Source organism: Marinilabilia rubra (assembly GCF_003121985.1).
GTDB classification, from domain to species: Bacteria; Bacteroidota; Bacteroidia; order Bacteroidales; family Marinilabiliaceae; genus Marinilabilia; species Marinilabilia rubra.
On sequence record NZ_QEWP01000002.1, the window covers coordinates 1 to 57,671 of the forward strand.

General features: G+C 39.5%; 45 protein-coding genes and 1 tRNA gene (1 of these 46 running past the window's edge). 21 read left to right on the forward strand and 25 right to left on the reverse strand.

What is annotated here, in order from left to right; genetic code table 11:
- Positions 1–461: 461 nt before the first annotated feature.
- The 13 genes from DDZ16_RS02880 to DDZ16_RS02940 all read right to left on the reverse strand — a co-directional run bounded on the left by DDZ16_RS02880 (position 462) and on the right by DDZ16_RS02940 (position 18,811).
- A complete protein-coding gene (locus DDZ16_RS02880; protein WP_109262932.1) occupies positions 462–2,957 on the reverse strand; it encodes an FAD-dependent oxidoreductase in 2,496 nt (831 codons plus the stop codon).
- Between the two features lie 127 nt (positions 2,958–3,084).
- Positions 3,085–4,209, reverse strand: coding sequence for a homocitrate synthase/isopropylmalate synthase family protein (locus DDZ16_RS02885; protein ID WP_109262933.1), 1,125 nt, complete (start codon positions 4,207–4,209; stop codon positions 3,085–3,087).
- Between the two features lie 215 nt (positions 4,210–4,424).
- Positions 4,425–4,730: a (2Fe-2S) ferredoxin domain-containing protein gene (locus DDZ16_RS02890; RefSeq protein WP_109262934.1), complete on the reverse strand. Its 306-nt coding sequence runs from the start codon at positions 4,728–4,730 to the stop codon at positions 4,425–4,427.
- Positions 4,731–4,974: 244 nt separating this feature from the next.
- Positions 4,975–6,234 (reverse strand): nitrogenase cofactor biosynthesis protein NifB, encoded by a 1,260-nt coding sequence (gene nifB / locus DDZ16_RS02895; RefSeq protein ID WP_109262935.1) that lies wholly within the window; start codon positions 6,232–6,234, stop codon positions 4,975–4,977.
- A 160-nt stretch (positions 6,235–6,394) separates the two neighbouring features.
- Positions 6,395–7,780 carry a nitrogenase component 1 gene (locus DDZ16_RS02900; protein ID WP_109262936.1) on the reverse strand — a complete coding sequence of 462 codons (1,386 nt, stop codon included), beginning with the start codon at positions 7,778–7,780 and terminating at the stop codon, positions 6,395–6,397.
- 225 nt (positions 7,781–8,005) lie between these two features.
- Positions 8,006–9,334, reverse strand: a complete 1,329-nt coding sequence (nifE, locus tag DDZ16_RS02905) for a nitrogenase iron-molybdenum cofactor biosynthesis protein NifE (protein ID WP_109262937.1) — start codon at positions 9,332–9,334, stop codon at positions 8,006–8,008.
- A 325-nt stretch (positions 9,335–9,659) separates the two neighbouring features.
- Positions 9,660–11,042, reverse strand: a complete 1,383-nt coding sequence (gene nifK, locus DDZ16_RS02910) for a nitrogenase molybdenum-iron protein subunit beta (RefSeq protein ID WP_109262938.1) — start codon at positions 11,040–11,042, stop codon at positions 9,660–9,662.
- A gap of 18 nt (positions 11,043–11,060) precedes the next feature.
- Positions 11,061–12,692 (reverse strand): nitrogenase molybdenum-iron protein alpha chain, encoded by a 1,632-nt coding sequence (gene nifD / locus DDZ16_RS02915; RefSeq protein WP_109262939.1) that lies wholly within the window; start codon positions 12,690–12,692, stop codon positions 11,061–11,063.
- Positions 12,693–12,704: 12 nt separating this feature from the next.
- Positions 12,705–13,085 (reverse strand): P-II family nitrogen regulator, encoded by a 381-nt coding sequence (locus DDZ16_RS02920; RefSeq protein WP_109262940.1) that lies wholly within the window; start codon positions 13,083–13,085, stop codon positions 12,705–12,707.
- A 61-nt stretch (positions 13,086–13,146) separates the two neighbouring features.
- The gene (locus tag DDZ16_RS02925; RefSeq protein ID WP_109262941.1) at positions 13,147–13,473 is read right to left on the reverse strand and encodes a P-II family nitrogen regulator; all 327 of its coding nucleotides are present in this window, start codon (positions 13,471–13,473) and stop codon (positions 13,147–13,149) included.
- 80 nt (positions 13,474–13,553) lie between these two features.
- The gene (gene nifH / locus DDZ16_RS02930) at positions 13,554–14,378 is read right to left on the reverse strand and encodes a nitrogenase iron protein (RefSeq protein WP_109262942.1); all 825 of its coding nucleotides are present in this window, start codon (positions 14,376–14,378) and stop codon (positions 13,554–13,556) included.
- Positions 14,379–16,345: 1,967 nt separating this feature from the next.
- Entirely contained in the window at positions 16,346–16,810 is a 465-nt protein-coding gene (locus tag DDZ16_RS02935) for a GNAT family N-acetyltransferase (protein WP_109262943.1), read from the reverse strand.
- Positions 16,811–17,245: 435 nt separating this feature from the next.
- On the reverse strand, positions 17,246–18,811 hold the full coding sequence (locus DDZ16_RS02940; protein ID WP_109262944.1) for a sigma-54 interaction domain-containing protein: 1,566 nt from the start codon (positions 18,809–18,811) through the stop codon (positions 17,246–17,248).
- 318 nt (positions 18,812–19,129) lie between these two features.
- Here DDZ16_RS02940 and DDZ16_RS02945 point away from each other — a divergent pair, with 318 nt between their 5' ends.
- The 5 genes from DDZ16_RS02945 to DDZ16_RS02965 all read left to right on the forward strand — a co-directional run bounded on the left by DDZ16_RS02945 (position 19,130) and on the right by DDZ16_RS02965 (position 21,396).
- Positions 19,130–19,522: a NifB/NifX family molybdenum-iron cluster-binding protein gene (locus DDZ16_RS02945; protein ID WP_109262945.1), complete on the forward strand. Its 393-nt coding sequence runs from the start codon at positions 19,130–19,132 to the stop codon at positions 19,520–19,522.
- Between the two features lie 16 nt (positions 19,523–19,538).
- The gene (locus DDZ16_RS02950; protein ID WP_109262946.1) at positions 19,539–19,760 is read left to right on the forward strand and encodes a hypothetical protein; all 222 of its coding nucleotides are present in this window, start codon (positions 19,539–19,541) and stop codon (positions 19,758–19,760) included.
- A 15-nt stretch (positions 19,761–19,775) separates the two neighbouring features.
- Complete coding sequence (locus DDZ16_RS02955) at positions 19,776–20,093, forward strand: hypothetical protein (RefSeq protein WP_109262947.1); 318 nt, start codon at positions 19,776–19,778, stop codon at positions 20,091–20,093.
- A gap of 2 nt (positions 20,094–20,095) precedes the next feature.
- Positions 20,096–20,491 (forward strand): hypothetical protein, encoded by a 396-nt coding sequence (locus tag DDZ16_RS02960; RefSeq protein ID WP_109262948.1) that lies wholly within the window; start codon positions 20,096–20,098, stop codon positions 20,489–20,491.
- Positions 20,492–20,781: 290 nt separating this feature from the next.
- On the forward strand, positions 20,782–21,396 hold the full coding sequence (locus tag DDZ16_RS02965; RefSeq protein ID WP_109262949.1) for a trimeric intracellular cation channel family protein: 615 nt from the start codon (positions 20,782–20,784) through the stop codon (positions 21,394–21,396).
- Here the strand turns inward: DDZ16_RS02965 and DDZ16_RS02970 are convergent.
- From DDZ16_RS02970 to DDZ16_RS02980, 3 genes are read right to left on the reverse strand one after another with little or no spacing between them, the layout of a single operon-like run.
- Positions 21,393–23,399 carry an AAA family ATPase gene (locus tag DDZ16_RS02970; protein ID WP_109262950.1) on the reverse strand — a complete coding sequence of 669 codons (2,007 nt, stop codon included), beginning with the start codon at positions 23,397–23,399 and terminating at the stop codon, positions 21,393–21,395. The two genes, DDZ16_RS02965 and DDZ16_RS02970, sit on opposite strands and share 4 nt — an antisense overlap.
- Complete coding sequence (locus tag DDZ16_RS02975) at positions 23,399–25,519, reverse strand: tetratricopeptide repeat protein (RefSeq protein ID WP_109262951.1); 2,121 nt, start codon at positions 25,517–25,519, stop codon at positions 23,399–23,401. Before DDZ16_RS02975 ends, DDZ16_RS02970 begins: the two co-directional genes overlap by 1 nt.
- Positions 25,520–25,524: 5 nt before the next feature.
- A complete protein-coding gene (locus tag DDZ16_RS02980) occupies positions 25,525–27,252 on the reverse strand; it encodes a M23 family metallopeptidase (RefSeq protein WP_109262952.1) in 1,728 nt (575 codons plus the stop codon).
- A gap of 332 nt (positions 27,253–27,584) precedes the next feature.
- Here DDZ16_RS02980 and DDZ16_RS02985 point away from each other — a divergent pair, with 332 nt between their 5' ends.
- From DDZ16_RS02985 to DDZ16_RS03020, 7 genes are all read left to right on the forward strand, one after another.
- Positions 27,585–27,872 (forward strand): sll1863 family stress response protein, encoded by a 288-nt coding sequence (locus DDZ16_RS02985; protein ID WP_109262953.1) that lies wholly within the window; start codon positions 27,585–27,587, stop codon positions 27,870–27,872.
- 393 nt (positions 27,873–28,265) lie between these two features.
- Positions 28,266–28,339: transfer RNA gene (locus tag DDZ16_RS02995), tRNA-Arg, on the forward strand.
- 272 nt (positions 28,340–28,611) lie between these two features.
- Positions 28,612–29,865 (forward strand): site-specific integrase, encoded by a 1,254-nt coding sequence (locus DDZ16_RS03000; protein ID WP_109262955.1) that lies wholly within the window; start codon positions 28,612–28,614, stop codon positions 29,863–29,865.
- A gap of 84 nt (positions 29,866–29,949) precedes the next feature.
- A complete protein-coding gene (locus tag DDZ16_RS03005) occupies positions 29,950–31,113 on the forward strand; it encodes a hypothetical protein (protein WP_109262956.1) in 1,164 nt (387 codons plus the stop codon).
- Positions 31,114–31,261: 148 nt separating this feature from the next.
- Positions 31,262–31,549, forward strand: coding sequence for a helix-turn-helix domain-containing protein (locus DDZ16_RS03010; RefSeq protein ID WP_109262957.1), 288 nt, complete (start codon positions 31,262–31,264; stop codon positions 31,547–31,549).
- A 361-nt stretch (positions 31,550–31,910) separates the two neighbouring features.
- Entirely contained in the window at positions 31,911–32,612 is a 702-nt protein-coding gene (locus DDZ16_RS03015; protein ID WP_109262958.1) for a hypothetical protein, read from the forward strand.
- Positions 32,613–32,746: 134 nt separating this feature from the next.
- Positions 32,747–33,439 (forward strand): P-loop NTPase family protein, encoded by a 693-nt coding sequence (locus DDZ16_RS03020; RefSeq protein WP_232526537.1) that lies wholly within the window; start codon positions 32,747–32,749, stop codon positions 33,437–33,439.
- Positions 33,440–33,745: 306 nt separating this feature from the next.
- Here the strand turns inward: DDZ16_RS03020 and DDZ16_RS20685 are convergent, their stop codons facing one another.
- The 5 genes from DDZ16_RS20685 to DDZ16_RS03040 form a co-directional block, all read right to left on the reverse strand.
- Entirely contained in the window at positions 33,746–33,901 is a 156-nt protein-coding gene (locus DDZ16_RS20685) for a hypothetical protein (RefSeq protein ID WP_158275595.1), read from the reverse strand.
- An 11-nt stretch (positions 33,902–33,912) separates the two neighbouring features.
- Positions 33,913–35,847: an alpha-amylase family glycosyl hydrolase gene (locus DDZ16_RS03025; protein WP_109262960.1), complete on the reverse strand. Its 1,935-nt coding sequence runs from the start codon at positions 35,845–35,847 to the stop codon at positions 33,913–33,915.
- A 25-nt stretch (positions 35,848–35,872) separates the two neighbouring features.
- Positions 35,873–37,756, reverse strand: coding sequence for an alpha-amylase family glycosyl hydrolase (locus DDZ16_RS03030; protein WP_109262961.1), 1,884 nt, complete (start codon positions 37,754–37,756; stop codon positions 35,873–35,875).
- A gap of 4 nt (positions 37,757–37,760) precedes the next feature.
- Positions 37,761–39,851, reverse strand: coding sequence for a hypothetical protein (locus DDZ16_RS03035; protein WP_109262962.1), 2,091 nt, complete (start codon positions 39,849–39,851; stop codon positions 37,761–37,763).
- 89 nt (positions 39,852–39,940) lie between these two features.
- Positions 39,941–41,197, reverse strand: a complete 1,257-nt coding sequence (locus DDZ16_RS03040; protein WP_109262963.1) for a uroporphyrinogen decarboxylase family protein — start codon at positions 41,195–41,197, stop codon at positions 39,941–39,943.
- A gap of 380 nt (positions 41,198–41,577) precedes the next feature.
- Between DDZ16_RS03040 and DDZ16_RS03045 the strand changes: the two genes are divergently transcribed.
- Complete coding sequence (locus tag DDZ16_RS03045) at positions 41,578–42,420, forward strand: AraC family transcriptional regulator (protein ID WP_109262964.1); 843 nt, start codon at positions 41,578–41,580, stop codon at positions 42,418–42,420.
- Positions 42,421–42,482: 62 nt separating this feature from the next.
- Here the strand turns inward: DDZ16_RS03045 and DDZ16_RS03050 are convergent, their stop codons facing one another.
- The 4 genes from DDZ16_RS03050 to DDZ16_RS03065 form a co-directional block, all read right to left on the reverse strand.
- Complete coding sequence (locus DDZ16_RS03050) at positions 42,483–44,552, reverse strand: beta-L-arabinofuranosidase domain-containing protein (protein ID WP_109262965.1); 2,070 nt, start codon at positions 44,550–44,552, stop codon at positions 42,483–42,485.
- 14 nt (positions 44,553–44,566) lie between these two features.
- On the reverse strand, positions 44,567–46,042 hold the full coding sequence (locus DDZ16_RS03055) for a sulfatase family protein (RefSeq protein WP_109262966.1): 1,476 nt from the start codon (positions 46,040–46,042) through the stop codon (positions 44,567–44,569).
- A 78-nt stretch (positions 46,043–46,120) separates the two neighbouring features.
- Complete coding sequence (locus DDZ16_RS03060) at positions 46,121–47,824, reverse strand: glycoside hydrolase family 43 protein (RefSeq protein ID WP_109262967.1); 1,704 nt, start codon at positions 47,822–47,824, stop codon at positions 46,121–46,123.
- Positions 47,825–48,069: 245 nt separating this feature from the next.
- Entirely contained in the window at positions 48,070–48,900 is an 831-nt protein-coding gene (locus tag DDZ16_RS03065) for an AraC family transcriptional regulator (protein ID WP_158275596.1), read from the reverse strand.
- A gap of 179 nt (positions 48,901–49,079) precedes the next feature.
- Here DDZ16_RS03065 and DDZ16_RS03070 point away from each other — a divergent pair, with 179 nt between their 5' ends.
- The 8 genes from DDZ16_RS03070 to DDZ16_RS03105 all read left to right on the forward strand — a co-directional run.
- On the forward strand, positions 49,080–50,081 hold the full coding sequence (locus tag DDZ16_RS03070; RefSeq protein ID WP_109262969.1) for a uroporphyrinogen decarboxylase family protein: 1,002 nt from the start codon (positions 49,080–49,082) through the stop codon (positions 50,079–50,081).
- 16 nt (positions 50,082–50,097) lie between these two features.
- Entirely contained in the window at positions 50,098–51,741 is a 1,644-nt protein-coding gene (locus tag DDZ16_RS03075) for an alpha-amylase family glycosyl hydrolase (RefSeq protein ID WP_109262970.1), read from the forward strand.
- A complete protein-coding gene (locus DDZ16_RS03080) occupies positions 51,719–53,083 on the forward strand; it encodes a sugar porter family MFS transporter (protein WP_109262971.1) in 1,365 nt (454 codons plus the stop codon). The genes DDZ16_RS03075 and DDZ16_RS03080 overlap by 23 nt, the downstream gene beginning before the upstream one ends.
- Before the next feature lie 159 nt (positions 53,084–53,242).
- On the forward strand, positions 53,243–53,911 hold the full coding sequence (locus DDZ16_RS03085; protein WP_109262972.1) for a corrinoid protein: 669 nt from the start codon (positions 53,243–53,245) through the stop codon (positions 53,909–53,911).
- A 59-nt stretch (positions 53,912–53,970) separates the two neighbouring features.
- The gene (locus DDZ16_RS03090) at positions 53,971–55,329 is read left to right on the forward strand and encodes a uroporphyrinogen decarboxylase family protein (protein ID WP_109262973.1); all 1,359 of its coding nucleotides are present in this window, start codon (positions 53,971–53,973) and stop codon (positions 55,327–55,329) included.
- Between the two features lie 95 nt (positions 55,330–55,424).
- A complete protein-coding gene (locus DDZ16_RS03095; protein ID WP_109262974.1) occupies positions 55,425–56,345 on the forward strand; it encodes a CobW family GTP-binding protein in 921 nt (306 codons plus the stop codon).
- A 1-nt stretch (position 56,346) separates the two neighbouring features.
- Positions 56,347–57,042, forward strand: a complete 696-nt coding sequence (locus DDZ16_RS03100; protein WP_109262975.1) for a vitamin B12 dependent-methionine synthase activation domain-containing protein — start codon at positions 56,347–56,349, stop codon at positions 57,040–57,042.
- 10 nt (positions 57,043–57,052) lie between these two features.
- Positions 57,053–57,671 carry the start of an ASKHA domain-containing protein gene (locus DDZ16_RS03105; RefSeq protein WP_109262976.1) on the forward strand. It continues 875 nt past the right edge of the window, so 619 of the gene's 1,494 nt are visible here — the first part of the coding sequence; the start codon lies at positions 57,053–57,055; the stop codon falls past the right edge of the window.

The window sequence follows — 57,671 nt, forward strand, 5'->3', positions numbered from 1 at the left end:
CCAGCCGCGCGGAAGCCGGAAGCTGGAGGCTGGAAGTTAGAAGTTAGAAGCTGGAAACTTTCGAAGTTAAGAAATTTTGATTCTTTTTGCGGCATATTTAAAAAACTAAGAAAATTATAAAAAACACATTTTAAATGGTTTATGACTTTACTTAGATGATAAATCATAGCCATTTGATAATCCGAGCGTTAACTCACAAAACCATTGATATATAAACAATTGACTCAGAGTTGATTGCAAGATTTTAACAGACTATTATCTTCATTCAGATTAGAGATTTAAAAGAAACCCCTGACAAGCTTGAAGTCCTGTCAGGGGTTTTTTACATCAAAAGAATATGCGTTTCTTTTTTATTACAGGATATCAGCGCGTTAAAAGAACACAATCATTTAATTTGGTTTAGCTAACACAAACAACAAAGAATCATTCCACTACGCACTATAACGATACACTAATCACCATTAAATAAACAAATTAAGATTTGAAGCCTCCGCTTCTTCGAGGTAGTTAGCAACTCCGCCAATTTTCACACCATCAATCAGTTCCTCTCCTTGAACACCCATAACATCCATACTCATTTGGCAGGCGATCATCTGCACTTCGCTTCTATTGGCATTGTCTATCATCACTTCCAGTGCATCCACATTTTTGCTTTTCATGCGCTGTTTCATCATGGTGCGACCAATACCTCCCATATTCATATTAGAAAGGGGCAGTTTACCGGCATGACCGGGCATCATCAAGCCAAACATCTTGTCCATAACACCTTTCTTAGTTCGGGGCTTATTCTGCTTCTTTATCACATTCAATCCCCAGAAGGTAAAGAACATGGTCACTTTTTTACCCATGGAAGCTGCTCCATTTGCAATAACAAAAGAAGCTAAGGCACGATCCAGATCATCGCTAAATACGATGATTGTTTTATTGTCGCCTTTATCAATGGTTTGAATGCCTTCGGGCATCTTACTGAGAGCGTTTTTTGCCTCTTCGTTTTTCTTTCGAATAACAGCAGTTATTTCAGCTCCCTTTTTTGATCTACCAACCAGTGTATGCCCTGTCACATTACACCAAGAAGCCACGTCGTTATAAAAACCGGGATCAGACGCTTTAATCTGCATTTCATCTCCGGGACCTATTTTGGCAATTTCTTCTTTCAACTTCAATACAGGCCCCGGGCATTGCAATCCGCAAGCATCTACTTCAAGCATCTTTGTTGAAATGTAAGGAATTGATTCCATAACTCCATCCTCTTTCACAGGAACTGCATCTTTCGAGCTGTTAAATTTCAAAGGATTATTCTGCTCTGCAATGGCTGTTTGATACACCTTTAAACCACCTGAGAGGTTATATACCTTCTCAAATCCATGCTGCTTCAAAATTCTGGTTGCCACATAACCTCTTAAGCCAACTCCACAGAAAATGTAAAGATTTTTATCTCGTGGAATCTCATCCAAATGTTCGCGCAGTTTATCCACCTCTATATTGATGGATCCTTCAATGGCATTCAGGCTATGCTCATCAGGTGTACGCACATCCAACAAACAACTGTCTGAGTGATTCCACTCATGAAACTTATAGGGTGATAAAGGTCGGAACAACCCTTTGATGATATTCTCTGCATTGTAACCGGCTTGGTTTACAGGATCTTTGGCAGAACTAAAGGGAGGTGCATAAGCATGCTCTATCTCCTGCAAGTCATAGATATCACCGTTGGCTTTAATTATTGCAGCCAGCATATCCACTCTCTTATCTACACCATCATAACCGACAACCTGGCCTCCCAGAAGCTTCCCATCCTCGGGATTAAAGGTAATTTTCAGAACCATATTGGTTGATCCGGGATAATAGCCTGCATGACTACCCCCGTTTACAATGGTTGACTGATGCGGCACTCCGGCCTGAGCCAATGCTTTATCGCTTAAACCTGTAGTTGCGGCAGTCATTTCAAATACTTTGGCAATGGCGGTTCCAATAGAACCCTGATATTTACGTTTGTGACCATATACCAGGTTATCGGCAAGTATACGTCCCTGTTTATTGGCAGGCCCAGCTAAAAAGGCCAATGAAGACTCTCCCGTTAGCGGATGTGGAAATTCGATGGCATCCCCTACGGCATAAATATTTTCTTTTGACGTTTGAAGAAACTCATCTACAACAATTCCGCCCCGGTTACCCAGTTCAAGGCCTGCTTTTTGAGCCAGATGACTGTCAGGCTTAACTCCGATAGATAATACTACAAAATCTGCATTCAGGATTTCTCCACTTGACAACATAAGGCTCAATCCATCACCATTGGGACGGAAAGCTTTAACTGCATCTTGCAAATAAAGACCCACCTCCTGCTCTTTGAAATGCTGATGTAAGATAGCTGCCATTTCAGGGTCCATCATATTCATTACCTGAGGAGCAGCTTCCACAACTGTGACGTTTATCCCACGCTGATGAAGGTTTTCAGCCATTTCGAGACCAATAAATCCAGCTCCAACAACTACTGCTGATTTTGGCTTTTCATCATCAACAAAGGCTTTAATGCGGTCTGTATCGTCAACATTTCTGAGTGTGAAAATATTTTTGCTGTCAATACCCTGAATCGGAGGTTTTACAGGTTGGGCACCCGGTGACAGCACCAGCTTATCGTAGTTTTCAGTATATTCTTTTCCGGTTTTATGATCTCTAATGGTGATGGCCTGACTATCAGCATCAATATCAGTCACCTCGGAAAAGATTCTGACATCAATATTAAAACGCCCTCCAAAACTTTCGGGAGTTTGCACCAAAAGATTGTCTCTATCTTTGATTACTCCGCCAATGTAGTAAGGTAATCCACAATTGGCATACGAAATATGCTCCCCTTTTTCGAGCATAATGATTTCCGCATTTTCATCAATTCTTCTGAGTCGCGCAGCAGTTGTGGCACCCCCGGCAACTCCTCCTATTATAACATATTTTTTCTGCATATCCTCTGATTTATGTTGGTACAAAAATATATAAACATATAGAATTTCACATGTTTATATGTATCATTTAAAGAAAAAGTTCTTTAAATAGTGTTAATAACCAACTTCAGAAGAAAGCAAACAACACCTACTTACATGAAACAAAACATCTTACAATCTCAACAAACTCTTCTTCAGTCAACCCTCTCTTTTGAGTCGATGAATGATTTTTTAAGGAACTCATAAACTCATTAAATCGGTTTTCTTCGATTTCCATTCCCAAATCCATTAATATTTTTTGAACAGAAGCTTTTCCGGAATGTTTTCCTGCAGCAAATGAAATGGTCCGACCTGCCTCGGAAGGTAAAAATGGCTGATAGGCCAAAGGATCTTTTCTCAAGCTCCGGCAATGAATTCCCGTTTCATGCTTAAAAGCCATCTCTCCTGAAATGGGTTTCGAAGCATGTAATTTTCTACCTGAAATTTCTGCAACGTAATCTGATAGTTCCACGGTCTTTTTTAAATTCACACCGCAATCCACATGATAGCTGGTGGAGAGTCCTGCAACAATCTCCTCAAGGGCAGCGTTTCCGGCTCTTTCGCCAAGTCCGTTTACAGTAACGCTTGCACAATGACAACCACTGGTCAATGCGGTAAAAGTATTGGCTGTACCCATTCCAAGATCATTATGACCATGAAATTCGAACTCAACAGACGGATACCTTTTTACGAAACGTGTAAACCAGTTATGGACTTGCATAGGGTTCAAAACACCAACAGTGTCCGCAAATCTTATACGATCCACACCTGAAGTATGGACCGCAGAAACGAATTCAATCAAATCATTCTCAGCTGCCCGGGAAGCATCCTGAGCTCCGACGGAAACAAATTGAAAATGATCTTTGGCCATTTTTATTAACCGGTCCATTTCATTCATAATCCAGCTTCTGCTTTTTCCCATCGAATTGAGCAAAATATCAGAAACCGGAAATGAAATATTGATTTGTGACACCCCGGTTTTTGCAGACAATAAAATATCAGCTTCCATGGCCCGTGCCCAACAGGCCGACCTGAAATTGAACCCCTGATCAATTATTCTTTTAATATGTGCTATCTCCTCATCAGAGATGGCCGGGGTTCCTACCTCCAATTCAGGAACCCCGGCAGCATCAAGAGTTGAGGCAATTCTAATTTTCTCTTCGAGTGAAAAAACAACACCCGGGGCTTGTTCCCCGTCGCGAAGTGTGGTATCAATTAGATAAAATTGTCTCATGGCTTAAGAATAGATAATTAGAGGTTAGATAATTAGATATAAGACAATAGAACGTTAGAATTAATTAACCACAACAATAGTTTAAAGGCAAAACTTCTTCAAAAAGCTTTAAGATGACTGCAAGGGCTGGTTTATTTTTTTCTGCCTAATGCCTGTCGAACTTCTATCTGTCATTTACTTTAATCTATTATCTAACGATCTATTAATTATATCGACTATTCCGAAATCAAATAATCTTCGGCGACTCCACCTTCCTCGATTGCATCAAGGATATCGTCAACAGCATCGGTATCTACTTTTCCATACCATTGATTTTGAGGGTGCACAACGACAACAGGTCCCTGTGAGCAAACATTAAGGCATCCGGTAGTAGAAACAACAGCATCCAGGCCTCGGTCCGCGCATTCTTCCATAATGTACTGTACCAGATCTGTAGCACCATTTTTATTACAAAATCCCTGGGCATCACCGGCAACACGGTATGAATTACAAACTAAAAAATGATATTCAGGCTTTTTCATTGGTTTGGTTTTTATTGATTAATAATTGAATTAATTTCCACATATATTAAGGGAACCATATCAGGCATATAAGAATAAATCTAGATCTCTCATGGTCATAACTCCGTCAAACTTTTACAAAAAAACTCGTGATCAATTAATTACAAGAACACCCTCTTTTGTATTAATGTGCTGAATTTTGGAACAATACGAATCATCTAACATCTAATATCTATCCCGAAGCATCGGGACTAACGATCGATTGTTACCCACATCCCATTGCATTTCCTGAGCATCCGCTACCACATTTGAAAGCTTCTGCTTTGCTGATAGTACGGAGTTCTTTCCCTTTATAGACGGCATCCAGCCCCTGATCAATCAACCCTGACATTTCAACAATCTGAATACCTGAATGTGATAATACTTCTGATGGTTTGGGCCCTATTCCTCCGGCAAGTAAAGCCCGGCAGTCACTCAACATTTTGCTGAGTTCGCGCCAACGGTCAAGTCCCTTGCCTGTTTCTGGGGTACTTCTTTGATTAACAAGCTTATATCCATTAGGCGTTTCCCTGAATATAAACAACCTGTCAGCCTCTCCCAGATGTTGATTGACCAGAATGCCTTCGTTACTGGCAACTGCAACAAATGGTCGTTCATTGGTATCGGTAAGAGTAAATTTGGTGGCATCTGACAATAATCTTGAGGCTTCTGTACTGTCTTTCCCCAGTAACCCGGCGGCATCGGCACGGCATCGGGCACAATGTGTCATCACTGGCAAATGATCATTCACCGTATTCCTCAATTCCTTAATCAAGGCAGGTTGTGGCTCTGGTATATTTTCAAATTCGGTTCCCTCTACAGGATACATCGGAATAGGGTTCATCACTTCTACTCCTTGTGCGGAAGCCCATTTGGCAACTTCTTTTATATGATGGTGATTGATCCCGGGGACTACCACACTATTGACTTTAGTAGTGATTCCGGCTTCGACCAGGGATTTAATGGCCTTTTTTTGCTGAGACAAAAGCAACTCGGCTGCATCACGCCCAAAATACCCACGCTTTTTGAACCTCACCCATCCGTAAATATCTTTGGTCACATCAGGATCTACACCATTGACGGTAATCGTAACGTGCGATACATTTAACTCCTTAAGCTCGTCGACGAATGGAGCGATATTAAGACCGTTTGAAGAAACACAAAGCAGCATTTCAGGAAAGTTTTCTCTCACCTTTCGCAAGGTTTCCATGGTTGCCTCAGGTTGTGCAAACGGGTCTCCTGGTCCGGCAATACCTACCACACTAAGGTTTGGCAACTTCTTTTTCAACTCAGTCAGGTAAAAAACAGACTGATCAGGAGTTAATATATTACTGGTTACCCCCGGACGACTTTCATTGACACAGTCGTATTTCCGGTTGCAGTAATTACACTTGATGTTACATGTCATAGCCACTGGTAAATGTACACGGGCAAATTTGTGACGGGCATCTTTATTGAAACAAGGATGTGTGGAAATGTCAGGCATAACTGGTAGTTTTTAGGTTATTTTTGATTGCTGTCCGGGGTCAGGGTTAGGGATAGATGCTGGAGGTTAGAGGTTAGGGGTTAGAGGTTGGATGTTAGAGGTTGGATGTTAGAGATTAGAGGTTAGAGGTTAGAAAACAGAGGTTAGATATTTTATTTAATCAGAGGTACTTATAGCCTACTGGTGATTTATCTTGTTTAACTTGCAATAAAGTATTGACAATGGTATCGAACAGGTTTTGTGCTCCTCTGTAACCGACATGAAGAATGCGTTGTGCTCCAATGCGATCGTGGACAGGAAATCCAATACGAACCAGGGGGACACCTATCTCCCGCGCCAGGTTGTAACCTTTGCTGTTTCCTATAATTAAATCGGGCTTATTCTCCAGGCAAAACTCTCTGATTTCTTCAAAGTCAGCATCAGCCATTACTGTGGTCTCACCATCATCTGATGACAATGCCTTTTTCAAACCTCTGCCTTCACTCCCTGACGCAGCAAGGCTTACAATTATTCCAACCTCCTTGAGGAAAGACGTAAGCGCCATTACCATATCCTCATCGCCATATATCACCACTTTTTTGCCAAAAACATATTTATGACCATCCACATAGGCATCAATTAAACGGCCACGTTCGTTGGTGTGGGCTATTGGTGTTTCTTTGCCGCTCAACTCATTCAGCAATTCAAAGAACTTATCAGTCTGATCAATCCCTATGGGTGATAACAAAGAGTGTTTAGGGACATCAAACTCTTCTTCCAGGTAGGAAGCCCCTGAATTCTGGTTAAGCTTATAGTAATCCTCTCCTACACCAAATTCAATGGAAGCTTTGGCCCCTCCCATGTTCCTGATTTTTTGCAACGGAGTACCTCCTCCCGGAACACGGTGGTATTGATCCCAGATAGGGTTATCTAATGTGTCGGAATAATCGGGCATCAAGGTGTAATCCAAACTAAAATCGGTCATAATTTCTTTCAAATGCCTTAAATCAGCAGGCGACCAAAGTCCTGGAAACAAGTTAATGGAACTGTGAGACTCCGGTAATGCAGGCTTGTATGAGAAACGCTTAACCAGCGAATAAACAGCCTCCCGGTAACCTTCGGCATGAGTTCCCTGATAACTGGGAGTAGATGCTGCTACCAACCTGGGCGCATCTGCAGGACGGTCGGCCTCCATCTCAACTATTTTGAGCATTTGAGGTACATCTTCCCCAATGGTTTCACTCAGGCAGGTTGTACAAACACCAATTAAATCAGGCTTATACTGTTCTGAAATATTATTAAGCGCTTCCTTGAGATTCATGGCACCGCCAAAAACCGTCGTATCTTCAGTAAAATTGGTGGAAGCTATATCAATGGGTTCTCTGAAATGACTGATCAAATAGCGTCTTATATATGTGGCACATCCCTGCGAGCCGTGCACCAAAGGCACACATCCTTCAACTCCTCTGTATGCAATGCTTGCACCCAATGGAGCACATAATTTGCAGGCATTTCGCGTAGAAACGAATCCTGATGACTTGGGTGTTAATAATGATTCTTTTTCCATAACCTGCTCCTTTTATAATTTAGTAGATAGTTAGTCCCGATGCTTCGGGATAGATATTAGATTTAAGATGTCTCATGTTATTCTTATAATCATATTCACATGTCAAACCATTAATCTTCCATCTCTACACACAAACCACAACTATCAAGGAAAACTTTGTGTCTTTGCATTTAAATTTTTCTTAAATCTCAAAATCTAACGGTCTATTAATCTTTAAACCGATTTTTACTTCACAAACTTCCAAACCGGGCTCATAACCGAGGCATGCACTTCGCGGGCAAAATTCATCATTCCCTCATACCCTGCCAGGGCTTCTTTTCTTTCGTGGTTGTGATCACAAAATCCAAGACCAAGTTTATGGGCAATGGGACGTTCTTTAACACCACCAATAAAAAGGTCAGCTCCTTTTTGCTTTACAAAAGTTGAAAGTTCATTGGGGTTAGAATCATCCACCAAAATGGTTCCCGGGTCGCATAACTTTTGAAGCAGTTTGTAATCGTCTTTATTTCCGGTTTGTGAACCCACAACCACAGTTTCCATACCTATCAGGCGTAAAGCTTTCACCAGACTAATCGCCTTAAAAGCACCTCCCACATAAATGGCGGCTTTTTTTCCGGCCAAATCACGTTTGAAGGGTTCAAGCGCAGGAATAAGTTCTTTTAGTTCTTCCGTAACCAGTTCCCGGGTTACATTCATCATTTCTTTATTTTGGAAGAAACCTGCCACTTCATACAAGGCTTCAGACATATCTTCTATGCCGAAGTAGGACACCTTTTTGAAAGGAATACCGTATTTTTCTTTCATTTCGCGAGCCAATGGCATCATTGAACCGGAGCACTGAACCACATTAAGTTTGGCTTTATGTGCCCGCCTGATTTCATCAACTCTTCCATCACCCGTGAGACAGGTGATGATGTTTACCCCCATTTTCTCGTAGTAGTCTTTTAAAATCCAAAGTTCACCGGCCAGGTTAAAATCTCCGAGGATATTGATGGAGTATTCGGGAGCTTCATAAGTATCATCGGTGCCTATTAAAGTAGATATGGCAGAGCATGCAGCACTGTAACCATCCTTTTTAGTTCCGCGGAAACCTTCGGACATAACAGGAATAACATCTATCCCCTTCTCTCTGGATACTCTGCGACAAACACTCTCCACATCGTCGCCAATAACACCAACAATACAGGTAGCAAACACAAAGGCTGCATTGGGCTTATAAGTATCAATCAACTCTACAAGGGAGTGATAAAGTTTTTTCTCCCCACCGAATACCACATCTTTTTCGCGTAAGTCGGTTGAAAAACTGAGACGATGCAACTGAGGACCTGACGAAAGAGCGCCACGTATATCCCAGGTATAAGCTGCGCAACCAATGGGACCATGAATCAGGTGCAAGGCATCAGCAATGGGGTAAAGGACAACTCTCGAACCACAGAAAACACACGCTCTCTGACTAACTGATCCTGCCAGACTTTTCTTATCGCAGGCAATATCCGGGGCATCATTCTCCAGTGTAACTATCTGGGATGTGCGTTTTTTTAGAAAATCAGTCATGGCGTATATTTTTAAAATTGATAAAAATTTTAAGACCTCAACGAGGGCCCCTCGCAACCAACAACCTGCAGGGGTCATAGTAATAAGCGAACTAACCACAAGGGCCCTCGTCTTTGGTCTTAAAAACCTGGATTAAACACCAAAAGCAGCATCAAAAACAATTCGAAAGAAATTATCACTTAATAGACTGTTAGATTTTTAGATACAAGATCTAAGATGAGTCGTAAAATCTTGAACACATGACTCTTATTAAAGCAATCGATTATAAATAAAATACCAACAGACTATCATTTATTCGAAGATTGGAATTCACCTCAGTTAAGCATTACATAACAAGCTCAAATGATTCTTCAGGACTGTCAGCATCCATTTTATCCATCAGGACACCGAGTATTTTCTCCAGGATGCGGATTCCGCCCATGTACCCTAATGTTGGGAAATAACTGTGGCCAACACGGTCCAGGATTGGGAATCCCATTCTAACGAAAGGAATATTTTCGTCACGGGCAATGTATTTGCCATAAGTGTTTCCTATCAGAAGATCTACCGGTTCTTCTTTTATCCACTGGTGCATCAGGAACATGTCAGCTGTGGCGCCATTCTTTATTTTGGCTTCAGGTACTTTTTCTGCAAGGATCTCATGAGCCTTTTTAGAGAATGCTTTACCCGGCGTACCTGAAACCACATATACAGGCTTCATATCAATGTCGGCAAGAAATTCGATAAGAGGCAGTAATTGATCAGGATCCCCCCAAAGGGCCACTCGTTTTCCGTAGAAATACTGGTGCATATCGGTAATCATATCCATCAGCTTACCGCGTTCGGATGAAATGGCCTCAGGAATGGAAACCCCTGCAGCTTTGGCAAGAGCCATCACAAAGCGGTCGGTAGCAGAAATACCGATGGGCAGGTCGGTCAATGCGAATTTCACTTTGCATTGGTTTTCCAACTTTATGGCAGCACTTTTGGTAGCCCATTCGCCAAGTCCCAGGGTGAACATGCTGTCTCCCATGCTTACGATTTCAGGAACGGTAGTTCCGCCTTTAGGATAAAACTCATGTTTACCCGTCATTGGAGCATCCAAAACCTCAGAGGTATCAGGAAGCAAAACATTTTTTATTCCCATTACACTCATCATTCTTTTGAGCTCACGCATATCAGCAGGTTCAACCCATCCGGCCAGCAAGTTTACCTGCCGCTTAATTTCGTCGGTTGACATGGCAAAATGTTTCACAATACCTTCAAGCATATTGGCATAACCGGTAACATGCGACCCAACGTAACTTGGAGTGGAAGCATGAATAACATGTTTTCCTTCAGGGATTTTGCCATCTTCGCGAGCCTTGGCAATTATCTGTCCCAGGTCATCACCAATGGTCTCACTCAAACAAGTTGAGTGAACAGCTATAATTTCGGGCTCGTAAACCGAGAAAATGGTATTAATGGCATTCAGCAGGTTAGCCTGACCACCGAATACAGAAGCCCCCTCGGTAAACGAACTGGTAGCAGCCATAACAGGCTCCTTATAGTGTCTGGTAAGGGTACTTCGGTGGTAAGAACAACATCCCTGAGATCCGTGACTGTGAGGAAGGCACCCGTGAATACCTAATGCGGCGTACATGGCACCAATAGGCTGACAAGTTTTGGCCGGATTTACAGTAAGTGCTTCTCTCTCCTTTACTTTGTTTGTAGTATGTCGTAGCAACATAGTTAATTCCTCCTTACTTTAGATGTTAATATTCATGCTGCCCACAATCTCGGGTTCAGCTTTCCAGGGAGCATCTACCATTTTCCAAATACGGGTATTGAGCATGCGCTCCATATCACGATAGAAGTTGATGGCACCTTCGAATCCAGCGTAGGGACCTCCGTAATCGTAGCTATGCAACTGTTTGAGAGGCACTCCCATCTTTTGAACAGCATATTTTTCCTTAATTCCGGCACAGAACACATCTGGTTTGAAATATTCAATGAGCTTTTCAGATTCCCAGTGAGAAATGTCGTCAATCACCAATGAGTTTTTATCCATTTCACTCATCATCCCAGAATACTCTTTGAATTTGTATCCTTTTTCTTCAAGAATCTGCTTCTTCTTTACCAGGTCTTCACGGAAATTCTCGTCGTCGCGGGTTACTTCAATATCTTCAATATTCCGGGTATCGGCATCTACCTTAATGTTGGGAATCACCTCACGGCCTTCGTAGTCATCGCGGTGGGCAAACTCGTAACCGGCAGAAATAGTAGTAATGCCAAGTTCTTTAAAAAGATCCTGATAGTGGTGAGCTCTGGAACCTCCGACAAATAACATTGCCAGTTTGCCTTCCAGATCAGGACGAACCTCTTTAGAGACCTTCTTAACCTTAGACATTTCTCTTTTGACTATTTTCTCAACCCTTTCGGTGAGTTCCGCGTCATCAAAAAACTCTGCCACTTTGCGCAACGATTTTGCAGTAGACTCAGCGCCGATAAAGTTTATTTTCACCCACGGAATACCGTATTTCTCCTCCATCATTTCAGCAATATAGTTGATGGAACGGTGACACATTACCAGGTTCAAATCGGCAGACTGGGCATAGGCGTAACTTTTAATAGTACTGTTTCCGCTGAAAGTAGAAAGCAACGTAATACCAGCTTCTTCAAACAGACGCTCCAGTTCAAATGCGTCACCTCCAATGTTGTATTCACCCATCAGGTTGATCTGGAATTTGCCAACACGCTTAGGCTTTTCAGTTCCAACCACATTGGTAAAGACCCCGTTGTTGGCAATGTGGTGACCGGCACTCTGAGACACTCCCCTGTAACCTTCACAGCTAAACCCGAAAATGGTAATGCCCAGCTCCTTTTTCATTTCCCGGGCCACCGAATGCACATCATCTCCAATCAATCCTACGGGACAGGTTGAGAAGATACTGATTGAATGCGGCTTAAAAATTTCGTAAGCTTCACGAATGGCCTGCTTCAGTTTTGCCTCTCCACCAAAAACGATATTCTCATCCTGCATATCGGTAGAAAAACAATAAGGAATATAGTTTTCTTCGCCTTTACCAGCTTTGGTTTGGTTACGTCGTGTTAACCAGCTATAGAAGCCACATCCGATGGGACCATGCGTAATATTAATCACGTCTCTCGTGGGCCCCAGAATAACACCCTTACAACCGGCGTACGTACATCCTCTCTGGGTAATTATCCCCGGCACGGTCCTTACATTGGACTGAATCTCCGGTTTGTTTTCCGGATCATTCGTCACCATGGCCTTAGCTCTCTTCTTTGCCACCTTTTTAGGGTACTTTGAGACCATTTCCTCAATGATGGCAGCTGAGTCAGGCAACTCCTTTATATTTTTTTTCTTATCAGTCATAGTATCCTTGTTTTACAAGTCCAACACTGCATCTCCGTAAGCACCAGTCCTGACATTGACAGCTTCGGTAGTCGGAAACACGAAAATTTTACCATCTCCAGCCGCAGGTGTCTGATTGGCCTCGGTTATGATTTCAACCACCTTTTTCACCATTTTTTCGGGAACAATCACCTGGATTATTCTTTGCGGCCTCATAGGGGGTTCCTTGCCAAGCAATTCAATTGCTTCGGGCTTATTCTGCCTGGCACCCTCAAGTACCTTGGCATCCCACAGACCCTTACCTCTGCCCGAAACATTACCGGTAGCCGTCATGGAAGTAATTCCGGCATCAAGCAAAGCCTTTTTGGTCTGGTTCATTTTATTGATTCGTATTATTGCAAATACACACTTCATGAGAATCTGTTTTTAGTTAAAACCTCTCCGGGCTATAATAATGAAACCCCGGAGGATTCAATTACAACTCACTTGCACCACGACTAATGGTATAAGCTTCCTCTACCGGTGAAATAAAGATCTTTCCGTCGCCATAAGCGCCTTCGGGCTTACTACGGGCAGCCTCAATAATGGTACTTACAGCGAAGTCTTTGTCTTCATCTTTAACCACAATGATCAATAATTCCTTGGGGAGTTCATCATAGGTTACATCACCAATCTTGATTCCGCGCTGTTTTCCGCGTCCCACAACGGGAATTTTGGTTACAGCGACATATCCGGCTTCAAAAAGGGCCTTCAACACCAGGTCTGATTTCTCGGGACGTATTATTGCTCTGATCATTAACATAAGTGATCCTCCAGTTTTTTAGTTAATTTGATAGTTCAGTGGATGAAAAAGGAAAGGGTCAGTGGATTCATGAGTTCAGATTAATTGGCAATTCCGAAATCGATAAGAAGCTTTTCCAACTCTTCCATCTCCAAAGGCTGAGGAATCACAAACATTTCATTTTTATCAATGGCATTGGCCAATTGACGATACTCATCTGCCTGACCATGTTCAGGGTCAAATTCGATAACAGTCTGGCGGTTGATCTCAGCTCTCTGAACCATATTGTCACGAGGAACAAAATGAATCATTTGAGTTCCCAATCGCTTGGCCAACTCTTCAATCATGGCACTTTCGTTGTCCACTTTACGTGAGTTACAAATCAAACCACCCAAACGAACACCACCAGCTTCGGCGAATTTCTTGATACCTTTACAGATGTTATTGGCTGCATACATCGCCATCATCTCACCCGATACAACGATGTAAATTTCCTGAGCTTTTCCTTCGCGAATTGGCATGGCAAAACCACCACAAACAACATCACCCAATACATCGTAAAATGTGTAGTCGATAGAATACTTGTCATCCCATCCCCCAAGCTGCTCCAATAAGTTAATAGAGGTAATGATACCACGACCGGCACATCCTACACCTGGCTCAGGACCCCCTGATTCAACGCAACGTACGCCGCCATAACCTTCTTTTACAATGTCGTCAAGATCAATGTCTTCACCTTCTTCTCTTAAAGTGTCGAGAACAGTTTTCTGGGCCAGGCCACCTAATAGCAGTCGGGTTGAGTCAGCTTTTGGGTCACATCCAACGACCATTACATTTTTTCCGGCTTCAACAAGTCCGGCTACTGTGTTCTGAGTAGTTGTAGATTTTCCAATTCCACCTTTTCCGTAAATAGCAATTTTCCTCATAGTTCTACAGTTTTATGGGATTAGTAATTTATTTGATTTCCCATGTTTCACGTTGTGTGCCAAAACTGGCAACACCTATCTCAAAAAACTCAAATCACCAACCCCAACAAACTGTTATACTGACGCTTAAAAATTGTATTTTATTTCTAAGGCGGGTTTGGCACTTCAAAATATCCTACAATTATGTAGCATACCCTCTTTTGCATTACAGATATGAAGCGCCCCCTTAAAAGACTGATTTAGTGAATCATTATCATAAACATTCAGAGAAAGGCCTCACATTTATGTGGAAATGGGTAGTTTGGAAGATGTGCCAAAAACTTAAGAACAGGTGATTTTATTTAAGGGACCACTTTTGTTCTATTGAATTAACCATACCTGCCACAAAGAAATGTATGTAAGTTAAGGCACCTAAGAAAAATCAGTTGGCCCCTTATCAGGGACCCTTTTAGCCTCAGTTCCTTCCCCCGGGTTTTCACCCGGGGTTATCAATTTTGGCCCCTTATCAGGGCCCGCGGAACAAACCGATGGAGTACCCTTGAAAAAATTAAAACTGTTTGATCAGATGCCCTCCTGAAAATAAGTTTAGATTAACAATCCCCCTTAAGTAGAGTCTGTCCATAAAGTACCACTTGCTGCGTTACGCTTGCCGCCAAAATACTCATTTACCAAAGTAAACTCCGCTTTTGGCGGCTTCGCAAGCCTTGCAACTGGCACTTTCTGACCAGACACATGACTTTTTACAAACTTTCCCGGCTTTATAGACAGGCACTAAGTAGGCTAAAAATACATTAGGCATAGTTGAACAAGAGGACAATGAATCAAAAAAATCTCCGGAATCCTATTACAAATAAGTAGTGACCTAATAATAAATCCGAACCGGCCTTACACAAGTGAATAGCCCTAAAAAAACATCTGAAATCTTAACACACGCGTGCAACAACTAAAAAAAAGTTCCGGAATGCCAATGCTCATGTGTTTTGACTAAAAAAATTCTCCGAAATGTCATTGCACGCGTGTAATAGCTTAAAAAATCTTCCGAAAACACATGGCACAGGTACATTGGCATAAAAAAAATTCCGGCAAGAGATTACACGTGTGCATCGGCTCAAAAAATTCCCCGAAATGTCATTGCACGCATGTAACGGTATAAAAAAAATTTCGAGCCCCTATTGCACACATTCATTGAAAAAAGGAGTTAGTAGATAGTTTATAGTTGAGTAGTTAGTTGTTTTGCCGGGTATAAAGAATGATGAAAGCCCTTATTACAGTTTAGCACATACCTCTAGTCCCGGAGGGACGATACATCGGTAGAATATTCCAATTATTATCGTTGGAGTGCCGTAGGTACGAAATAATTATCACATCCCTACGGGACTTAAGGGAAATTTATTATTCCTGTTCCTATCAAAATCATGGGGCTGCATACCATGTTAAATGTCAAGGGTATGTCATGTTGAGCGGAGGTTAAACACCTGTTTATCTAGCGAAAGAATTCTTCGATAAGCTATCAATTGCAAATAGGTACGGCGGATTGGCTTCGGCTCTGCCGCTTTCCTCAGAAAGAATCCGCCAAACATAATTCGATAATTACCTCTTTAGGGGATCTTAATATTGGGCATTCTCCTTGTCATTTTCGTATCATGATCCAAGATTACTTAGGGGCCGTCACTACCAATGGCAGATTTTTAAAAACATCAAAATATCAGCAAATTGAAAGTTGGCCATCTTTCAGGGACCTAATATTCCAGGTTACGATTTGCCCCGGGTTTTCACCCGGGGTTATCCAAATTTGCCCCCTCCGGGAACGAGGCACTCCCTTTGTCATATCCACATTATTTCCCAAGATTACTTAGGATAGTCACTCAGAATGAAATCAAGTTTGGACTGTTGAGAACCTCTTTCTTTTATTGGTATAACAATACCCTGGAAAATACATAGAGCTCAATATTTTCGTGCCTCAACTCCTAAACCTTCTTCTCCCAAAAATACATGGGTGGTTGGCATTCTCTGAATCCTGCTTTTTTGTAGAGAGCCAGAGCTTTATGGTTGTCGTTTCTTACTTCAAGATTGACTCTGCAGTATCCATTTTGATGTGCATATTTTTCAATCCCCCTTAGAAGAGCCTGTCCAACCCCCATTTTTCTGGCATCGGGATGCACAATCAAGTCATGAATATTAATAAGAGGCTTGGCTGCAAATGTGGAATAATTGACAAAGCAGTTGGCCAAAGCGAGGAAGCTGCCATTTTCATCCTCAACCAAAAAACCAATATAAGAGACATGCTGCTTAATATCGAATATTACTTTTTCGGCATGCTCTGGTTCAAGTGGTTTATTCAAGCCCATGTCATCAAGCATATAGGCATTCAGAAGTTTTACGAAGGCTTTTTCATGGTCATTATTTGCAAAGTCAAGAATTGTAATTTCCATAAAGCGATTTATTTTTATATGAATATCCGATTATTTACCTAATTGAAAATATAGAGGGGCTTTGCCCCTTAAACCCCAATTACTTTTTTGTCTTGACACAAAAAAGTAATCAAAAAAAGTCAAGGCTGTGACCGCTTCACTCAAAAAAACAGCGTTTGATGGCTAAAATCTTTTAAACTCGCCTATCGGCTCAAACAGAAAAGATTTTTAAACGCCATCTTCACTTGTTTTTTTGGCTCACCGGTCAAGGCCGTCCTTTTCGGCAGGTCTGCTTTCAAGTTGGGTATAAAAACGGATACTCATTTATTTTTATTCAATATTCCATCATCCAAATTCCCGGGGTTGGCAAAAAGCAAATTTAAAAAAAGAACCACCCCTCAAAACTTCATGATACCACTTCTGTCTTCTGCCTATCAACCTACCTCTGTCAAATTCCTACCCTACCTGCTTAAACCTCCAAACATCAATTCCATATTTCTTAATTCTGGTCCCCAGCATCCGTTCGGTTACTTTTAGCTGAATGGCGGCGCGGGTAATATTTCCTCCGGTTGATGTCAGTGCCTCGATGATTAATTGTTTCTCAATGCGCTCCACACTATCCATCAACCCTCCCCCCGATTTAGTATTGGTACTGTCGGCGGTTTGCAATGTGGGGGGCAACTGATAGCTGTGGATAACACCATCACGTGACAAGATACAAGCCCGCTCGATACAGTTTTCCAATTCGCGGATGTTACCCGGCCATGAGTAGACCATGAGCATATTTAAAGCAGTAGTGGTAATTCGCTTGATGTTGGCATCATTTCTTTTATTGAATTTCTCAATAAAATGATCCACCAGTAAAGGAATATCTTCACGTCGATCGCGGAGAGGTGGCAGGTATACCGGAAATACATTAATCCGGTAAAAAAGATCCTCCCTGAACTCTCCACTCTCAATCAATTCTTCCAGATTTCGGTTCGTTGCAGCAATAATCCGCACATCCACATGAATGGTTTCGGTTCCCCCCAGCCGTTCAAACTCCCTTTCCTGCAAAATTCGCAGAATTTTAACCTGGGTGGCTTGAGGTAAATCGCCAATCTCATCAAGAAAAATAGTACCATTGTGGGCCAGTTCAAACCGGCCTGTTCTTTTTTGATCGGCTCCGGTAAAAGCCCCTTTTTCATGGCCAAACAACTCACTTTCGATCAATGAATCAGGCAGGGCCGAACAATTTACCTTTATCATTGGTCCCTTATCCCTCTGGCTGTTGGAATGAATAGATTCAGCAATTAATTCCTTACCACTACCACTTTCACCTCTTATGAGAACCGTACTGGCCGTAGGAGCCACCATGGAAATCAGACCATAAACATCTCTCATTTTACCGGAGCTGCCTACCATCCCCTTGGGTTGTAAATCAGAGTCCAGCTGGGTCTTCAAGTCCCTGTTTCTTTGACGTAAAAGTTCCAGTTCCTCCAATTTCTCCTGCTGATAGTGAGCCACAGAAGCGATAAGAGATCCAACAACAGACATCAATCGAACATCTTCTTCATACGAGATATTAGGATTGTATATTCGTATTACACTAAGTGCACCATTAACCTGATTATCTTCCATTAATGGAACACATATAAATGAGAGTTCCTGTCCATCTCTGGTCAGTTCAGACTTGGTTTTGTTAACAAAGAGTTTAGACTTACTTATTTCAGAAATCACAACCGGTTGCCCCAACTCAATGACTCTTCCAATAACACCTTCTCCCAAAGTGTAAGACCCTCGTGCCTGTTGTGATGAACTTAATCCGCAAGCAGCCTCAATCGCAATACGGGAGCTTTTTCGATTAAGAATAGTAACAAACGATCTTTCTGCTCCGAGGTGTTCAACAACCAGTCGCAGAATGGGAGTAAGATCTTTGTTCAACTCTCTGCTACTAATAAGACGTTCACTTATTTCAAACAGTAATTTCAATTCCTGAACGCCATAACATTCATCTCCGCCTTTTTTGCAACAAACTTCCATGGTAAAGAATTAGGTTTAGTGTTTTCCGACTCAAAAATACTAATTTAAATACCCACCCCCATATTTTAAAGCAATCACTTTTGTTTTTTAATTTTATTTCACAGTTACCCCCTCAAAAATAACGAGACTCTCCTTGTTTTTGCAAAAAACAACGCCTTCCTACCAAACTGTTGAATACAATCGCAAATACTACAATTATGTAGGAAAATAAATACAGCATAAACCTTTTTTATCTGGCAAACAGAGCTTTATTTTTTTTGGTATAACATTAGCTAATTGCTCCAGGAACAATTGTTGAACTCTAAAAATTTTTTAATCATGAAAGTAATTTTGCCAGTAATTGATGATCAGGGAGCAAGGAACATGATGGCCAATGGCTTTCACAATGCCAGATTTGCCTGCATTTACGATTGTGACACGCATGATTGTGAATGGTTACCTTCTGAAAAAATAAGCGAAAAACCCGGGAACCTCACACTGGGGCTAAAGCAAAAAGGCATCTATACTGTGATAAGTCCGCAAATGCCTTTGATGGCACTTGGTCTTTTTATTGAGAGCGGATTAGTAGTCTACCAGTCAAAGAGCAACAATGTGGAAGAAAACATTAAGTTATTCATTGACAATGAACTTAAGCCCTTTCCTGTGCAGGAAGCATTGGTAAGCGAATGTGGAGGTGGTTGCAGCTCTTGCAGCAGCACATCATGTAATTAATTAAAAGTTCTGAAACATGGCACTAGGAAAAGCAATCCGTTTTATTCGGCAAGCCAGTTTTGACAAGGAATTCAGAAAAGCATGCTACAACGTTGAAACCAAGGAGGAATTACTTCAAATCCTTGATTTCAATGACGCAGAATTTGAGGATGCCTTTAACATGGAATTAGTAAAATGTCAAACTTCTGAACAAGCCGATATGATCTATCAGCTAAAGTCATGGTACCACATGATATAAATAAACCATCAAATTATGACTGAAGAAGCAATAAAATTCAGAGATATTGATAAAATTAAGTTCATCGTTAAAGACGCCACCGGCCTGGATATCATGTATGCTTACGATGATCTGATTTTCCCGGAGCACGGCGCTTTTATAATACGATTTAACGATGATGACGATAAATCTGTCTTCTGTCACTTTCATAAAGATTGCACGGAGCCTGAAGAAAAACAAATATTGACCTCTTTAGGAAAAACCGGCCAATTAAATGACCTTCGGATCATTAAGGGGACAGAGTTTGAAATGAGACAAAAAGACAAAGAACAATTTGAAATAAAATTCCGATAAAAATGATAGTAAGTGATTTAAATTGGAAAACATGGCTCCGTCATGGCGATCAGTACCTGAAAGCAGCAGGCAGCAAAGGAGCATTTCGCTTTGACACAGAAATTGCATACAACCTACTGGGCATGTCACTAGAAGGTTATGTAATGGCCATTTTAGACATCCATAATTCCCTTCCTGAGAACCATACCTTTACTGATTTAGTAGATGCTCTGGAAACGGTTTATCCTTTGGATGTTAAATTAAGGGAGAAGATACTACAATATGAGAGTCTTCAATCTATTTGCTCTGTTGATAAATATCAGCGTGAGAAACCTTCTTCTGATGCTGTGGACGACTTAAGAACAGCGGTCAACAGAATTGGTGTTATTGCTCATGAGGTGTGTGGGCATGTAAATTAATTAGTTTATAGTGGTTAGTTATAGTTGGTAGTTAGATAGAGAGAAACAGCTATCACATAAACTTCTTATTATAATAGTTCGTTAACCTTTTGCAATAAGCTCTGAATAAATTGCTTGCAGGCTTGCAGCCCTTAGGGCTACCACCCATATTATCAATTAATTACGAATTATCCTAAATCTAATATCTAAAAATCTAACGATCTATTGTATTAATAATCCTGAAAAATCATAATGCCGGGATAAAAATTTCTTTATTTTTGCGCGCCAAATTCGCAATATAAAAATAAGAAATGGAAATAATAATCTGGCTGGATTACATTGGAACAATGGTATTTGCCATAAGTGGTGTACTCACAGCTGCAGGTAAGAAGCTTGATCTCTTTGGAGCTATGTTTATCGGAGTGGTTACAGCCATTGGAGGAGGTACAACCCGCGATCTTTTATTGGGGGTTACGCCTGTCACCTGGCTTCAGGAATATGGTTATATCATTTCCATTCTGTTGGGTTTTATCATTACCTTTCTTTTCAGAAAGTTTGTTGTCAGAATGCGAAAAACACTCTTCCTGTTTGACACCATCGGGATTGGAGTATTTACCATCATCGGACTGGAAAAAGCTTTGAATCTGGGGGTAAACCCTATTGTAGCTGTAATAATGGGCATGACCTCTGCTGTTGTGGGGGGTGTTATTCGTGACACGCTGACCAATGAACTGCCATTAATATTTCACAAGGAGATTTACGCCATGGCCTGCATTGCGGGGGCCTTGTTTTATCTTCTTTTCGATTGGCTCGAATTGCCGCTGGCTGTTAATGAAATACTTACCATTGGTATTATTATTACCATCCGTCTGCTGTCAATACGGTTTAACTTGTCAATGCCGGTATTAAAAAATCCTGAAAATTAATCTTCATCGTTCAGACCGGCAGCAATATTCCAGTAGGTTTTGGCTTTATCCATTTCTCCAAGGCGGGCACAAACATCACCAAGATGCTTATAAACATCCGGATCTGATTGCTGAATATGAGCGGCTTCCAAAAAATCCTGATAAGCACCCGAAAAGTGTCTCAATTCAAAGCGGGCTTTTCCCCTGCCGTAAAGCGCTTCAAAATGTCTCTGACGCAACTTTAAAACAGTTGAGAAGTCCTTTTCGGCACTTTCCAAATCTCCGGTCTGAGTAAGGATCTCCCCGCGCCGCACAAGGGCATCAATAAAACGAGGATTCAGGCTTAATGCCTTGTTTAGGTTGGCCAGAGCACTTCGCTGATCCTTAAACTTCACTTCACACTCATTGGCCATCAGGAAGTACTCTCTTGCAAACTCTTCAACATTTTTTTGCTGAAGAGCCAATTCATCCTCCAAATCTTCAATTCGCTGCTTTAGCCGGGTAGCAAAAGTCATTTGCGAAGCCATAAATCTCTGTACTTCTGGCCTGGCCAGGTCATCTTTTCTATATGCGACACCTTGTGCCAGGCAGTTCACGGCCTCCAGCCAATTGCCCTGCCTGAAACTTTTCAAAGCAGACACGTATGCCCCATCAGCTTTAGCTTTATCCAGTTCTTCTTTAATCAATTGCTGGTCGTTGGCAGATCTGGCAAATTGCTGAACCTGTGGATTTACAATAACATCACGATTGGTAACCGGCGTTTTGAGTACAATACCCGCAAGGGAGCGACAACGACTAAGTGCCACATAAAGCTGGCCGCCGGCAAAAGCACCTCCGCTGAAATCAATAACAACCTTATCAAAAGTAAGCCCCTGACTTTTATGTACGGTAATGGCCCATGCCAAACGAAGGGGGTATTGAGTAAAGGAGCCTATCTCCTCTTCAATTATCCGGTTATTCTTTTCATCGTAACGATACCTGAGATTCAACCACTTTTCTCTTGTAATAAGATGGGTTTGATCATCCTCTGTACGTACGTAAATACCTTCATCTGTAATTTCATCAACCAATCCAAGCGTGCCGTTATACCAACGTCTTTGAGGATCGTTTTTCACAAACATCACCTGGGAATTCTCTTTTAAAACCAAATTCTGAAGCGTTGGCAAACTGGACTGTTGAAACTCACCTTGAATTTCACCCATGAAACTTACCGGATTTCCTTCCAGTTCATCCAGCTTTTTATCATTGATGTAATTTACCGTATCTCGACGTGTCGCCAGGGTAATAAACAGCTCATTTACCGGAGGCTCAAAATTGCGATTTAAGCGTTGGTTGATTTTAGAGATATCATCCGGACGGGCAGATTTAACCCTTATTTTATCCAACATTTGGACAAAAGCCTTATCGTTTTGACGATAGACTTTCTTCAATTCAATTTGGACAAGTGGAATTCTTGAGAATACCTTTGCAGAGAAAAAGAAAGGCGATTGATAAAAACGGCCGAGAATCTTCCAGTCATCAGATTTCACTACGGGCTCCAACTGAAAAGCATCACCGACCATCAAAATTTGTTTCCCGCCGAAAGGCAGCGTTTTGTTCCTGGTATAAACCCGCAAAACCTGATCAATAAAATCCAGGATATCAACACGCACCATGGAAACTTCATCTATAATAAGAAGATCAGCTTCCCGTATAAGCTTTATTTTCTCTTTATTGTATTTCAAAAAATCATAGATGCGCCCATCTTTGGTCGAAAGATCAGGATCATCCGGTAAAATTGGTCGAAAAGGGATTTTGAAAAAGGAGTGCATCGTAACCCCTCCTGCATTGATAGCGGCTATTCCCGTAGGGGCTACAACAATGTGTTTTTTATGAGTATTCTCACAGATGTAACGCAAAAATGTAGACTTACCTGTACCGGCCCGACCCGTCAAAAAAACAGACGAATTGGTGTACTGGATGAGTTGCAAGGCATTTTGAAACTCTGCATTCTCAAGATCCATATTTACAGGTAATTCACTCACTATTGAACCTCCTCTTCTACCTTTTCTTTTTCTATACTATATGATCCATAACGTTTTATCACACTATAGGCTTCAAAAACACCTAACTCACCGGCTTTACTTAAATCCATTGTGCCTTTGGCTGTTTTTTCCCGATAAAGTCTGATTAACCCTCTGTTAAAGTAGGCTTCGGCAAATTCCGGATTTACGTCAATAGCTCTGGAATAATATTCAGTAGCCTCGTCAAAATTACGAAGCAAACTGTTCATATACCCCAAATTGAACCAGATAAATTCAAATTCAGGAGCAATCTCTCCGGCTTTTTCCAGGTCGTCAATGATCATTTTATAGTCCAAAATCGTTTGCTGATTCATGCCTGCATCCGTGGCGGGACTACCAGTATTGGTTTGCAGATCTAATTGATCTACCTCAGGAAGATCCTCTGCCTGGAACTCCTTAACCGTTTCTACAATTTTGTAACGTGTAAAAGCCCTGGCAAAATAGGCCAGGTAATTATCAGGATTAATATCAATGACTTTTGAAAAATCTTCAATAGCATTATTTAAATTAAAAGCAGCCATATAAAGCAATCCCCGCTCCATTAACAGTTCAGCTTTTTCCATTTGGGCGGAAGCACTCTGCAGCTCTTTATCAAGACTGGTAATAGATTCAAAAAGCCTGGCCGAAGCTTCTCTGCTTATTTCGCTGGTAGCATTGGCAATCTCTAATGTTCGGTCAAACTCAAAAGAGTTGGACAATTCCTCTACATCACGGTCAAAGTATCTCACCCGGTGATAAAGTGTATCTCCGGGAAAGAAAGTCAAACCATAGAGAGGTTGCAGATCGACCATAATATTTCGATTCTGTATCTTCCCACGCAAGGTAGATCCGGTTAACTGCTCGGGTTGATCAGAACCAAAATCATCCAAAACAGCCATTTTATCGTAATTTCTGATATTTCGGTCATCCTCTTTCCTGGTGGCTTTCCTTGTAGTTTCTTTTTCATCTTCCTGATCTTTTGCGCTACTGCCATCTGCAATCTTATCACGTCTATCCATTTCCATCTTCATGGCAGTATTGTAATCCAACCGGGCTGCTTCTTCCTGCCCCAGAGCCTGCTTCACCTCTGCCCTGTTCATGTATACAGGCCCGTAATCGGGATAAGCATTGGCCACTATATTAAAGTCGGATAATGCTTTACGATATTCACCTTTTTCTTTGTACAACATTCCCCTGTAATACAAAGTGGGTAAGTCTTCTCCCCGCAATGCCAAAACTCTGGAGAAATCGTTGATGGCACCATCCAAGTCACCTATTTCAGCTCTGAGAATACCCCGGTTATTATACCCCATGGCATTTCGTGGCTCAAGCTCAACAAACTTATTGAAATCTTTCATCGTTCCCCTCAAGTCATCCAGCTGATAACGGATAACCCCACGATTCATATAAAAAGAGGGTTCATCCGGTCTTATTTCCAGGGCTTTTTGAATGTCAGAAAGAGCATTTTCAAAATCCCCCTCCTGATAATAAACCATAGACCTATTCACATATCCATCAGGAATATAAGGATTTACATCAATGGCTTTGGAAAAATCCCTGAGTGCCCCCGTGGTATCCTCGGCTGAGAACCTTGCCAGTCCGCGATTTAAATAGGCAGTAATAAGGTTGGGTGCTCCCTCTAAAGCTTTAGAATATACATCTATCGCTTTTGCGTAATCCTCTTTCTGAATATAACCGATCCCCAAATTTATAAGCAAATTGGTATTCTGCGGTTCAACTTCCAATCCAGCTTTGTAGTCTTCAATAGCTTCCTCAGGGTCTTCCATTTTTTGATATAAAATACCTCTCAAGTTGTAGGCATCAATCAAATATGGATTACGTTCAAGTGCCTTTGAGCAATCATTTAAGGCCCCTTTGTAATCCTCCAGATGATATTTCCCAACCGCCCGGTAATAGTACGGCTCAGCCAGAAAAGGTTTGGCCCTTATAATTTGATTAAAATATTGTATCGCTAATACGTAGTCCTCAAAATAAAGTGCATTCCTTCCAATAATGGTCATCCGGTCGGTGTCAATTTGTCCCTTGACATTACCTCCTGCAAGTGCCAGAATTGCAAGAATTATATAAAAAGTTTTTCGCATATAGATCAGTACCTGAATTTGGTTTCCACCACATTAGTGTTTCCAGCTCCATCCGAGACCTCAATTTTCAGTTCATGGTCTCCTTTCTCCAGAAATGGAACTTTATCGAATTTACAAATTAATAGATCATTTTTAGCATCATATTCTAATAAAGCCCAATTACCATCAATTGTACAATTATATTGATCGATTCCTGAGAAATCATCTTTTATTCTAATTTTTAAATCACTACGACCTTCATAATTTTGCTGATAGGGCCGGTTCAAAATCCTAATTTTAGGAGGAACAGTATCTCGCGTAATCAAAAACTCCCCTAAAACCCGGGTTTCTATAACAAAATGTGAGCCATCAATGTGTCCACCTGCAAATTGCTTTCTTAAATTCCTTGATATTCTTGCTCCACAAATACCCTTTTCATCCAAACTATCGGGCAAAGGTATTCTAACCTGAAAACTCTTGTGAGCAGGAACTGTTTTATCCAGTATAGATATCGCAGTCCCCGAAAGAGAAATAAGAGACTCTCTAACATTAATCTGTCCAGTTACATCCTGATAAAAGGTCTCTTCTTCAAAAGAAACTGAATGCCCGGCTTCATCATACAAAAAAGGTTCAGAAGCCTGTATCTGAATGCTTGAAGGATCGTCTTCTGCCGGGGATAAGCTCCCATTAACTCCCTGTATGGTAAAGTCAAGATTTGAAGAATTTCCGGAAACATCTTTCACTTCAAACGACAAATCATAGTCCTGCCGGGCTTTGGTTAATATTTTCCCTCTGCTCACGTCTACTTCGTACAAATCTACTCTGTTTAATGGATCCAGAAAGCTTTTTTGAACCACCCGACCACTGTTTACTTTTTCAGCATAGTCTATATGGCTATTGAGATACCGGGTATTATGAAAATAAAATCCGTCCATCAGGTAGCTGAAAATTTTTTCATCATTAAGATTAAGATCAATGGAATGAACTCCACATTTTCTCCACGAGCCGGTATAGTAATCAATTACTTCAATACCAACTCCGATAATACCTGAGGTTTCAATAGACGGATTATGTTTCAAATGAAAAGCTCCATCATAAAAAACGGCAGGATAATATTGAGCTTGATGATGTCCATTAATTGTGGAACTATCAGAAAGCGGATATATTTTAATTCCTGCAATATGAGGACGAACATCATCTTTCACCGGATTGGGGAATGCAAGCGGATCTAAAGGCCTCTGCCCTTCAGTTTCCCGAACTTCAAAATGCAAATGCGGACCTCCTGAACTTCCTGAATTACCAGAAAAACCGATAATCTCACCTCTCTCTATTTCAACCAGACCTTCATCCAGGTATTCATTTACCTGAAATGATTGCTGATCATATTGAATTGCAGTGACCACAGAGTCTATTTTTTCTGAAAAACCATCAAGATGGGCATAAACGGTAGTATAGCCCGATGGGTGATCAACATATACAGCTTTTCCAAATCCATAGGGGGAAACTGCCACTCGTGATACAAAGCCCATATCCGCAGCATAAACAGGCAAACCAGTTTTGCCCTTTGTTGTAAGATCCAGACCGGAGTGAAAATGATTACTCCTCAATTCACCAAAGCTACCACTCACCTTCGGTGAAATATCAAGAGGAAATTGATATTCCCATTGAACCGGTGGCTGTTGAGAAAATGATGTAAAACAAGATATTTGAAATATAAATAAGAACCCTAAATAAAATAATCCCCTTCTGTTCATCTATAATATTTTTGAAGCCTTAAAAGTATAAAAAATTGAATCATTTCAATAATTGCAAACGCAGATCAACACCCACGAAAACAGTAAATGATATATTACGACAGAATAGCCTAAGGGTTCATTTGTTTTTCAAAAAATTCCAGAGGAATTAGAGATACAATCGCCCCACTCTCTTACCCCGGATTAGTGAGTCCCTTAAAATCAACTCCATCAAAGCAATGTTTGGCAGATTAATCAACATAAAACTGCCATGCCATCAAATTTCCAGGGATTAAGAAAAACAATACATCAAATATTGTGTTCTACTATTAAACACTTAAAAATCAATAAATATGGAAACTAAAGACGCTTATATCGAGAAACTAAATGCAAGAATTAAAGAATTACAGGCAGACTTGGACAAATTGGATGCTAAGGCTCGTGAAAGTGAGGCCGATTTGAAAATTAAGTATCAGGATGAAATTGAAAAACTTAACGTTAAGAAAGCGAAGGCTGAGACCAAATTAAACGAAATCAGGAATGCATCGGGCGAAGCTTGGAATGACCTTAAGGCCGGTGCCGACCAGGCATTTGAAGATCTAAAAACAAGCTGGAAAGAAGCCATGGCTAAGTTTAAATAATATATTCACTTGAAGATCTGCTATGCTCAAAACCCTAATTCAACGCAATTAGGTTTTACTTGAAAATAGCATCTCAAATTTTCGCTCTCTTTTTTGAAGTATTTTGTCATGGTAGATTTTTATTTTGGAAGAGAGCAAAAACAGGTATTGGTTTTCCGAACTTTCACCATTTCGATGAAAAAGGAAGTTCGGGAAAATACCTGTTTTATTTTTAATAAAAAAAGAACAAAAAAACACCCCACATAATCTTTTGTATATCTTATTTTTGACTCCTCAAAATGGTCTCCAGCCCCCAAAAAGTCACATTTTTTTACCGCTCCCATTTGCACAGACAAAAATATTTTCCCTATATTTGCACCGCATTTGAGAGAAACACACACTCAAAACAGCAACGATTCTGTAGCTTAATTGGATAGAGCACCTGGTTACGGCCCAGGAGGTTGGGGGTTCGAGTCCCTCCAGGATCACTTTTCAATATTCAACGAAAAACAAAAAGCTGTAAATCTACTGATTTACAGCTTTTTCTGTTTTTGGGCTATTCATTAAAAACCATCAAAAACCACAATGATGGTGAACAAACTGGTGAACAAATTTTTTTCGTAAATTTGTTCACCAGCAGCCACGCTAATTACTGGTTTACTGTTCGTTACAAATGTGCTCATTTGTTTTATTCCGATGATTTTTGAGCGTTTTCCGGCCATCTCCGGTGAACAAATTCGAACATTAAACAACAATAGTCATGGCAAATGCTCAAAATTTCTCGGTATCCTTTATTATCCGGACCGGCAGAATGTCCGGTGAAGAAGCCCCCATTTTCGCCCGAATCTCTGTAGACGGTAAGAGAACAGAGTTCTCTGTAAAACGCACAGTTATTCCCGAGCTTTGGAACAAAGAAGCTGGCAAGGTGAAACCAAAAGCCAAAGAAGCAGGAAGGATCAATCAATATCTGGATCAAGTCCAAAAACGCCTGCTTGAGTGTTATTCAGAGGCCTTACTTGCCGGCAAGGTAATTACAGGATCTTACATCAAAAACCTCTATTTCGGCATCAATGAGGAAACTCTGAAAACCACAGAAGACCTCTTTGAGTATCATAACACCACCTGCCAGGATAAACTTTCCAGAGGAACCTATGCACATTATCTTTCAACACAGACCTATTTCCGGGAATTTCTGAAGAAGAAAAAGAAAACCGAAGCAATTCCGGTCATTTCCATCAATTATCAATTACTGGTGGATTTTGAGTTATTCCTAAGAAAGAGAAAGGGACATGATTCACTTAAAAGCCTTGAGGTCAATACTATTATGAAACACTTCTGCCGTATACGCAAAATGCTCAGATTAGCAGAACGATTAGAGTGGATCAGAACCAACCCTTTTAAAAGTTTCAAAATCAGCTACGAAAGAAAAGATCGAGGCTATTTGACAGCGGATCAACTAATAAAGATAGAAGAAAAAGAGTTTCCCATCCCACGCTTGCAACTGGTAAAAGACCTTTTCATCTTTTCCTGTTATTCCGGGATTGCCTATGTTGACATGCAGGCCTTGACCCATGAAAATTTAGTAAAAGGCATTGATGGAAATCAGTGGCTATCATTCCAACGCCATAAAACCAAGACCCAAGTCAAAATTCCTTTGCTGGCAAAAAGTCTGGAGATTATTGAAAAGTATCGGGACTTTCCAACCCTGGAAGGAAAACCATGGTTGTTTCCTCGCTTTTCAAACCAAAAGTTAAACGCTTATCTCAAAGAGATTGCTGATTTATGTGGGATAAGAATGAATCTAACCTTTCACCTGGCACGACACACTTTTGCAACCACAGTTACTCTGTCAAATGGAGTTCCCATTGAGACAGTTAGTAAGGTTTTGGGGCATACAGACATAAAAACAACCCAAATTTACGCTAAAGTCATTGAAAACAAGGTGGCCGATGATATGCTAAATCTTAAAAACCGACTTGAAAAACCGGAAAATAAAAAGTTAAAAAAGTATTAACGTACCATTAATTTTGCTTTAGGGGTTATTCTTATTACTTTTAAACAACTAAAAACCAAAGAGTAACCCTTAATTAAGAAAACCATGCAAAAGAATCTGAGTTTTTTTAAGACTCTGGTATCTAAAGCTGACAACTTATCCTTTAATGCCAATTTAACCAAAATAGAGAAACAATTATTACTCCTGGAGGCCAACACCCATGATCTGATTTCCTCAGATCAACCAACAAAAATCAAAAAAAGCTCCCTCTCCACATGCCTCAACACATTTACTCTTTTAATGAATCGCCTTTATGATCCGTCCGGGAAACGCAAACGTAGCAATAGCAAGGAGATCAATGAGACCCTCCGGGGATGCGCCAGGTTTATTCTCTTGCTTGAGAAAAGTGCATCTTATTGTTTCGACTACCGAATTCTTGCTCCAACATACATGTGCGACAAATTAAAAGAAAAACTCAATGGTTTTCACATTGAATTTGAACAACAATTGAAGGATCTCAAAATTAGAAAGGATCTCATTAAAGTTGTACTTGATCCCATCAGGAAGAATTATAAAAAGAAAAGAGAAATTCGCTTTCAAAGGTTCTTTTATCTTGAAAGATACTGCTTTTGGATATCTGAATTTCTGGAAAACGAATCACATTTCATGGGACCTGAGTGCGGATTAATACGACTTCTCATTACTAAAAACCTTAACTCCGAATCTTTCCAGTCCTTTCTAATCAAATATTTGGATGAGAAACTTAATAGTGAATACCAGCTTGAGGGAAAGATACAAACCCTTAGTAATCTAAATATTTGTCTCCAGGATCTTTCTCCGGTAGGTGATCTGAAATATTCTCACAATAAAGCTTCTGTAGCTAAATTATTAAGAAGCTCTCTTTCGAACAGAATTAGCCACTTCAAAGAAATGCGGAAGAATCTTCCCAGGCATTTCCAATCAGAAACACACTCAGAGCAATGCTTAAAAATAAAAACAACAGGAAAAATCGATCAATTAGGTATCTTGTGTCGATTGTTACAGAATGAACCCTGGATTAAAAACACATCCTGCTCAGAAATAACGGAGGCTTTTGCCAGCATTTTCTGTTTCGAAAACTCAGCCCCGATATCCAAATCCAATCTCAGAAACCAATACTACAATAAGGATAAAAAGTCTCTTATAGAAATGAAGAAAACTCTGCTTGCGTGGCTCGAAAAAATTGATTCAGACCTATACGAAACAAATTACAAAAAGGTCTCAAAGTGAAAATAACCAAACACACAACACATTATTTAACCTCCTTGCAACCCCAATAAATGCAAGGCTTGCAAGTGGCTTGCACAAGTCACTGCAAGCCTGAAAACTAAATTTCATTACTCATATTTGTCGCAGTTCAAACATCATCGGAAAAATTATGAGTATAGAAATTGTAACGAAAGATGAGCTGTTACTTCTCAAAGAAGACCTCATCGCAGAAATCAGATCCATCCTGGAAGAAAATATGAAAACCATCCCGGATGGCAAAAAATGGTTGCGCTCAGCTGAAGTAAAAGAACTTCTGAGCATCTCCTCTGGCACACTTCAAAATTTAAGGGTCAACGGAACGCTTCCCTTCACAAGGATCAACGGGGTTATCTATTACAACAAGGAAGACATCAATGCCATCCTTGAAGAAAATATGATCCGCTATAATTCTCCATAGCTACGATTCAACCAGAAAGAAATTTTCCGAAAACATCTTTTTCCCCATTTTTACGCCATCTCATTTGGGTTATTAAAATCCCTCTCTTAAGAAGGCGGGTTGGCCCGTCTGCTTTCCGGGCCGGCGGTTGGCGGGAAGTCAAAATGGGGGCCTTTCATGGCCTTGCGCAATGGCCGGAATTTTTGTCTTTCGCGGGGTGATAGGATAAAGCGGACTAGACTTTTTTAGTTCTTTTTGGGGCAATGCCAAAAAGGACAGTCATAAAAAACCTGGATAAAGCGGTCGACCTTTGCCCGAAAATACATCATTTTACAATAGAAATAGCCTCCTCAATTAAATGAAATAATATTCTCTCATTTATATGAACTACATCAAACACCTGAACCTGATGTTTTCCGTATTCGACCAGGACAAACGACTGGGGCCCTACCACATCATGATTTACATGGCCCTGTTCAGACAATGGAACCGCGAAGGCTTCTCCAATCCCATCATGATCAACCGGGAGACGATAATGGCAAAAGCCAAGATCAAATCACCAAAAACTTATTCCAAGACATTAAAAGAAATGGATAATTGGGGATACCTGAAATATGAACAGTCCACTTCCCGGATTTATGGAAGCACCATCTACATGTTCCCGACTAGTGTATTTAAGGAACAAGTCGTGCCCCCTTTTTATAAACATATAAACAGTAAAAATATATACACAGAAAATGAAACATTTGATCAGGATAAAAATTTCAAAAAGGATAATCAGCCAACCAATCCTGTTAGGAGCGAATTCACTCCTCCTCCCCTGCAGCACATCAAAATCTATTTCAACGAAAAAAGAGCACCGGAACTTGAAGCCGAAAAATTCTTCAATCATTACGAGGCACGCAACTGGCTCAACAATTCATTTAATCCCATCACCAACTGGAAAGCTGCTGCCCGCAACTGGATCATCAATATTCCAAAATTCAACCCGCGAAAAAAGCTGCAACCCAAAAACAAAACGACCAATGATAAACCTGGAAACATCAAACTCAATCAAACCAAAAACTATGACACGCCATTGTAAAAAGCATCCTTGCTTTCAAATCATTCGTCATTCCTCTTGCATTATGCACATCTCTCTTTGCCCCTTGCTCGTTGCTCCATGCATATTCCCCCATGCCCTGCGCTCCATGCTCTGTGCACATTTCTCTTTGCTCAATGCTCGTTCCCTCCCACCATAACACCATTCCTCAGTTTCACCATTTAACCATACCACCACATAACCATTTAACCATTGCTCATATGTCCCCCTTCTACCAAAAAGCATTTTCTTTTCTGCTCGAAAGAGGCCACAAAACCTACGGTAAGTTTTTCAGTCTTTATCCCGACGACACCCAAATCATAGGGAAACTCATTGCATGGTTTATCCGGGATGAAGAAACTGCAAAAACAAAAGGCATCGACCTGGAGAAAGGCATTCTTCTCTCTGGTCCAGTTGGCTGTGGAAAGACCTCTCTAATGAACTTGATGCGCTTTTTCACCGACCACAACCGGCATTCCATGAAACCGTGTCGTGATATTGCCTTCGAATTTCAAAAGAACGGTTTTGAAGTCATCCACCGCTATGCTTGTCACTCCTGGCTTCCTAACAGTCCGGCACGCATTTATTGCTTCGATGATCTGGGCACCGAGCAATCTCTCAAGCATTACGGTCAGGAGTGTAATGTTATGGCTGAAATCATCCTCTCCAGATATGAAAAATTCACCCGTCACCGGGATTTCACCCATTTTACCACCAATCTCTCGGCCGATGAAATTGAAAGCATATATGGGCCAAGAGTGAGATCCCGGTTGCGTGAGATGTGTAACTTGATTGCTTTTCCGGGGGATGCGAGGGATAAGAGGAGATAATTCTTTCAATCAAAAGTCTTTGAACTTGTAGCTGTATTCACCTATATCAGATTAATAATACAAAAACCAGCCTCTATGAAATGTGACATGAAATTTTCAACTTGTCCACAAGAGTGCTTAAACCTTTTCCAAGAGGTATTTTAATGAATCCAATTGTTAATACGTTGGAAATAGGGTAGCCAAATATCATCAAATTGTTCAGGCGCACAAAACGTTGAATCCTGTGTTTCAAAATCGGTACGGCAAAGTTAGATGACATCAATTCCCACCGCTTCCATAAAATCCTCTTCTACCACTAAGCCTTTGTTAAGGTTCAGTGGCAGGTATTTTTCTTTTCCCCAGGCAATAATATTCCCTTAATTTCTCTAAGATTCCAACGGTTGGAGCTAAACCCATATCGAATACAACCTTATCGGGTTGCTTATGGTTTAACGTTTGTATTAATCGTTCTCTTGAATTCATAATATTTCTTTTTACTGTTTGGAAATAATGACTGCCTGTCCTGCAGGTAATTTCATTGTTATCATTTTATTATTTTGGCTAAAATTGTACCTTTTAAGCAGTTCAGTATATTCTCCATTATACTTTAGAGGTATTTCGATAGTTTTAGCTTCATTGCTAACATTAAAAGCTGCAATCACTTCATTCTTCCCATCGTATCTGCTATACACAAGTATTTTATTTTCGTCATCGACAACCTCATAATCAATTTCACCATGGCTTAATACCGGATTTTCTTTACGGATACGAATTAATTTTTGGTAATGCGCAAATAGCTCATCATTAAATTTTACCTCATCTGGTTTACGATCGTAACCTCTTGGATCAATCGTTTCAGGTTCGAAATCATAGTCTTTCCAGATTAATGGCTTACGGGTATCTCCCATCATGGCACCCCACATGCCCATTTCGTCACCAGCCCAAATATGTGGTGCCCCTAAAAAAGTATATTGAAATGCCAATAGCAATTTCACCTTCTCATAAGTTTCAGCATCCGGCTTATTGATCTTATAATCAGGATTTCCAACTGGATCAGCGTAATAGTTATATTTACTGTTATCGTTGAATAATGAGGTAGCAAGTCTTGGAGAATCATGACTTGATACTACATTCATCATAGCTCGACTGTTTTGCGGTCTTAAGTTGGAATAGAAACTATTAATACTATCTACAAATTCCGAAGGTGGAATTTCGTAAGGAGCTTTTGCAAAAAAATGTCTGGCTGATTTGTACAAACGATAATTCATTACACCGTCAAAAATATCACCTTCTAAAACAGGCTGCGGATCTTGCATCCTGTCAGGCCAAAGCTCAAACCAAACTTCCCCTACCAGATAAGCGTCCGGATTTACTTCTCGTACTACTTCCCTGAAATCCCTCCAGAAACCCAGTGGAACTTCCGAAGCAACATCTAGCCGATATCCATCGATCCCATCAGACGGATCGCCATCACCATTTGGATCAAGCCACTTTCGGGTGACATTAAAAATATGGTTTTTGGCATCTTCCGAAAAGATATTCCCTTCAAAAAATTTAATAACTCCATTCTCGATAGGGTGATATACTGTCTCCTTAATTTCTGGCAAATCCTTAACACCAAACCACCCTTCGTATTCGAATTCATTTTCAGGAGTTCTGGGGTCATCAAACTTTTTAATCCAATACCAGTCTTTGTATTCTGATCTTGCTTGTTTTTTCAGGATGTCCTTCCATGCCCAAAATTCTATTCCAGTATGGTTCCAGGAATAATCCAAAATCACCCGTATTCCCCTTTCATGAAGTTTTGCAACTAATTCAACAAACATTTTATCAGCCCCAGTCATTTTCCAGGTAGTTGGATCATCCGGTTCTTCCGAATCCATTATTTCCAGGTCTTCTCTGGGAGTAGGACCAAAATTGTTATCGATATGACGCCATGCAGATGCATCAAAATTATGTTCTGATGGACCTTCGCAAAGTGGATTAAAATATATCGCAGTGATTCCAAGTGAATCCAAATAATCAATTTTATCCATTACTCCCTGAAGATCACCACCGTACCTCCTCAATCTTGAAAACATTGGAAACACTTTCATAGTATCCCCAGCCATATCCACTTTCCCAATCAAATCCTTAAAGTGAGGATCGTGTTTATACCAGTCTTGCGTCCATGGTGTAATTGTCCAACTTTCAGGAACAAATCCGGGATAAGCTCCTTTTAAGTCTTCAGGTGTCGGATCATTATTTGGATCTCCATTCCTGAATCGGTCTGCATAAATCTGATACCAAATGGCTTCTTTTGCCCACTCAGGTGGATTTTCATAGGCCGTTCGTGTCTTTTCTGCCGGTCTTTTTTCACTTTTTGGATTGCCACAAGAAAAAAAGACAGGGATTAGCAAGAGCAAAAAGAAAAATTTATAAGTCGTCATAATCTAATGTTTTAACACTTGTTGTTTAGTTAGCAAGATAAACAGCTGTTTTTCCTTGTATTTCAAAGACTCCTGTTCCTTCTTCTGAATTGACAGAGATGTCATTCAGCAAATCTTGCATTCCAAAGGCTTGTTGTAATTCTATTTTATGTGATTGAGTCCCGTTATTAATTACAACAACAATCGTATCCTCTTCAAAACGTTTTTCATAAGCAAGGATACCAGTTCCGGCATCAGCCAAAATAGGAATCCTTGTTCCTCGTGCCATAGCCTTGTGCTCCGACCTTATCTTAGCAAGCTTGATAAAATAATCCAAAACTTCTTCATTAATATTTTCCCAATCAGTTGCATGTCTTGATGCGCTGAGTGTACTTTTAGCGCAGGATACATCTTGCGACATTCCCAACTCGGTACCTGCCCATATGCTAAATGGCCTGCTCATGGAATACATTACTGCAGAAGCCAGTTTCAACCGGTTTACTTCTTCGTTGGACACAAATAAAAACCGATCCATATTATGGTTATCAATCATAATAGGAGTTAAAAACCCATTAGGGAAATAGGATTCAGACCCCTTTAAAAAACGTTCAAACTCCTCGACATTCATTTTACCGTATGCAAAAGCTTTTCTAACTGCCTGACAGAACGCGAAATCCTGACATCCGTCTACCCGACCGGCATAAGAAAGTAGGGACTCAGGTGTTGTCACCCCTTCAGTGAAAATAACAATCTCTTTGCCCAAACTTCTCATTGCATAGCCAAACTCAGTCCAAAATTCATGTGATGGCCCTATTGCATAATCAAGGTCGAAGCCATCTAAGCCCAAATTGGTAATCAAATGCTCTCCCAGCTCAAAAATATATTTTCTTACCTCCGGATTTTCATTAACCAAATGTGGAAGCTCTCCGCCGCCGAAAAAACTTTCATATGTTCCATCTTCGTGTATATCAAACCAATCTCTGTATTTGCTTGTTGAATCAGCCATTGCTTCCAGAAAGTAGGGATGATGATCTGAACAATGATTAGCAACAAAATCAACCAGCACTTTCATTCCCCGGGAGTGGGCATCATTAATTAGATCTTTTAAATCTTGCTCAGAACCAAAATCAGGGTCTATAGCATAAAAATCATCTGCTCCGTATTTATGATATGTTGGACCAGACGTAAAAGGCATCAACCATAGAACATTGACTCCAATATTTTCAAGGTGGTCAAGTTTCTCACGAATCCCATTCAAAGTACCTCCCATTGGTTCTTCCAAATTGCTTGTTTGAACCCATGATTTTCCTTTGCCTGGATTAAACCTGTCGGGTAAAACATAATACATTACGGCGTCATATGCCCAGTCAGGAATTGACCAATCATCAACCGCATAAGCAAAATAAGGATGAGTTTTTGAGCTACCGTAGCTACCTTCTGTCCCTTTGGCAAATTGATTTCCAACTTCAATAATATACCTAACAACACAGCTATGTGTTTGTGCCGGGATAACCGCTTTAAATTCGGTAATGTATCCCCAGATTAAATCTTCCCAAACCACACTGGTTTGTTTTAAAGGTACAGCAATTCCATTTTCTGCTATTCCATTTAAACCTTTCGGATTAGTCCCATCGGTTGTATAATAACACCATGCATTTTCCGGATCTACCTCATCACCAACAGTTACGGTAACAATAACTTCTTGTCCAATATTTGGGTCCCGGGGTTCAATTCTATGGTTGTGGAAAATCCCGGATAGGTCCTGTATTCTTTTTGCTACAATGTGTTCACTTAATTCATTGTTACCAAAAACAAAATCTGTAGCACCTCGGTCTTCATCCTTAAAAGTTTCTTGTTGTGCACTACTTTGGATTTCATATCCAAAAAGAAATGCTAAAACCAATAATATGAAAGGGAAAAATTTTCTCATGATATTATTTCAAAGTTACGATTACCTCTTTTTTCGATGGTTTCACCACAACCCAGTCTTCAGCTTCATCTACTTTACCGGTACTTACCGAAGCAATATTATCGCGGAATTGTGGTAGGTTAAATAGTATCTCTCCCTGAGGTTCATTGCCCGACCAGCTAAGTTTAACCTGTTTTTGATCCAGCATTTCGATAACAAAATTTGTTCTTTTCCCACCGCCAACAGGAAAGTTATTAATTTCCGTTTTTTTGCCACGAACCATCCACTCATCGATGTAACCACGGCCAACCATGATCCTGCCATCGTAAAACTCTGCAACTAACGCATCTAATAATGCTTGTGTTGCTCCTGCTTGCCCCCACTGGTGCGGACATGCATACCAGTTGGTTTTGACAGATGATGGGTGATTTCCTTCCCATGGATTTTCAGGATCCACCTCATGAAACATTTCCCAAAAACCATAAGGGGCCGATTGTCCATATTTTAAGAGAAACTGATACGATTTAATAGCCTCTTGGCGATAATTTTGACTAAACAATCCTGATATAGAGAATGCACTGTTATAAGCCGAGGCAACTCCCCCTCCGTAGCTTACCCAAGTACCCACATTATGTGGTCTAGCACCAGATTTACGTTGCTTTTCATAGCCCCATTTATAAGTATTATCTACCCATTCTTTAAGCGGACCTTCATATTTTCCTCCAGCCAAATAAGTATTCCAGTTCATCCCAAACCAAAATGGTGTAGCCCACATCGAAGAATTGTCCTTCATCACATTTACAAAATCTTCATTTGGTTTTTCCAGTGAACAAGGAATGTAGTTGATACCATTCTCTTTTTGCATGGTCAGAATTCTGTTATTTACGTTAGTCATCAATTTGGTGAATTCTGTACGAGCTTTTTTAGCTATATTCTTGTCTCCTTTCATATTAGCAATATATTCCAGGCAAGTAAAACCAGTCAAAGCCGATTCATTATCCCAGGTCCAAAGTCCGCTATGGTCAATATCCCAGGTCTCTTCCAATAGCCCATAAGGTCCAGTCATATCCATCATGGTAGTATCAAAAGCTGCTAAACTTTTTTTGTACAGATATCCATCTTCTTTTTCTAATATTCCGATATCTCCTGTTTTTTGAAGGTATGTGGAAAGCAATAGTCCCCATCGGTAGTAATGATCGTGATAAGGACCTCTTCCTCCTCCAAGTAATTTTAATTGGTTATAAGCGTTTTCAAAATATCCCAACTTCAACAGAGAAAGGTAAATACCTAAATAATCGTGCGTAAAAAGTACATCGTAACCAATCTCAGCCACATTGTAACTTTCTGGCCCGTCACGGCTAATTAAAGTATAGATGAATCCCATACGGTAAGCATTGTTCAATTCCTGATCTGGCGTATTGATTTGTGCAATTTGCGATAACTTCCCTTCCCAGAAATTTTTCATGTGTTCGAAATGTTCATCCCAACTACCGGCATTTTTAATTTTTTCGTCGGAAGGGCGTTCGTAGTCATTACCGAAACGATCAATTACAACGGCAAAATCCCAATCCATTGTTTTTCCAGGTTCAATCATCCCTAATGGATTATTTAAAGGGGTTAATATGGCCGACTCACGAGGATCGAATGGAACCGTTTTATCCATATTGTTTTTTACAGATACGCGGCTGTATGCAATTACAAAATCGTTTTCATCGATGGTAACTTTATCTGCAAAATTTGAAATTTTAATATGCAGCTCGTCATCCTTGCCAAACTCGGCCCAGTTGTCTTCAAACTCAGAAATGAAACATGGCAAATAACCAGAATGAGGATACCATTTAATCTTACCGGTTTTAATTTTATCAGGAACACCAGGCAATGCAGATGCCTGAAATGAAACATAAGCATTTATTCCATCCCGTATAAAAAACCAACCATTGGGTTTAAGTAGAGCAGCATCTTTATCACCTTCCCAACCTATAATGGTTGTATTCCCTCTAAATATTGGGTGTTGCCCTGCATTTTCGATACGATCTTCACGATCTTGTGCCTTTAATAAAAAAAAGTTGGCCATGAAAATAAAAACCACCCCAAAACGTATTATCAATTTATCCATAACACATATGTTTTAAATAATAAAAATTAATCCCTGAAAGGCTTGACATAACACACTGCCGCCTGTTTATTTATGATAAGACAAAAAAATCATCCATTAAATTCATGGATAGCGTTAATCATGGCAACCAAATTGTCAATCGGGACATCAGCCTGTATATTATGTACTGTGTTAAACACAAACCCACCGTCTTTAGCAAAAATTTCGCAATGGCGCAATACTTCTTCCCTTACTTCTACCGGTTTACCGTAAGGTAGTGTTTTTTGCGTATCGACTCCTCCTCCCCAAAACGTTAAATGCTTACCATATTTCTCTTTCAGAAACTTTGGATCCATTCCTGCAGCATTCACCTGAACCGGATTGATAATATCGAAACCAGAATCAATAAAATGCGACATAAATGTTTCAACGGCCCCACATGAATGTTTAAAGGTTTTCCACGGCGTGTTTTCATGAATCCAATTGTTGATGCGTTGATAATATGGCACCCAGATATCAGCAAATTGTTCAGGAGCGCAAAACGTTGAATCCTGTGTCCCAAAGTCTGCACCGCAGATATAAATGACATCAATATTATCGCCTATTTCGGCATCAAACCTACGAAGGTTTTCAATAGCCAGCTCGCTCTGCCGATCAAACACTTCCTTAATTAGGTCGCTACGCATCAGTGTACTCATGTACCATTCTGCCACACTTCTAATCCCCTTGGGGTCGGCCAGATTCATTCCAGGAATCAAAGCGATATCTCCCAATGCTGTTCCACCCAACGCAGCTACTACCCCTTTGTTAGTAGCCCGGGCTAAGGCTGTTTCTTTTTTCCAAAAGGCTAAGGTTTCATCCGATACGGGAGTAAATTCTTCCAAGTTATCCTCTGCCTTTAATTCCTCTTCCACAATAGTTTTTTGTCTTTCGATGGCATCAAAGAAATAACCACTTTGGGGCATTTTAGCTGAAGGCGCCAAGGATTCATCTCCCATTGGAAATGACAACAAATCACCCTTTTCATCGGTCTTTGTGCTGAACCCCTGGGGAACCAAGACCTCCTGCCCCCAAAACGTTTTTACTCCTTTTAACGGAGGTGTGTTCCTGTAGCCAAACAGGTTCCCGTCGCCCCAGGCAGCTGTCACATCAATCCCTATGGCATCCATCAGGTCTTGTTCTACTAATCCTAGCATTTGGTATGGTTCTATTACTCTTATTGGTCTTTTTTCCAAACCATAATATTCCCTTAATTTTTCTAAAGTTCTTACATGAATACCTGTTGTTGGTGTAGATCCCATATCAAATACTATCCTATCTGGTTGTTCATGGTTTAGTGTTTGTATTAAACGTTCTCTTGAATTCATTGTGTATTTTTTTGTTAAAATTGCAGCAACTGAATAGCCAAATTCCTATGTCAAAAATTGTATTTTTTAAAATAAATTCGTTATCCTTCGGATTCTAATCAACAATTACGCTATAATTCTCTGTTAAAATATTCCCGGCTGAACCAATACCTGGATTAGATATTATCTCCCCTTTTTTTCCCCTAACAAGTAAGAATCTGCCAAATCTTTATTCCTCTAAATTCTACCAGTTTAATCACAAAACCACAACAGCATGCCAAGGCATAACCTTTAATGCAAAGATTTAATTTCTAACCTTTGTCAACAATCATAATTTTCCTATCTTTATATGCTATCTTATTATATAATTTAAACAAAACTGCATTTCAAGAAAAAAATAAATGGGAACACTATATCAAAGATTACCCTTGCGAGGTGGATATTCTTTTATTGCAAGAACCTACAGAACCCCTCTTTTTGAAACTCCCTGGCATCAACACGATGAATTCGAATTAGTTTTATGCAATGGTAGTTCAGGAACAGCTTTTATTGGTAATTATATAGGACCATATCATGAAGGGGAAGTGTATTTACTAGGAAACAATTTACCCCATTGGTTCAAAAAAAGAAACGATTCAATGACAGGCAAGGCAATTGTTGTCCAGTTTAATAAAGACTTGTTTGGGGATCAGCTAAATAAATTACCTGAACTTAAAACTATTAAAACCTTATTAAACCTGTCAAACAGTGGTATTCAACTAAGGTCAACATTGAATACAAACATCAGAAAAAAATTAAAGAAAATTGAGCATCAAGCCCCTTTTGAGCGTTACCTTACATTATTAAGCTGCTTGTATGATATCAGCACTTCACATCAATATAATCAGTTATCCAATGTTTATTATGATGCTATACCAAAAGAAGAATTCAAAAGGATCAGAAAAGTATTCGAGTATTCCTATAATCATTTCAAGGATAATATTACTTTACAACAAATGGCTGATTTAACCAATCAAAGTGTTTCTAATTTCTGTAAATATTTTAAGCAAAATACGAAAAAAACATATATCGATTTTTTGAACGACATACGCTTAAACTATGCGTGTACTAAACTAAGAACCTCAGAAGACTCTATTACACAAATATGTTACGATAGTGGCTTCAGAAACTGGTCTAACTTTAGTGTGCAGTTTAAAAAGCGATATAATGCCTCTCCTTCTGAATACAGGAAAATGTCAGAATAAAACATTAAGGGCTCTTGATAATTATGCAAAAGCCCTTAATCAAATTGTAACCCATTATGTTTTCATTCCTGTACAGGAAACGCAACTTGTCTTAATACTGTATTTCCCATGGGCTCTAATTGAACTTTATTTATTGTTCCTCCAAGGTCAACGGTTAATATAGGTGTAGACTGATACCATGGATTGCTTGTTTTATTTGATTCCTGATAGTCAAACACCTCAACATTTTCATCTTTAACCGTGATAAAATCACAAGCCTTTTCATTTTTGGGAAAACAGTGAAAATCATGAAAATCACCTTGTTTGTAATCCTTGATGTTTTTGATACTGTGCTCAATTGGGTACGCATAAACCAATGCTCCGCGCTGGAAATAAACATCACCCGTTCTGAATATTCTACGCTCAACTTTATTTACAAATTCAATCTCAATAACATCTCCACCATTCCACTCTTTCTCTACTTTAAAAAAACCATCTGTTTCAATAGCATTCAAACCGGCCATATTAATTTTTAATTCTTTTGTCCATTGCGGTTTTCTGAAATACAAAGCAAAGCTTACAGGCTCATCAGTGCTAACCACAAATTTTATTTTATCTGAAAATGGATAGCTGGTAATTTGCTGGATAGTTATATGAGTTCGGTTGACCTTGGTCGTCAGTTTTGATGGTCCGTACAAAACAGCTGCTAAGCCATCTTCGGCTTTCATCCACATGTTTGCTAGATAATAGGTGTAATTTCGGGTGTAATTGGGTACGCAACAAACAGCAGGATCAGAATGCGTTGGCGAATATTTGTATCGTGAATCATAGTGGCTTTCTTCTTTACCATGTTTATAACTGTTGAGGATACAGCAATTGTCGCCTTTAGCATAAGTTAGCGATTTACCATCGGGGTAACGGGCTCCCATCATCCCATTAAAGGTGAGTTTTTCAGCACGGTCGGCATAGTTGATATCCCCTGTTTTTTGTGCAGCTGAGAGGTAAAAATTACGCAACTCCAACATGGTACAAAATTCGGTATGAGTATATGTTGGGTCAGCTTTAAGCTTTGCAATCCATTCCTGCCCATGTCCTGCTCCTGAAGGCAAAATACAAAAATCTAATTTATACATTGCATTGTTGTAGGCTGTTTCCAATTCGGGATAACCGGTATTGTAATATGCATTTATTAAGGAACGCAAATGTTCATAAGTGTGTACCCCGTGGCTTTCAAAAAGGGAATCTTTCTGAAGAAGATATGGATAACGAACATCGTTAAATGCACGGTTAACGCCATACGTTGAGAATGCACGATACAAATAGGTGGAATAATCCAGGTATTTGGCGTTTTTTGTTAGCCGATGAAGTGTCTCACAAACATCCGTCAACATCAATCCATGTGTTGCACCTCCAAAAGCTGTTTTCAGGTAGAATGGGTTTCTGCCCTCCGGACCATACCGTTCAATGGTAACTGCCATTGCTTTTTCAACAGCATCGAGTACTTCTTTTTTACCTGTAAATTCATAATAAGCCAGCATTGTCCTGAACGCTGTTGTCTGCGCCCATAATTCGCCATTAGCTCCTTCGTGCTGGTACCGTAGATTTTCTTTGTAAATACCGATATAGCCATCTTCATCCTGCGATGCCAACAGGTTTTCAACAATTTTATGACTCTGTTCAATAGCCTTTTCATTGTTGGTTAAAAAGGCATGACGAACAAAACCATCCCACCAGTTTCCTGCGGTTTCGGAATTCCACCACATGATTGACTTCTCCCATGCATCGCCGGTTAAGACCAGGTCACCCATTTCAGGAATATCTTCCATACCTCCACGTCGATTAGTATTAAAAATATCGTCCTTTTTAATTCCCGGATACAAATCATCAAGAGCACCAACCATTCCGCTTTCAAGATCGTTATTCATCATATCCAGCATCCAGCCGGTGGGGCGATTGTTGCCAACAGGTAAATTCTCAAATTTTTGTTTGAGGGGAGCATCAGGTTTATCGAAGAAAGTGAGCAGGTCGCTATCATCTTCAATTTCTGCCATCTGGTTTACTTGTCCGAGAAAACTCTCTCCTTGTGAACTCTTTTTTGATTGACAACTGGTAATAACTAGTAGTGTCATAAGTGATAATACTATTTGCTTCATAATTTGTTCATTTATTATTTATTCTTAATTGGCAAATTCATAAAATCCCGACTGGTGGTAACTTCCAGTTTTTCAACAGATAACCATTTGTCTAATTTCTTACTGGCAAATTTTGAAGTTGCTTCATACCCTGGTTTCATAAATACATTTTGGGTTTCTTTCGGATCATTTTTCAGATCAATAAGCACATCAAATTGTTCAACTTTGTATATACTTCTTACATATTTAAAATCGCCAAATCTTAGCATACGGCCTTCGTGGATTTGAGAAAACAGGTATTCAAATTCACCATCAGTTCCGCCTAAACATCTCGATTTGAAACTTTTCCCATCCATATTTTCCGGAACCGATACGTCACACAAATCAAGTAAAGTTGGCATTATATCTATGCTGCCAAATATTGTTTTATCATCAACTGATCCGGCCTTAACTTTTTCAGGGTACCTCAAAATGAATGGAGTACGAACGGATTCTTCGTACAGAATATTCTTGGAAATTAATTGATGTCCTCCCATCATTTCTCCATGATCGGATGTAAAAACAACAATCGTATTCTCAGTTAAACCGGCATCCTCAAGGGCATCAATTACATAACCAATCAATCTGTCCGTATTTTCAACCAAAAGGCAATATGTCGAGATGTATCTACGCCATTCGTTTTCGTCCCAATCACCAAGGTCTTCAAACATATAGCTATTTTCATTAATCATACCCGGAATAAACGGCTTGTCGAAGTTTTCGGGAACATCTGGTCGTTCCTGATAGCGCAGGTATAGTTCATCATCGGTTCGGCAAAAAAACAAAGCATCAGCAAAAGTGGCTCCTTTAACCTTTCCCCCCAAAACTTTACAAATATCGTGTGGATTAATCAACGACAGGGTCATAAAAAAGGGTTTGTTGTGCTCCCTTTTTATGAAATTAATGGCATCGGTAGTAAAAACAGGGTCGTAACCCGACCCTTCGCCAAGCATACCACCGGCAGACATTTTGTAGCTGCCGTAATGATCAATCCCACGATAAGCATAATCACCGGCATGTTCTTTACCTATATATGCGGTTTCGTATCCGGCCTTTTTAAAAACTTCACCCATAGTTGAAATATCGTGCCGGTTTGGATATTTATCTAAAAATATTTTGAAAATTTCCTCGTTATCGATCATTCCATGATTGTGAGGATACAATCCTGTATATATCGAGGCCCTCGCAGGGGTACATAGTGGAAAGTTACAATAGCTTTTAGTAAAACGCATGCCCTGTTCTGCCAGTTTATCGATATTTGGTGTTCTTATCCCGGTGGAATAATTACCAGAGCCATCAGATATTTTTGGTGACCATTGGTCCGAGATTATAAATAGCACATTGGGCTGTTTATTATTTTGGGCATAGACTGCCCGGGAATTTAATGCCAATAAAAATATTATCAGTATCCCAATAACAGGGTTTAAAGTCATTAATCTTCCTGATTTCATGTTTGAAATTCGTTTCCACATAAGTTCATCTTTTGGTTAGTAATACCAAGCCGCCGTCGTAATAACACGGCTTATTTTTATCTATCTGCAGGAAATTGACTAAAATCTTGCAAATCCCTTATAATTCACCCAATCAAAATCAGCATAATCTTGTGAGTTTGCACCATTACTGGTGGCATATACTCCCAGGTAAGCTCCTGTGTATTTTTTGCTCAAAATGTAATTCGCTTTAGTTTGCTCAATAAGGTTGAATTCAGCCCCATTCAATGAGTAATAAAAAAGATAGCTGTGGTTTTCAGATTTAACCATAAAAGTAATTTCTTTACTATAGTTTGGAATCTCTTGTTTTTTAAGTATCCGGGGTTTAGAATTTGGCTCAGCAAGTTTAAGCTGAAGCATGTATTTATTATTCTCCTTAACTACGGTCAAGGTGAAATAATTATCATCTTTTTGAAAGAGGCATATTCCTGCTTCAGAGTTATTGGATTTGGGATGGAAATTCATTTTTGCCTGGTATTCGAAATCACTTTCTGTTTGCCTAAAGCCCATTAAACTTGCTCTTCCACGTTCTTTTATTACATTCGGATGGGTGTATAATCTAAGATGCCCCTTATTGTCACTTAGAGAATACATGTTGGAGGTTGGAACTCTTCTGAAATTCCAGGCAAGTTTTAATTTCTCATAACCGAAATTATCAATGAAACCGGGATTTCTTTTTTGAAATGTAGCATCAAATGGTACAGGATTAAAGCGCTCTACTCTGCCGGTCTGAGGTGCAGCAACAGGCCACTCGTATTGAGTTTCTTTCCAGGGAAACGGTTCTTTTTCCCATTGAACAGAAACAAGATGTGTTTCTCGCCCCATATTCGAAGCTCGATCTTCATCTCCTCTAATGCCTAAAGCAACCATATACCATCGGCCATCATTTAGCTCAATTAAATCGGCATGCCCTGTACTGTGAACCCAATTGTCATACGAAAGATGTCTTGATGTAAGGATGGGATTTCTTTCATTGGATAGAAACGGACCTGTTATTGAATCGCTTACAGCAATCATCACTGCATGATTAAAACTTGTTCCACCTTCAGCCACCATCAGATAGTAACGATTATCTCTTTTATACATATGCGGTCCCTCTACCCATACTCCGCCACAAGCACCCCGCCACAAGTAATGTCTTGGGCCGGTTAATTCCCAGTTATCCATATCGATTTCCTGCAACCAAATCTCCCCCTCTCCTTCAAAGTTTGGATTTTCCGGTGAATGAGTGCCTACATACCAAACTCTACCATCATCATCAAAAATAATATCCGGGTCTATACCAGGTGCACCCTTCAAAACATGAGGGTCTGACCAGGGACCTTCCGGGTTCTCAGCAGTGATAATAAAATTAACAAAATGGGTTGTTTGATCAGCTTCATTATAATAAACATTAGTAGTGATAATGTAAAACCTGCCATTACTATACCGGATTGTTGGCGCATGAATTCCACCGTTGGACTGCACATCTACAAGGTTCACTTCATTTGTGCATTGCTCTTCTCTATGCAAACCGTAACCTATAAGCTCCCAATTAATAAGGTCTTTACTTTTATGAATAGGCAGTCCTGGGAAATATTCAAAAGAAGAATTCACGATATAGAAAGTATCATCAACTTTGCAGATAGATGGATCCGGAAAACCTCCGGGAATAATTGGATTGACAAATGAATTTTGTGGAGGTAGAATCTGCGCCCTTGATTCATGGCTATATACTGTTATTGAACAAATAAAAATAAACAGTAGTAATAGTTTTTTTCCCATTTTCTGAAGTTTCTTAATGTACCACAACTTTATAGTAAATAAACTTTATTTCAAAATCAATTTTACATCATCAAAGAAACAACACAAGCAATGCGCAATCAACCTTCATATTGCGAATTTCAGGTACTCCATTGAAAACCTATATCAGAAGCATCCAACATTCATAATGTAAAACCTAATTTGAAACCATGGACATGCTTAAGTGTCATTAAAATTTCACGTTTAACTAGTCGTGAAAGATGAAACTAGATCACGTACTTTTTTCGGTATTCATTTGGAGAAATCCCTTTTAATTCCCGGAACCTTTTATTAAAATTAGAAAGACTATTATATCCACTTTCAAAGGCAATTTCCGATACGTTTTTATCTGTTTCAATAAGCAGTTTGCCAGCATATCCGATACGTATTTGATTTACAAAACTGGAGAAAGTGCGATTAGTGCTCTTTTTGAAATAATGGCAAAAAGCAGAAACATTCATATTTAAAATCTCTGCAGCAACATTTACGTCCAGTTCATTACTCATATTTTGATAAATATAGTTTAGAACCTTATCAATGCGACGTTTTAGCAATTGCTGGTTTTTAAAACTAAACGATGATAAAACCTCAAATTTGGAAGAATGAGCTAAATCGTTTAAGATTTGCAGAAGACAAATAAATCTTTCGAAGCCTTCCAGCTCTAATATTTTTTTAAGCTTCTTTTTTAAGGAATCAGATAACTCTCCAAAAAAGACTCCATTATCTGCTTGTGACAACAGTCTTGTGACTTCCTTAAACTCAACCAAATCTCCAATACGATCAAAAAAAAGTTCCTTACTAAACTGAATCACTACTGCATCAATCTCATTGTTTTGTATCCAGCAGTGGGGAAGGTTCTCGCCGACCAATACCAAATCATTTTTCTTAAAAAAACCGATATGGTCTCCAACAAATCTTTTACCCTCCCCCCGTGTAATAATAACAATCTCAAACTCCGGATGAAAGTGATAGGGTCTGTATTCTTGTTGGTTTTTGTGCTCGATAACCTTAAATGATGAATTTTTATTCTTGTCTATCTTTTCGTAAGAAGGTTTCATATAAAAGATTTTGGACATTCAGCCTTAATAAACACAAATACTTTAGTGAATTTATCTATCCTAAAAATACAATAAAATTCAATCAAGTACAACTTATCGTCAATACCAAGGTAGCATTAAACAGTTTTCATTAATTCCTTTGTAAAAAGCTAATTAATTCATTTCAAAAATCTCATAATATGACAAAATTAGAAATATTCAACCAGTTGGTTAATGAAGGAAAATCATCTGATAAAGTTATATTCCGGCCTATTTTAATGCAATTTGCGGCCGAATATATAGGTAGTAACTATGGCGAATTCGCTGCTGATTATAAAGTATTAGCAGAAGCCAATTACCGATGCTTCGAAGACTTTGATACCGATATGCTTGGATTAATTTCCGACCCCTACCGTGAAACAAGTGCTTTTGGAGCAAAGGTTAAATTTATCAAAGACGGTGTTCCCAGATGTGAAGATCACATTGTAACATCTATTAACGACATTAAAAATCTTAGAAATCCAGATGTTACTAAAACTGAAAGAACGTTGGATAGAATCAAAGCCGCAGAATTACTCTCTAAAAAAACACAGGGGAATGTTCCTATTATCGGTTGGGTAGAAGGCCCATTAGCTGAAGCATGCGATTTAGCGGGCATGGATAAGATGCTCATGAACCTGATGATGGATCCTGATTTTGCCAACCTATTGATGGATAAATGCCTTGACACAGCAAAAGATTTTGCAAAAGTCCAAATTGATTCAGGCTGTCATATTATTGGTATTGGTGATGCCGTATGTTCACAAATTGACGCTATGACTTATGAAACCTATGTAAAGGAACGACATAAAGAATTGATATCTTACATCCATGAGTTGGGAGGAAAAGTAAAATTACATATCTGTGGCGATACCAGTCACTTATTACCTCAGTATACCGAACACAATCTGGACATACTTGATTTGGACTGGCAAGTTGATATGGCACATGCGCGAGAAATACTGGGCGAGAAAGTTATTCTGTGCGGAAACCTTGATCCTACCATTATCATGAGCAAGACTCAGGATGAAGTCTTCCAGTTAAGCAAGGATATCGTTGAAACATATAGAAACGAACGCGTGATCCTGTCTGGTGGATGTGAGATTTCAGCTTTAACGCCATATGAGAACTTAAAAGCCATGAGTATGGCAACTAAATCATAACCAAAAAATATCAGCTATGTTAAGGTTTTTATTTATATGCGTTGCGATATTCTCTTTTTGCTTCACCAACATGGTGCAAAGCCAGAATAAAAAGGATAATAAAGGATGGCACGATGAAATCATCTATCATGTTTTCCAACGCAGCTTCTATGATTCAAATGGAGATAAATATGGTGACCTGAATGGTTTTATTCAGAAGCTGGATTACCTGAAGGAGTTAGGAGTAACTACTATTTTATTTACGCCGCTTTATGAATCTGATTTCTACCATAATTACTTTCCAACTGATTATGCGAAAATTGATCCGGAATATGGTACGATGGAAGAATATATTGCTTTTGTCAAGGCAGTACATGAAAAAGACATGAAATTTTTGATGGATATGGAAACCCAGTATGCACAAAGTGGTCATATCTGGTTCGATGATTCTTATCGAAATCCGCAATCTCAATATGCTGATTTTATTTATTACTCAGACAGTGCTCATCAATATCCTGAGCAAATTTTCATGCCGACCAAATCGGAATTATTCGATTTTAACCTTTGGCCAGGTAAAAAACGCAACATTGTGTTTTTAGACCTTAATAATACAAAGGTTAAACTATGGATGAAAGACTTTTATGCCTTCTGGGTCGATCCTAATAAAGATGGAAAATTTGATGATGGTGTAGACGGCTTCAGGATTGATCATATTATGGATGATCTGGATTACAAAGGCTTGTTTGTAAATATGTATTCAGAGTTCTGGAATCCTATTTTTAAACATTGTAAAAATATCAATCCTGACTTGTTTGTTTTAGGCGAACAATCCAATTGGAATCATTATGGAGATAAAATGATAAAGGAAAGTGGTGCCGACGCGTCTTTTAGCTTTCCATTACGTTTTGCGCTTGCCGGTAGCAAAGGCGTTCACGACATGTACACGGATCCTGATAAGGAGGGAGTAAATATGAATCCCTACAGAATCATCAAAGAAGTACAGGCAACCATGCAACGATTTAGTGATGACACCTATAGTATTAACTTCTTAGAAAATCATGATACCAATCGCTGGGCAAGTGTTGTCAACAATAACAACAAACAAATCAGAATAGGTGCTGTATTAAACCTTCTCTTACCTGGGGTTCCTTCCATCTATTATGGTCAGGAATTAGGCATGTCAGGTACAACAGGTATTTGGAATTCAGATGCTAATCACATTCCTGTTCGTGAAGCTTTTCCCTGGAGTGCCAATCCTCATGCAGATGGGATGGCTGCCTTTTATGAGAACACGGGAGAATGGTGGGATAACTCAATATATGTCAATGGTGTGGCAAAGCAGATTTCATTATCTAATCAGATGAGTGATCCCAATTCATTGTGGCACCTTTATAAGAGCTTAATCAATATACGTAAATCCAATCCTTCTTTGATGTTTGGAGATTTCACCCCAATTGAATCAGTACCTTTTGAGATATTAGCCTATTCAAGAATCTATGAGAACAATGAAGTTACAATTGTCCTCAATTTATCAAATAAGGAAATCACGATTGAAATGCAATTAAATGGCAAACAGTTGATTAACGAGGGCGCTACCCTTAAAAATAAAAAGTTAATACTTAAACCTTATAGCTTCTTAGTAACTAAAAGCACTAAAAATGAACAGTTCAAAAACATCTAATTATATATACTGGGTAACCTTTGTTGCCATTAATGGTGGATTCCTATTTGGCCTAAATATGGCTGGTATTTCCGGGGCAATTTCCTTTTTAAAAGAGCAATTTGCATTAAGTGACTTAAGCCTTGGCTTTACGGTCAGTTCCATCATGTTAGGATGCTTAATAGGAAGTTGGTTTGCCGGTGGTTTTAGCGATAAATATGGAAGAAAAAAGGCATTGATCGTAGCCGCCATCCTCTTTATTGTATCTGCACTGGGCTGTGCCTTGTCGCAATCTACAATCGTCTTTATCACATCCAGAATTATTTCCGGATTAGCGGTAGGAGCCGTTTCTGTTTTATGTCCCACTTATATCTCAGAAATTGCACCGGCCGATAAAAGAGGAACACTGGTGTCGATGCAGCAATTTGCTATCGTAACAGGTATCTTATTAGCCTATGTTTTTGATTATTTTTTATTGGATTTCAATTATCAATGGCGCTTAATGATGGGGATACCAGCCGTCTTCGGCCTTTTTTTCCTTACTTTCTTGTTGAGTTCATTCCCTGAAAGTCCGCGTTGGCTATTCAATAATAATAAGGAGGAGAAAGCTAAAAAGATTCTATCGAACATTTTTGGAAGTGATTACGCCGAAAGCGAGTTAAAAAGCATGAAAGATTCAACCAATCAAAACGAAACCAATTCAGCTAAGTTGAGTGATTTATTTAATGGACGGATTTTTAAAGTCCTTGTTATCGGTACGTTCTTAGCCATTTTTTCACAGATAACGGGGATCAATGCGGTTATTAACTACGCCCCTACCATATTTCAAAAAATTGGATTTGGTGGCGGCTCTGCCTTGATTCAATCAATTTTTATTGGTATTATATGTTTGGCATCTACTTTTATAGCTATTTGGCTTATTGATTTAAAGGGACGTAAAGTATTATTATTATTCGGCTCAGTAGGAATGACATTAGGCTTAGCCTATCTGACTTATTCCTTTATGTTTCCCAATAATAAATCACTAGGCATACTGATTTCAATTTTAGGTTATGTGGCCTTTTATTCTGCCTCAATGGCACCTGTTATGTGGGTAGTGAACTCTGAATTGTTTCCTAATTTATATCGTGGTATTGCCATGTCGTTCGCAACGGCTGTCAGTTGGATTTTTACCATCCTAACTGTTCAGTTCTTCCCATACATGCTGAATCAATTAGGAGGACACCTTACTTTCGGATTTTTCGGCGCATTTAGTTTGCTATCACTTCTCTTTGTACTCAAATATATTCCTGAAACAAAAGGTAAGTCTTTAGAGGAGATCGAGAAAGAAATGTTATCAGATAAAGTTTCATCTAATAATTAAGAATATTCTGCTTTTAAATGTGCATCAGGATAATCCAATGATAAGATAACATATATATCAGACAATATTCTGATTGAATAAGAATATTGATTTTCAAATCTTTGCTGTATAATTTCAGAAAAAACAAGCGCATTATTAACTCATTTATTTACTGAAACCATGGAAAATTTATTAGAAAAGATTGCCACATGTATTGAATTTGGTAAGATAAACAAAGCCGCTCCTTTCCCTCCTGACATGAAAGGCGAAGACGGTGCTGATGAATTAACCCAACAAGCCATTGAGAAAGGCATAGCTCCGGGGGAAATTCTCTCAAACGGATTGATGCCAGGCATGGAAAGAGTAGGTGTCAAATTCCGTGAAAATAAAGTATTTGTACCTCAGGTTTTAATGAGTGCTAAAGCTATGAGTGCTGCAATGTTACATTTAAAACCATTCTTTGCTACCGGGGCGGCCGGGCGTAAAGGAACGTTTATTATCGGAACTGTTGAGGGTGACCTGCATGATATTGGTAAAAACCTGGTGGCAATGATGGTAGAAGGTAACGGCTACGAAGTTATTGATTTGGGAACCGATGTAAAAGCTGAAAAGTTTATCGAAACGGCTGAGAAATATCCTAATAGTGTAATTGGCCTATCTGCACTTTTAACAACCACCATGGCTAACATGGAAAAAATAGTGAAATCAGTTAAAGAAAGGAACGCAGACAGAAAAGTATGTATAGGTGGTGCTCCCGTTAACCAGGATTTCTGTGACAAAATCGGAGCAGATAGCTATAATCCGGACCCTCAGGGAGTGGTGGAATTTTTAAATACTCTGGCATCATAAACCTGTCAATCTTTGTAAGCCCATAATAATCAGTATTTATCAACTAACGAGTAACTTTTATGAAAGGTTTAGAATTAATAAAAAAAGCAATGAAGCTCGAGAAAGTCGAGCGCATACCATGGGTGCCATTCGTTGGTGCGCATGCCGGTAGTCTCCTTGGGCTCACAGCCACTGAATTTCTACAATCAACTGGAAAAATAGTAGAAGGTGTTAATAAGGCCATAGAATTATACAAGCCCGATGGTATTCCTGTTGCATTTGACCTGCAGATAGAGGCCGAAGCATTGGGCTGTAAACTGGCTTGGGCAGATGACAATCCGCCTGCTGTTATTTCTCATCCACTAACAGAAGGATTAACTGTTGATGACCTGCAAGTACCATGCCCTTGCAAAGGACGCATTCCAATGGTGATGGAAGCAACCAGACAATTAAGGGAACAACATCCTGAAATGGCACTTTATGGATTAATCACCGGTCCTTTTACATTAGCCCTTCACCTGTTGGGTACCGATATTTTTATGCAGATGATGATGGATCCGGATGCCACCAATAAGTTAATGCGTTTTACAACTGATGTAGCCAAGATGATGGCAAGTAATTACATTGAAGCCGGGGCTGATGTGATTGCTATTGTTGATCCGATGACCAGCCAGATTGACCCGATGAGTTTTGAAACATTCGTTTCGCCTCATGTAAAAGAGATCAATGATTTTATTCGAGAAGCAAACGCATTAAGCTCATTCTTTGTATGTGGCAACGCCCAGCAAAATATTGAAGTCATGTGCCAAACCAATCCTGACAATATCTCCATCGACGAGAATATTCCTTTAGACTTTGTTCGTGATATGGCATTAAAGCATAATGTTTCGTTCGGTGGAAATATTAAGCTGACTGTGGTATTATTAATGGGTGATGAAGAAGCATCGCGCAGAGATGCCCTTGAATGTATGGATATTGGTGGTAAGAAAGGCTTTATACTTGCACCAGGATGCGACTTGGCCATGGAAACACCTCAGGAAAATTTAATAGCCATATCCGAACTCATCCATAACGAGGTACTTCAGGGTGAATTAAGAGCTTCGGAAGCCACTACCGACAATATTGAATTATTGGATCTGACGAATCATTGGAACAATAAGAAAGTCATCATTGATGTCATTACCTTAGATTCATCGTCGTGCGCACCATGCCAATACATGGTTAAGGCATTGGAACGAGCATCAGAATCTTATGGTGAGCAGGTTATTTATAAAGAGCACAGCATCAAAGAAAAAAAAGGTGTTCAGATGATGGCAACCTTAGGTGTTAAAAATATTCCAACAATTGTAATAGATGGTAACGTGGAGTTTATCTCACAGATACCACCAATCAATGATATCAAGGCTAAAATTGATCATTATCTGAAAAACAAAAACTAGCTTACAAATCACTGGTTTGTCAATACATAAACAGTCTGATGAAGGTTTCGTCATTATGAAACCTTCATCTTCGTATAGCTAATGTGAATGATAAAATGGTTTTATTTAATCTTATCACCGGATTTTTAGGAAGTGGCAAAACTACTTTGCTGAAAAACCTATTAAATGAATTATCTAAAACAAAGCGCATTGCCATTATACAGAATGAATTTGCGCCAACAGGTATCGACGGAAAAGAATTAAAGCAAAACCATAGCGATTTTAAATTAGTCGAAATTAATAACGGATCTGTTTTTTGCGTTTGTCAGCTTAATAATTTTGTTCAGCAAATGCAGAAACTAATTCACGATTATCAACCGGAAATCATCTTTCTTGAAGCCTCCGGTCTGGCTGACCCAATTAGTATTATTGAACTACTTCAAATCAAGGAATTAAATAAACTGGTGACCTTAGATAAAAGCATCTGTTTAGTGGATGCACCTAATTATTTTAAGGGATTAAAAACTCTGGTTCGTTTTAAGCACCAGATTATGGTAGCCGACAAGATTATTCTAAACAAGATGGATATATTTAGTGGTAAGCTTAATGATATCGAAGACTCTGTACGTGGCCTAAATCCCTACGGTGAAATACTTCAGTCTCAGTTTGCTCGGGTAAACTGGGAGCAATTAACACTGCCAGAATTATCAAAAGGATTAGCAGCTCAAAAACACCTGGGTAAAATATCGGAAGGACTACCAGACATAAAAGCTTGTGTTCTGCGAACACATGATAAGATGAAAGAACCTCAACTGTTAAATTTCATCGGTGAGTTACAATTAAAATGTCCACGCATTAAAGGGTTTATTAATCTAGCGGATGGGAAAATCGTATCTGTTCACAGCGTTTTTGATAATTATGAAATCAAAGTTATTACCGATTATACAGGTCCGTCCGAATTAATTGCCTTCGGCCATGATTTAACAATTGTTGAATTAAGAAAAAGATATAGAGAACATATTAAAATCCTTAATTAAAATGAAATCAGTTAAGCCGGAACATTTCAGGTTTAATATTAGTGATTTGGATATCGCTACAAGTGATATTGAAAAAATGGCGCGCATTGGAGACGAGATGCCTTCCTATGATGACTTTCTTCTTTATGAGCTGGATCTTCTCAATAATAATACAAAGATTGAAGGAGGTTATATTATTCAGCCGGGACAAATAATATCTGATGAGATACATATTAATAACCACATATTCAAAGCAGGTAAAGAAGTAACACATTTTTTAAGGAAGATGAATCATGCGGCAATATTTATTTGTACTGCCGGTAAAGAAGTGTCAGAAAGGGCCAGACAACTTAATAATGAAGGTCATTTACTTGAAGCTTACCTTCTTGATGTATTAGGTTCAGTCATCGTTGAGCAGGCGATGGATAAAATGCAAAACATCATCAAAAATCGATTATATGAAAAAGGTTTAAAAATAACCAACCGATACAGTCCCGGCTATTGCGAATGGAACGTTATTGATCAACAATTGCTCTTTTCTTTCTTTCCTAATGATTTTTGCAATGTTACACTAACCGAATCCTGCTTAATGCAACCGGCAAAAACAGTTAGTGGCATTATTGGAGCAGGCCAAGAAGTAACCTTTCATAAGCACGTTTGTCACTTATGTAACAGTATCAACTGTATCTATCGAAATACCCTTGAACGTAAAAATTAATCAGAAAATAATGGCCATATTACGTCTTCACGACAACGGACAGATTAAAGAATCCTATTTTAAGGAAGGTCTGAGTTTGCTAAAAATATTACATGATCAAAACGTTACTATATCAGCGCCCTGCGGTGGTAATGGCAGCTGTGGAAAATGTAAAGTAAAGCTTCGTAATATCGGCCTTGTCAGTTCCTGTACCTATTATCCAAATTCCAATATTGAAGTCGTATTGCCCAATCAACGGGAATCACAGATACTCACGCACCAGTATCTGCACTCATTACATCTTAAACCAGAACAAAACCTTCTTACCAAGGTGACTGATATGTCAATTGGTTTAGGAATTGACATAGGAACAACCAGTGTAGTTTTTTATTGGGTGAACCTAATTACCGGGGAGCTTATTAAAAGTATTGGTGTAAGTAATCCGCAAACAAAATACGGTGCCGATGTTATTAGTAGAATTTACTATTGCAATAATGAGGAAAACATCAGCACGCTTCAGAAAGCCATACTCAATGCAATCAATCAACAGATTGATAAATTTGTAACGCAAGAAAACCGATCCATCAATGATATTGTAAAAGTATCCATAAGCGCCAATACTACAATGCTTCACCTCCTAACTGGTGTTA

What these genes read in the sequence shown, in the direction of transcription:
- DDZ16_RS02880 (WP_109262932.1), bottom strand. Translation starts at nt 2,957, where the DNA reads ATGCAGAAAAAATATGTTATAATAGGAGGAGTTGCCGGGGGTGCCACA.
- DDZ16_RS02885 (WP_109262933.1), bottom strand. Translation starts at nt 4,209, where the DNA reads ATGAGACAATTTTATCTAATTGATACCACACTTCGCGACGGGGAACAA.
- DDZ16_RS02890 (WP_109262934.1), bottom strand. Translation starts at nt 4,730, where the DNA reads ATGAAAAAGCCTGAATATCATTTTTTAGTTTGTAATTCATACCGTGTT.
- nifB (WP_109262935.1), bottom strand. Translation starts at nt 6,234, where the DNA reads ATGCCTGACATTTCCACACATCCTTGTTTCAATAAAGATGCCCGTCAC.
- DDZ16_RS02900 (WP_109262936.1), bottom strand. Translation starts at nt 7,780, where the DNA reads ATGGAAAAAGAATCATTATTAACACCCAAGTCATCAGGATTCGTTTCT.
- nifE (WP_109262937.1), bottom strand. Translation starts at nt 9,334, where the DNA reads ATGACTGATTTTCTAAAAAAACGCACATCCCAGATAGTTACACTGGAG.
- nifK (WP_109262938.1), bottom strand. Translation starts at nt 11,042, where the DNA reads ATGTTGCTACGACATACTACAAACAAAGTAAAGGAGAGAGAAGCACTT.
- nifD (WP_109262939.1), bottom strand. Translation starts at nt 12,692, where the DNA reads ATGACTGATAAGAAAAAAAATATAAAGGAGTTGCCTGACTCAGCTGCC.
- DDZ16_RS02920 (WP_109262940.1), bottom strand. Translation starts at nt 13,085, where the DNA reads ATGAAGTGTGTATTTGCAATAATACGAATCAATAAAATGAACCAGACC.
- DDZ16_RS02925 (WP_109262941.1), bottom strand. Translation starts at nt 13,473, where the DNA reads ATGTTAATGATCAGAGCAATAATACGTCCCGAGAAATCAGACCTGGTG.
- nifH (WP_109262942.1), bottom strand. Translation starts at nt 14,378, where the DNA reads ATGAGGAAAATTGCTATTTACGGAAAAGGTGGAATTGGAAAATCTACA.
- DDZ16_RS02935 (WP_109262943.1), bottom strand. Translation starts at nt 16,810, where the DNA reads ATGGAAATTACAATTCTTGACTTTGCAAATAATGACCATGAAAAAGCC.
- DDZ16_RS02940 (WP_109262944.1), bottom strand. Translation starts at nt 18,811, where the DNA reads ATGGAAGTTTGTTGCAAAAAAGGCGGAGATGAATGTTATGGCGTTCAG.
- DDZ16_RS02945 (WP_109262945.1), top strand. Translation starts at nt 19,130, where the DNA reads ATGAAAGTAATTTTGCCAGTAATTGATGATCAGGGAGCAAGGAACATG.
- DDZ16_RS02950 (WP_109262946.1), top strand. Translation starts at nt 19,539, where the DNA reads ATGGCACTAGGAAAAGCAATCCGTTTTATTCGGCAAGCCAGTTTTGAC.
- DDZ16_RS02955 (WP_109262947.1), top strand. Translation starts at nt 19,776, where the DNA reads ATGACTGAAGAAGCAATAAAATTCAGAGATATTGATAAAATTAAGTTC.
- DDZ16_RS02960 (WP_109262948.1), top strand. Translation starts at nt 20,096, where the DNA reads ATGATAGTAAGTGATTTAAATTGGAAAACATGGCTCCGTCATGGCGAT.
- DDZ16_RS02965 (WP_109262949.1), top strand. Translation starts at nt 20,782, where the DNA reads ATGGAAATAATAATCTGGCTGGATTACATTGGAACAATGGTATTTGCC.
- DDZ16_RS02975 (WP_109262951.1), bottom strand. Translation starts at nt 25,519, where the DNA reads ATGCGAAAAACTTTTTATATAATTCTTGCAATTCTGGCACTTGCAGGA.
- DDZ16_RS02980 (WP_109262952.1), bottom strand. Translation starts at nt 27,252, where the DNA reads ATGAACAGAAGGGGATTATTTTATTTAGGGTTCTTATTTATATTTCAA.
- DDZ16_RS02985 (WP_109262953.1), top strand. Translation starts at nt 27,585, where the DNA reads ATGGAAACTAAAGACGCTTATATCGAGAAACTAAATGCAAGAATTAAA.
- DDZ16_RS03000 (WP_109262955.1), top strand. Translation starts at nt 28,612, where the DNA reads ATGGCAAATGCTCAAAATTTCTCGGTATCCTTTATTATCCGGACCGGC.
- DDZ16_RS03005 (WP_109262956.1), top strand. Translation starts at nt 29,950, where the DNA reads ATGCAAAAGAATCTGAGTTTTTTTAAGACTCTGGTATCTAAAGCTGAC.
- DDZ16_RS03010 (WP_109262957.1), top strand. Translation starts at nt 31,262, where the DNA reads ATGAGTATAGAAATTGTAACGAAAGATGAGCTGTTACTTCTCAAAGAA.
- DDZ16_RS03015 (WP_109262958.1), top strand. Translation starts at nt 31,911, where the DNA reads ATGAACTACATCAAACACCTGAACCTGATGTTTTCCGTATTCGACCAG.
- DDZ16_RS03020 (WP_232526537.1), top strand. Translation starts at nt 32,747, where the DNA reads ATGCTCGTTCCCTCCCACCATAACACCATTCCTCAGTTTCACCATTTA.
- DDZ16_RS20685 (WP_158275595.1), bottom strand. Translation starts at nt 33,901, where the DNA reads ATGAATTCAAGAGAACGATTAATACAAACGTTAAACCATAAGCAACCC.
- DDZ16_RS03025 (WP_109262960.1), bottom strand. Translation starts at nt 35,847, where the DNA reads ATGACGACTTATAAATTTTTCTTTTTGCTCTTGCTAATCCCTGTCTTT.
- DDZ16_RS03030 (WP_109262961.1), bottom strand. Translation starts at nt 37,756, where the DNA reads ATGAGAAAATTTTTCCCTTTCATATTATTGGTTTTAGCATTTCTTTTT.
- DDZ16_RS03035 (WP_109262962.1), bottom strand. Translation starts at nt 39,851, where the DNA reads ATGGATAAATTGATAATACGTTTTGGGGTGGTTTTTATTTTCATGGCC.
- DDZ16_RS03040 (WP_109262963.1), bottom strand. Translation starts at nt 41,197, where the DNA reads ATGAATTCAAGAGAACGTTTAATACAAACACTAAACCATGAACAACCA.
- DDZ16_RS03045 (WP_109262964.1), top strand. Translation starts at nt 41,578, where the DNA reads ATGGGAACACTATATCAAAGATTACCCTTGCGAGGTGGATATTCTTTT.
- DDZ16_RS03050 (WP_109262965.1), bottom strand. Translation starts at nt 44,552, where the DNA reads ATGAAGCAAATAGTATTATCACTTATGACACTACTAGTTATTACCAGT.
- DDZ16_RS03055 (WP_109262966.1), bottom strand. Translation starts at nt 46,042, where the DNA reads ATGTGGAAACGAATTTCAAACATGAAATCAGGAAGATTAATGACTTTA.
- DDZ16_RS03060 (WP_109262967.1), bottom strand. Translation starts at nt 47,824, where the DNA reads ATGGGAAAAAAACTATTACTACTGTTTATTTTTATTTGTTCAATAACA.
- DDZ16_RS03065 (WP_158275596.1), bottom strand. Translation starts at nt 48,900, where the DNA reads ATGAAACCTTCTTACGAAAAGATAGACAAGAATAAAAATTCATCATTT.
- DDZ16_RS03070 (WP_109262969.1), top strand. Translation starts at nt 49,080, where the DNA reads ATGACAAAATTAGAAATATTCAACCAGTTGGTTAATGAAGGAAAATCA.
- DDZ16_RS03075 (WP_109262970.1), top strand. Translation starts at nt 50,098, where the DNA reads ATGTTAAGGTTTTTATTTATATGCGTTGCGATATTCTCTTTTTGCTTC.
- DDZ16_RS03080 (WP_109262971.1), top strand. Translation starts at nt 51,719, where the DNA reads ATGAACAGTTCAAAAACATCTAATTATATATACTGGGTAACCTTTGTT.
- DDZ16_RS03085 (WP_109262972.1), top strand. Translation starts at nt 53,243, where the DNA reads ATGGAAAATTTATTAGAAAAGATTGCCACATGTATTGAATTTGGTAAG.
- DDZ16_RS03090 (WP_109262973.1), top strand. Translation starts at nt 53,971, where the DNA reads ATGAAAGGTTTAGAATTAATAAAAAAAGCAATGAAGCTCGAGAAAGTC.
- DDZ16_RS03095 (WP_109262974.1), top strand. Translation starts at nt 55,425, where the DNA reads ATGGTTTTATTTAATCTTATCACCGGATTTTTAGGAAGTGGCAAAACT.
- DDZ16_RS03100 (WP_109262975.1), top strand. Translation starts at nt 56,347, where the DNA reads ATGAAATCAGTTAAGCCGGAACATTTCAGGTTTAATATTAGTGATTTG.